Source organism: Amycolatopsis palatopharyngis (assembly GCF_003385185.1).
Classification (GTDB): Bacteria; Actinomycetota; Actinomycetes; order Mycobacteriales; family Pseudonocardiaceae; genus Amycolatopsis; species Amycolatopsis palatopharyngis.
Genome location: NZ_PQHZ01000038.1, coordinates 1 through 57,671 on the forward strand (window position 1 = coordinate 1; position 57,671 = coordinate 57,671).

44 protein-coding genes and 1 pseudogene (1 of these 45 running past the window's edge) are annotated in these 57,671 nt (G+C 66.5%); 16 read left to right on the forward strand and 29 right to left on the reverse strand.

The window, feature by feature from the left end; genetic code table 11:
- On the forward strand, positions 1 to 765 hold a 765-nt coding region (locus D0C15_RS24385), incomplete at its 5' end, for an alpha/beta fold hydrolase (protein ID WP_116049774.1).
- 75 nt (positions 766 to 840) lie between these two features.
- Here the strand turns inward: D0C15_RS24385 and D0C15_RS24390 are convergent.
- The 4 genes from D0C15_RS24390 to D0C15_RS24405 form a co-directional block, all read right to left on the reverse strand.
- Positions 841 to 1,146 carry a hypothetical protein gene (locus D0C15_RS24390; RefSeq protein WP_116049777.1) on the reverse strand — a complete coding sequence of 102 codons (306 nt, stop codon included), beginning with the start codon at positions 1,144 to 1,146 and terminating at the stop codon, positions 841 to 843.
- A 97-nt stretch (positions 1,147 to 1,243) separates the two neighbouring features.
- Positions 1,244 to 3,556, reverse strand: coding sequence for an ATP-binding cassette domain-containing protein (locus D0C15_RS24395; RefSeq protein WP_425455419.1), 2,313 nt, complete (start codon positions 3,554 to 3,556; stop codon positions 1,244 to 1,246).
- Between the two features lie 148 nt (positions 3,557 to 3,704).
- Entirely contained in the window at positions 3,705 to 5,717 is a 2,013-nt protein-coding gene (locus D0C15_RS24400) for a glycosyltransferase family 39 protein (protein ID WP_162830240.1), read from the reverse strand.
- Between the two features lie 57 nt (positions 5,718 to 5,774).
- Positions 5,775 to 6,575, reverse strand: a complete 801-nt coding sequence (locus tag D0C15_RS24405; protein WP_116049859.1) for a TIGR03084 family metal-binding protein — start codon at positions 6,573 to 6,575, stop codon at positions 5,775 to 5,777.
- Between the two features lie 291 nt (positions 6,576 to 6,866).
- Here D0C15_RS24405 and D0C15_RS24410 point away from each other — a divergent pair, with 291 nt between their 5' ends.
- On the forward strand, positions 6,867 to 9,191 hold the full coding sequence (locus tag D0C15_RS24410; RefSeq protein WP_245976187.1) for a sensor histidine kinase: 2,325 nt from the start codon (positions 6,867 to 6,869) through the stop codon (positions 9,189 to 9,191).
- Here the strand turns inward: D0C15_RS24410 and D0C15_RS24415 are convergent.
- Positions 9,188 to 9,831: pseudogene (locus D0C15_RS24415) on the reverse strand (response regulator transcription factor). The gene D0C15_RS24410 and the pseudogene D0C15_RS24415 sit on opposite strands and share 4 nt — an antisense overlap.
- 189 nt (positions 9,832 to 10,020) lie before the next feature.
- Positions 10,021 to 10,197, reverse strand: coding sequence for a hypothetical protein (locus D0C15_RS34280; RefSeq protein WP_162830241.1), 177 nt, complete (start codon positions 10,195 to 10,197; stop codon positions 10,021 to 10,023).
- A gap of 386 nt (positions 10,198 to 10,583) precedes the next feature.
- On the opposite strand from D0C15_RS34280, the gene D0C15_RS24420 reads away from it, so the two are divergent.
- The gene (locus D0C15_RS24420) at positions 10,584 to 11,288 is read left to right on the forward strand and encodes a helix-turn-helix domain-containing protein (protein ID WP_116049861.1); all 705 of its coding nucleotides are present in this window, start codon (positions 10,584 to 10,586) and stop codon (positions 11,286 to 11,288) included.
- Between the two features lie 16 nt (positions 11,289 to 11,304).
- Here D0C15_RS24420 and D0C15_RS24425 read toward each other — a convergent pair whose 3' ends face one another.
- The 15 genes from D0C15_RS24425 to D0C15_RS24495 form a co-directional block, all read right to left on the reverse strand.
- Positions 11,305 to 11,547 (reverse strand): acyl-CoA carboxylase subunit epsilon, encoded by a 243-nt coding sequence (locus D0C15_RS24425; RefSeq protein WP_116049785.1) that lies wholly within the window; start codon positions 11,545 to 11,547, stop codon positions 11,305 to 11,307.
- Between the two features lie 23 nt (positions 11,548 to 11,570).
- On the reverse strand, positions 11,571 to 13,295 hold the full coding sequence (locus D0C15_RS24430; protein ID WP_116049788.1) for an acyl-CoA carboxylase subunit beta: 1,725 nt from the start codon (positions 13,293 to 13,295) through the stop codon (positions 11,571 to 11,573).
- Complete coding sequence (locus tag D0C15_RS24435) at positions 13,292 to 13,522, reverse strand: DUF6222 family protein (RefSeq protein ID WP_162830242.1); 231 nt, start codon at positions 13,520 to 13,522, stop codon at positions 13,292 to 13,294. The genes D0C15_RS24430 and D0C15_RS24435 overlap by 4 nt, the downstream gene beginning before the upstream one ends.
- A gap of 45 nt (positions 13,523 to 13,567) precedes the next feature.
- On the reverse strand, positions 13,568 to 14,071 hold the full coding sequence (locus tag D0C15_RS24440; protein WP_116049867.1) for a flavin reductase family protein: 504 nt from the start codon (positions 14,069 to 14,071) through the stop codon (positions 13,568 to 13,570).
- A 73-nt stretch (positions 14,072 to 14,144) separates the two neighbouring features.
- Positions 14,145 to 14,627: an acyl-CoA thioesterase gene (locus D0C15_RS24445; RefSeq protein WP_116049793.1), complete on the reverse strand. Its 483-nt coding sequence runs from the start codon at positions 14,625 to 14,627 to the stop codon at positions 14,145 to 14,147.
- 1 nt (position 14,628) lies between these two features.
- Complete coding sequence (locus tag D0C15_RS24450; protein ID WP_116049796.1) at positions 14,629 to 20,532, reverse strand: type I polyketide synthase; 5,904 nt, start codon at positions 20,530 to 20,532, stop codon at positions 14,629 to 14,631.
- 209 nt (positions 20,533 to 20,741) lie between these two features.
- Positions 20,742 to 21,689: a hypothetical protein gene (locus D0C15_RS24455; protein WP_116049798.1), complete on the reverse strand. Its 948-nt coding sequence runs from the start codon at positions 21,687 to 21,689 to the stop codon at positions 20,742 to 20,744.
- Positions 21,686 to 22,774, reverse strand: coding sequence for a carboxymuconolactone decarboxylase family protein (locus tag D0C15_RS24460; RefSeq protein ID WP_116049801.1), 1,089 nt, complete (start codon positions 22,772 to 22,774; stop codon positions 21,686 to 21,688). The genes D0C15_RS24455 and D0C15_RS24460 overlap by 4 nt, the downstream gene beginning before the upstream one ends.
- Positions 22,774 to 24,432: an FAD-dependent oxidoreductase gene (locus D0C15_RS24465; protein WP_116049804.1), complete on the reverse strand. Its 1,659-nt coding sequence runs from the start codon at positions 24,430 to 24,432 to the stop codon at positions 22,774 to 22,776. Before D0C15_RS24465 ends, D0C15_RS24460 begins: the two co-directional genes overlap by 1 nt.
- Complete coding sequence (locus tag D0C15_RS24470) at positions 24,429 to 24,998, reverse strand: DUF5987 family protein (RefSeq protein ID WP_116049806.1); 570 nt, start codon at positions 24,996 to 24,998, stop codon at positions 24,429 to 24,431. Before D0C15_RS24470 ends, D0C15_RS24465 begins: the two co-directional genes overlap by 4 nt.
- Before the next feature lie 57 nt (positions 24,999 to 25,055).
- The gene (locus D0C15_RS24475) at positions 25,056 to 26,465 is read right to left on the reverse strand and encodes a cytochrome P450 (protein ID WP_116049808.1); all 1,410 of its coding nucleotides are present in this window, start codon (positions 26,463 to 26,465) and stop codon (positions 25,056 to 25,058) included.
- Positions 26,462 to 27,460, reverse strand: a complete 999-nt coding sequence (locus tag D0C15_RS24480; RefSeq protein WP_116049810.1) for an enediyne biosynthesis protein — start codon at positions 27,458 to 27,460, stop codon at positions 26,462 to 26,464. The genes D0C15_RS24475 and D0C15_RS24480 overlap by 4 nt, the downstream gene beginning before the upstream one ends.
- Before the next feature lie 3 nt (positions 27,461 to 27,463).
- Positions 27,464 to 29,425, reverse strand: a complete 1,962-nt coding sequence (locus D0C15_RS24485; RefSeq protein WP_116049813.1) for an FG-GAP repeat domain-containing protein — start codon at positions 29,423 to 29,425, stop codon at positions 27,464 to 27,466.
- The gene (locus tag D0C15_RS24490; protein WP_116049815.1) at positions 29,422 to 30,402 is read right to left on the reverse strand and encodes a DUF1702 family protein; all 981 of its coding nucleotides are present in this window, start codon (positions 30,400 to 30,402) and stop codon (positions 29,422 to 29,424) included. Before D0C15_RS24490 ends, D0C15_RS24485 begins: the two co-directional genes overlap by 4 nt.
- 137 nt (positions 30,403 to 30,539) lie before the next feature.
- Entirely contained in the window at positions 30,540 to 31,535 is a 996-nt protein-coding gene (locus D0C15_RS24495; protein ID WP_116049817.1) for a DUF1702 family protein, read from the reverse strand.
- Between the two features lie 18 nt (positions 31,536 to 31,553).
- Between D0C15_RS24495 and D0C15_RS35525 the strand changes: the two genes are divergently transcribed.
- Both D0C15_RS35525 and D0C15_RS24500 read left to right on the forward strand, forming a co-directional pair.
- Complete coding sequence (locus D0C15_RS35525; RefSeq protein WP_281270730.1) at positions 31,554 to 31,685, forward strand: hypothetical protein; 132 nt, start codon at positions 31,554 to 31,556, stop codon at positions 31,683 to 31,685.
- A 325-nt stretch (positions 31,686 to 32,010) separates the two neighbouring features.
- On the forward strand, positions 32,011 to 32,616 hold the full coding sequence (locus D0C15_RS24500; protein ID WP_116049819.1) for a response regulator transcription factor: 606 nt from the start codon (positions 32,011 to 32,013) through the stop codon (positions 32,614 to 32,616).
- A 15-nt stretch (positions 32,617 to 32,631) separates the two neighbouring features.
- Here D0C15_RS24500 and D0C15_RS24505 read toward each other — a convergent pair whose 3' ends face one another.
- Both D0C15_RS24505 and D0C15_RS24510 read right to left on the reverse strand, forming a co-directional pair.
- Positions 32,632 to 34,089 carry a SagB/ThcOx family dehydrogenase gene (locus D0C15_RS24505; RefSeq protein WP_342768597.1) on the reverse strand — a complete coding sequence of 486 codons (1,458 nt, stop codon included), beginning with the start codon at positions 34,087 to 34,089 and terminating at the stop codon, positions 32,632 to 32,634.
- 117 nt (positions 34,090 to 34,206) lie between these two features.
- Positions 34,207 to 36,519 carry a TOMM precursor leader peptide-binding protein gene (locus D0C15_RS24510; RefSeq protein WP_116049821.1) on the reverse strand — a complete coding sequence of 771 codons (2,313 nt, stop codon included), beginning with the start codon at positions 36,517 to 36,519 and terminating at the stop codon, positions 34,207 to 34,209.
- Positions 36,520 to 36,755: 236 nt separating this feature from the next.
- Here D0C15_RS24510 and D0C15_RS24515 point away from each other — a divergent pair, with 236 nt between their 5' ends.
- Positions 36,756 to 37,622 (forward strand): AfsR/SARP family transcriptional regulator, encoded by an 867-nt coding sequence (locus tag D0C15_RS24515; protein ID WP_116049823.1) that lies wholly within the window; start codon positions 36,756 to 36,758, stop codon positions 37,620 to 37,622.
- A 292-nt stretch (positions 37,623 to 37,914) separates the two neighbouring features.
- Positions 37,915 to 38,322, forward strand: coding sequence for an STAS domain-containing protein (locus D0C15_RS24520; protein ID WP_116049825.1), 408 nt, complete (start codon positions 37,915 to 37,917; stop codon positions 38,320 to 38,322).
- 24 nt (positions 38,323 to 38,346) lie between these two features.
- Here D0C15_RS24520 and D0C15_RS24525 read toward each other — a convergent pair whose 3' ends face one another.
- Positions 38,347 to 39,318 carry a fatty acid desaturase family protein gene (locus D0C15_RS24525; RefSeq protein WP_425455420.1) on the reverse strand — a complete coding sequence of 324 codons (972 nt, stop codon included), beginning with the start codon at positions 39,316 to 39,318 and terminating at the stop codon, positions 38,347 to 38,349.
- Positions 39,319 to 39,685: 367 nt separating this feature from the next.
- Here D0C15_RS24525 and D0C15_RS24530 point away from each other — a divergent pair, with 367 nt between their 5' ends.
- The 7 genes from D0C15_RS24530 (at position 39,686) to D0C15_RS35530 (ending at position 51,174) form a co-directional block, all read left to right on the forward strand.
- Positions 39,686 to 40,870 carry a N(5)-(carboxyethyl)ornithine synthase gene (locus D0C15_RS24530; protein WP_116049827.1) on the forward strand — a complete coding sequence of 395 codons (1,185 nt, stop codon included), beginning with the start codon at positions 39,686 to 39,688 and terminating at the stop codon, positions 40,868 to 40,870.
- On the forward strand, positions 40,867 to 41,046 hold the full coding sequence (locus D0C15_RS24535) for a DUF6307 family protein (protein WP_116049829.1): 180 nt from the start codon (positions 40,867 to 40,869) through the stop codon (positions 41,044 to 41,046). Before D0C15_RS24530 ends, D0C15_RS24535 begins: the two co-directional genes overlap by 4 nt.
- A gap of 690 nt (positions 41,047 to 41,736) precedes the next feature.
- Entirely contained in the window at positions 41,737 to 42,771 is a 1,035-nt protein-coding gene (locus D0C15_RS24540) for a multicopper oxidase domain-containing protein (RefSeq protein WP_170161363.1), read from the forward strand.
- Positions 42,772 to 42,831: 60 nt separating this feature from the next.
- A complete protein-coding gene (locus tag D0C15_RS24545; RefSeq protein WP_116049833.1) occupies positions 42,832 to 46,869 on the forward strand; it encodes a ThuA domain-containing protein in 4,038 nt (1,345 codons plus the stop codon).
- A gap of 192 nt (positions 46,870 to 47,061) precedes the next feature.
- Entirely contained in the window at positions 47,062 to 49,428 is a 2,367-nt protein-coding gene (locus D0C15_RS24550) for an OmpL47-type beta-barrel domain-containing protein (RefSeq protein WP_245976191.1), read from the forward strand.
- Between the two features lie 140 nt (positions 49,429 to 49,568).
- Positions 49,569 to 50,393, forward strand: coding sequence for an SAM-dependent methyltransferase (locus tag D0C15_RS24555; protein ID WP_116049837.1), 825 nt, complete (start codon positions 49,569 to 49,571; stop codon positions 50,391 to 50,393).
- Positions 50,394 to 50,589: 196 nt separating this feature from the next.
- Positions 50,590 to 51,174 carry a peptidoglycan DD-metalloendopeptidase family protein gene (locus tag D0C15_RS35530; protein ID WP_162830243.1) on the forward strand — a complete coding sequence of 195 codons (585 nt, stop codon included), beginning with the start codon at positions 50,590 to 50,592 and terminating at the stop codon, positions 51,172 to 51,174.
- 90 nt (positions 51,175 to 51,264) lie between these two features.
- On the opposite strand, the gene D0C15_RS24565 is transcribed toward D0C15_RS35530, so the two are convergent.
- The gene (locus D0C15_RS24565) at positions 51,265 to 51,462 is read right to left on the reverse strand and encodes a PspC domain-containing protein (protein ID WP_116049841.1); all 198 of its coding nucleotides are present in this window, start codon (positions 51,460 to 51,462) and stop codon (positions 51,265 to 51,267) included.
- A 157-nt stretch (positions 51,463 to 51,619) separates the two neighbouring features.
- On the opposite strand from D0C15_RS24565, the gene D0C15_RS24570 reads away from it, so the two are divergent.
- Both D0C15_RS24570 and D0C15_RS24575 read left to right on the forward strand, forming a co-directional pair.
- Positions 51,620 to 52,645, forward strand: coding sequence for a CobW family GTP-binding protein (locus tag D0C15_RS24570; protein WP_116049843.1), 1,026 nt, complete (start codon positions 51,620 to 51,622; stop codon positions 52,643 to 52,645).
- A 202-nt stretch (positions 52,646 to 52,847) separates the two neighbouring features.
- Positions 52,848 to 54,209 carry an HNH endonuclease signature motif containing protein gene (locus tag D0C15_RS24575; protein ID WP_162830244.1) on the forward strand — a complete coding sequence of 454 codons (1,362 nt, stop codon included), beginning with the start codon at positions 52,848 to 52,850 and terminating at the stop codon, positions 54,207 to 54,209.
- 146 nt (positions 54,210 to 54,355) lie between these two features.
- On the opposite strand, the gene D0C15_RS24580 is transcribed toward D0C15_RS24575, so the two are convergent.
- The 4 genes from D0C15_RS24580 to D0C15_RS24595 form a co-directional block, all read right to left on the reverse strand.
- Positions 54,356 to 54,928 carry a GTP-binding protein gene (locus D0C15_RS24580; protein ID WP_116049874.1) on the reverse strand — a complete coding sequence of 191 codons (573 nt, stop codon included), beginning with the start codon at positions 54,926 to 54,928 and terminating at the stop codon, positions 54,356 to 54,358.
- Between the two features lie 69 nt (positions 54,929 to 54,997).
- Positions 54,998 to 55,372 (reverse strand): DUF742 domain-containing protein, encoded by a 375-nt coding sequence (locus D0C15_RS24585; RefSeq protein ID WP_116049846.1) that lies wholly within the window; start codon positions 55,370 to 55,372, stop codon positions 54,998 to 55,000.
- Entirely contained in the window at positions 55,369 to 55,785 is a 417-nt protein-coding gene (locus D0C15_RS24590) for a roadblock/LC7 domain-containing protein (protein ID WP_116049848.1), read from the reverse strand. Before D0C15_RS24590 ends, D0C15_RS24585 begins: the two co-directional genes overlap by 4 nt.
- Positions 55,785 to 57,671 carry the 3' portion of a sensor histidine kinase gene (locus D0C15_RS24595; protein ID WP_162830245.1) on the reverse strand. Its footprint extends 666 nt past the window's final position, so 1,887 of the gene's 2,553 nt are visible here — the last part of the coding sequence; the start codon falls outside the window, past its right edge — the gene reads right to left on this strand; the stop codon is at positions 55,785 to 55,787. The genes D0C15_RS24590 and D0C15_RS24595 overlap by 1 nt, the downstream gene beginning before the upstream one ends.

The window sequence follows — 57,671 nt, forward strand, 5'->3', positions numbered from 1 at the left end:
CCCACCATCCCCGGATTCGGCTTCTCCGGCCCCACCCCCGACACCGGATGGACCATCCCCCGAGTCGCCCAAACCTGGACCACCCTCATGCACCGCCTCAACTACCACCACTACGCCGTCCAAGGCGGCGACCTCGGCGCACTGATCTCGCTCGAAGTCTGCGGGCAGGATGCCGGGGTCATCGGCGCACACGTGAACTTTCTGATCACCCGCCCGTCTGGAGCCGACGGTGAACTCGACAACCTCAGCGCACAGGATCGCTCCCGGCTCGCCAGGATCAGACAGTTCGACGAGGACCAGCCTGGCTACATGAAGCTTCAGTCGACCCGGCCGCGGACACTGTCCTACGGCCTCACCGACTCCCCCGTCGGCCAACTCGCCTGGATCATCGAAAAATTCAAGGAATGGACCGACTCCGACAAAGCCCCCGAAGACGCCATCAACCGCGACCAACTACTCACCAACGTCATGATCTACTGGCTCACCGCCACAGCAGGAACCTCAGCCGACTTCTATTTCGACAATGCCGACGTGATGCCGACCGCTCCGACACCGCCGAGTCCGCCACCGCCCCTTTCGGTGCCGCTCGGGGTCGCGGTGTTCCCCGGTGATGCCGCCCTGCCGATCCGCCGATTCGCCGAGCCCGGGTTTCCCAACATCGTGCAGTGGAGCGAGTTCGACCGCGGCGGCCACTTTCCCGCCATGGAGGTGCCGGACCTGTTGGTGGAAGACCTGCGGAGTTTCGCGCGCAAACTACCGCGCTGACAGGACGGCCCTGGGTGTGCGCCGACACCCAGGGCCGATCTCCGCCGGGATCCCGCAACCGCGGGATCCACTCACTCATTCCGGCAGGAAGCCGAAACTCCCGATCACAGTCGCGCCGCTCGCCTCCGGCTTGCCTGCCGCGCGCTCACCGAACTGCCGCTGAAACTCGGCGAACGCCCCGAGCTCGCCCAGTGGTGCGGCATCTTCCTCAGAGATCCCGATATGGACGAAGGTGACCCCGTCGGCCAATCGAAACGAGGCGTAGCGCAGTCCTTCCGGCTGCTTGTCGGACAGTTCGGTGAACACCTGCTCCACCAACCGCTGGTTCTCATCGGCGGTTTCCGGGCGCATCTCGTATCGGACGACGAATGTGTTGCTCATGGTGTGCCTCCAGGGCGGATAGACGACTGGACTGGCAGATTTCGTCTGCGAACACGGATCGCCAGTACGCCGCGATCCGCCGTCGTCAGACGCGCACTCAGGCCGACTGGTAACGCCGCAGGTACTCACCTGTCAGAGAGTCCTCCGCGGCGCACAACTTCTCCGGCGTTCCGGTGAAGACGATCTCGCCACCGTTCTTGCCGCCCCCGGGACCGAGATCGATGACCCAGTCCGCATGCTCGATGAGGGCGAGGTTGTGTTCGATGACCACGACGGTGTTGCCCCGATCGACCATTCCGTCAATCAGCTTCAGCAGCATGTCCAGATCGGAAAGGTGCAGACCGGTCGTGGGCTCGTCGAGGATGTAGATGTCGCCGGTACCGGAAAGGCGATCGGCGAGCTTGATTCGCTGCCTTTCCCCGCCGGAGAGGGTGCTCAGCGACTGCCCGAGGCCGAGATACCCGAGTCCCGTTTCTATCAGGGCCGCCAGCCTGGTGCGTACGCTCGCCTCGGTGAAGAATTCCGCGGCTTCGTCGGCGGTCATCGCGAGTACGTCCGCCACGGTCTTGCCACGCAGATGATGGGCGAGTACCGCCTCGTTGAAGCGACGGCCGTCACACCGCTCGCAGTGCGTCGTGATGGGGTCCATATAGGCGATCTCGGTGATGAGCACGCCACGTCCCTGACACTCCTCGCACGCACCCTTGGAGTTGAAGCTGAACAGCGCGGCGTCGACCCCGTTGGCCTTGGCGAACAGTTTCCGAACGGGGTCCAGCAATCCCAGATAGGTCGCGGGCGTGGACCGCGAGGATGTCGCTATCGGCGACTGGTCGACGAGGACTGCCTCGGGATGGCTTTCGCGGAACGCGCCGGTGATCAGCGAGCTCTTGCCGGCACCCGCGACGCCGGTGACCGCCGTCAGCACTCCCGTGGGAATCTCCACCGATACGTTCTTCAAGTTGTGCAGTGACACTTTCCGGATTGGAAGTTGTCCTGTCGGGACCCGGTATTCCCGCTTCAGTGAACTGGTGCGCCGCAGGGCGCGGCCGGTGACCGTGTCGTCGTCGCGGAGCAGCTCGAAAGAACCTTCGAAAACGATCTCACCGCCGTGCACACCGGCGCGCGGACCGACCTCCACCACGTGATCGGCGATCGCGATGACATCCGGATCGTGTTCCACGACCAGTACCGTGTTTCCGTTGTCGCGTAAAGCGCACAGCAACTCGTTGAGCCGCCCGACATCCCGAGGATGCAACCCGACGCTCGGTTCATCGAAGATGTAGGTCAGTCCGGTCAGGTCGCTGCCGAGATGGTTCACCAGCTTCAAGCGCTGTCCTTCACCACCGGACAGTGTCGAGGTGGTCCGGTCCAGACTGAGGTATCCGAGGCCGATCGCCTCGATCCGCTCCAGCGCGGTACGGATCGAACCCAGCACGGCCCGCAGTTCATCATCGTTGATCGTCGAGACGAACTCGATGAGGTCGCTGATCTGCAGTCCGCACCAGTCCGCCGCGTTCTTGCCGCCGATCTTGGTGCTCAACGCCTCCTGATTCAGCCGGTCACCGTCACATTCGGGACAGGTGCCCTCGGAGATGAATCGTTGTGCCGTCGCCCTGGTCTTCTCGCTGAGCGTGCCGACATCGCGTTTCAGGTGCCTGCGGGTGAAGTTGGCGACCAGACCCTCGTACTTCACCCGCTGTACGCGGCCGTTCTTGAAGGTCACCTCCGAGTGGCCTTCGCTGCCGTGCAGGAGGGTGTGCATCTCCCGCACGGTGTATTTGCTCAGCTTCTTCGCCGGATTGAGCCCCTCGTAGTTCGTGTAGAACTGCCAGCCGGGGCTGCCCACCGGGTAGCCCGGGACCAGGATCGCCCCTTCGTCAAGAGATTTTGTCTTGTCCAGCATGAGGTCGGGGTCGGCACGCAGCGCCCTGCCCAGTCCCTCGCACTCCTGGCACATTCCTTTCGGGTCGTTGAACGAGTACAGCGACGGCAGTGAGCCGGCCTTCTTGGCGAACATTCCCCGAATCATGGAGTAGATGTCGGTCACGGTCCCCACTGTGGACCGGGCGTTGCCGCCGAGCGGCCGCTGGTCCACCACGACCGGCGTCGTCAGGTTCTCCACGGTCTCCACGTGGGGTCGCTCGTATCTCGGCAGCTGGTTGCGGATGGAGGTGGGAAAGGTGGCGTTGAGCTGTCGCTGCGCCTCGACGGCGATCGTGTCGAAGACGATCGACGACTTGCCTGAGCCGGAGACTCCCACGAAGGCGGTGATGCGGTTCTTCGGAATACTCAACGACACATCGTGCAGGTTGTTCTCCTGAGCGCCCACCACCCGAATACTGTTCGCGCCGTCGCGCACCTGCGCGGACACCGCCTTGCCTGACTTCGTCTTCCGGGCCGCGACGTTCACCGGGACTTCCTCCTCAAGCCGGACAGCGCTGAGTTCCTGATGTGACAGGACGAGACGTCAGTATCGCGACCGGACTCGAGCGCGGATAGGTCCTTTCGCACATTCTCGACATGAGTTCCTCACGGTTCACCCACCGCGGCCCGCCGGCTCAGCCCGCGCCTCTCACGGCACCCTGGCAGTCCAGCAGAATCGGCTGCGGTGGCCCCTGCGGCGGCCCCTGCGGCGGCGAACTGCCCGGCTGCCTGGCCGCACCGGCGATGCCGCCCGCGACGGGTGTGCATTCCTGTAGCGCCCACCGGATGGCGTCGACCGAGGGACCATTGACGAAGTCGGCGAAACTGGCGCCCGGCGGCGGGGCGAGCACGAAACGAAGCTCACCCGCGCCGATGAACTCCCGCAACCGCTGTGGCGTCGGGGTGGGATCGGTACCGTCGAAACCACCCATCGCCATGACCGGCATGCCCCCGGAGGCAAGAATGAGCGGTGCCGCCTCCATCGCCGTCCAGGTGGCCACGATCCACCTCTCGTCTCCCCTGTTCCGCCGCAGGTATTCCACACGTGCCGGATCGGCCTGCTGCTGGGTCGCCGCCATGAACGCGGCCGACAGCGGCGGGGGCAGCACCGCGAGGTCGTAACGACCTTCCTGGTTGGCCAGTGGATTGAGGCCGAGCAGTTGCTGGTTCGTCGTCGCGACCGACCAGCTGGCCGGGGCCGCCAGTGCGGCAACGGCTGCCAGCACACCAACCCAGGTGACCGATGCCAATCGCCTGCCCGCGGCGAACACCGCGCCGGCCAATGCGCATCCGGCGGCCACTGCCACCACGGGAACCAGCCAGTCCGGTTTCCGCGCGGAGGTGTTCAGCAACACCCATACCGACCACCCCGCGACGACCAGCACCTGCGCCGAGAGCAACGCCGTGCCGAGCATCTCCGCGCGTCGCCACATGCTCCACGCGGTGACCAGGCCACCCGCGGACAGCACCGCCAGCGCGGGCACCAGCATCCCCGTGTAATACGGATGCAGGACACCACCCATGAAGCTGAACACCACCCAGCAGCACAGCGCCCAGCCGGACCAGAGCGCGAAAGCCGCGACCGCCGGATCGGTCCTTGGTCTGCCACGGAGCCCGATCGCCATCGTCACCGCGCCCAGCACGGCCAGCGGCAGCCACCAGGAGATCTGATCGGCGAGCACGCCGCCGAAGAGCCGCCCCGGTCCCGCGCTGCCGCTGTGGAAGACCTCGCCGGTGCGGAACGCGCCCAGCACCTGGTCTCCGACTCCCCCCTGCCCGCCCGAGGGCGGCGCCAGGTGGGATCCGACCACGTTCGTCAGCCGGTCGAGCACGGTGCCATCCGTGCTGGCGGCAGTCCACGGCCGCTGCTGCGCCGGAACCAGTGCGGCGAGCAACGGCCAGACGGCGGATGCGGCCAGCACGGACACAGCGGCTCCACCGAGCCACGCGAGTCGCCGCAGCACCGGGCCCGCACCGCTGACCAGGAACGCCAGTGCCAGAGCCGGTAGCACGACGTACGCCTGGAGGTACTTGGCGTCAAACGCCAGTCCGACCAGCGCCGCCGCACCCAGCAGAGGCAGCAGCTTGCCCCGCCGGATCGACCGGATCGTCATCCAGGCGGCGAGCAGCAGGGCGAGCAGCATCAGCGTGTCCGGGTGGTTGTCCCGGTCGACCGCGACGTTCATCGGGCTGACCGCCAGCCCCAGTCCGGCCAGCACCGCGACGGCCCTGCCCGCGGGCCGGTCCCCGGCGCCCTCCCGCACGGCGAGCGCGAGGACCAGCACCGATGCGACCCCGGCAAGGACGTTGGGCAGGAACAACGTCGCCCAGTTCAGGCCGAACATCTTGATGAGCAGCGCCGATGGCCACAACCAGACCGCGGGTTTGTCCATGGAGATGAAGTGGCCCGTGTCCAGACCACCGGTCAGGAAGGTGGTCCAGTCCTGCGACATGCTCAACGCGGTCGCCGCGTAGTAGGTGTTGCCGAGCCCGCTGTTCGCCGCCGCACCCCACAGCCGCAGCAACGCCGCCAGCACGAGGCAGGCTGCGATGCCCAGCCACCACGTCCGGGCTGACTTGCTCGCTTGGTGCGGTGGCGGGGTATCGACCGTCGGACGCGAACCGAAGCTGAGGGACTGTGTTGTCATACCGACCAGAATGAGCAGTCGTCCCGTCCGCGGCATCTTCCATCGTGCGAGCGAGGTTCATCGCGACTGCGCGAACTGTCCGGGCTCACGTCCGGGCCCCGCGGGCCCCCGGTAGGCCTGGGCGATGTCCAGCCACTCGTCCGCCGCGGCTCCCGTCGCCGTCAGCCGGAGGTCGTCACGATGCCGTCGGCGCGTAGCGAGCAGACAGAGGTCGACAGCGGGCCCGCTGATCCGGTTACCGGCTTCGGCGGGCCCGAACGTCAACATCGCTCCCGAGGGGGTCGTCACCTCGAAGCGAAACTCGTCGCCGGGCGGGGTGAGCCCGCGTGCCTGATAGCCGAACTCCCAGGTCCGCACGACGAACCCGGCCAGGTGCCTGATCCGGTCGGTATGCCTGCGCTCGACGCCGAGTGCGTCGGCGATGTCCTGACCGTGCCCGAACAGCTCCATCATCCCGGCACTGGCCAGCACGGCGGGTGGCAACGGGTTGACAAGCCAGGGCACCATCTGGTCCTCGGGAACCGCGGCGAGTGCCTTGATCCCGGCGTCTCGCTCGGCTCGCCACCGGGCGAGCAGGGTCTCCGGCGGATCGTCGACGTAATCCGCGAGCGCGGCGTTGACCGCGGCGTTGAACCCGTTGCTGATTCGCGAGGTCAGCTCGCCGAACCCCGCGGGATCCGATGCCGCCAAGCCCGCAAGCCGGAAGATGAAGGCAAGGTGACCGATCTGGTGGGAGATCGGCCAATCCGGTGCCGGAGTCGGCAGCTTCCATCCTGTCGGATCGAGATCGGCGACGAGCCGGTCGACCTCCTCGCCCTCGCTGATGAGATCGGCGATCACGTTGTGCAGACCAGTCATGACGGTTGTCCTCCCGTTGACGTCCTCGACGGCCATCCGAGTGTCTGCCGAGGCTCGCCTGGCTGTCTTCTTCTCGAGCGCGTGGTCCGCTGGCCCTGATCGATCAACTCGTGCATTCGTGCGACGTTCCGGTCGCGCACTGTCGATCGGTGATGCGGACGTTTACACTCCCCTCAGTTCTCGAGTGACGCTGGGGTTCGCACGGTTCGGTCTCCATCTGGGGCGAGGCCTGAACTGTGACAGTCTGGGGAGCGGCCTCGGCCCGGAGAGCTCTGACTGTGGGGAGCCATCGTGTCCGTGACCGCAGAACCGAGAGGGACAGCCGCGGTGGATCAGCGGCCGCGACGCGCGTGGTACCTGGCCGGCGCGATCGTCGCGGTCGTGTTCTTCAGCTACTGCGTGATCGGCTTGCTGCATGTGCTGGAGTCCGAGCCAACGTTCTGGCGGCTCATCCTGGGCCTGCTGGGCACCGGAAGCCTTCTGACGATCCAGCTGCTGTACTTCAGCCGGCCATCGAGCCGCCTCCAGTCGCCATTCAGCTACGCGATGCTGGGCGCTCAGGCTCTCCTCGGTTACCTGCCGTTGCTGCCGTTCGGCCAGGCGTGGATCAACATGCCCGGATTCCTCGCGGGCAGCGTGCTGCTGGTCCTGCCCCGCCCGCACGCGTGGAGCGTGTTCGCCGCCATCGTCGCGAGCATGGCAGGCGTTCAGGCGGCGTTGAACGGTGCGCCGCTCGACATCTGTTACACCGCCATCGGCGCTGCCCTGTCCGGTATTTCGGTGTTCCTCCTGACCGGGTTGGCCCGTTCGGTGGTGGAACTGCATACCGCGCGCACCGAGCTGGCCAAGGGTGCGGTGGCCGAGGAGCGACTGACGTTCGCCCGGAACCTGCACGATCTACTCGGACTGAGCCTGTCGTCGATCGCGTTCAAGGGCGAACTGACCAACCGGCTGGTGACGAAGGATCCCTGCCTGGCCAAGCTGGAGCTGGCGGAGATCACCGAGATCTCCCGCCGTGCGCTGGCCGATGTGCGGTCGGTGGCCCGCGGCTACCAGGAACGATCGCTGGAACAGGAATGCAGGGCGGCGCTGTCGGTGCTCACCGCGTCGGACGTCGACGTCCGGCTCGACGCCGATCCCGTGGATCTGCCGGTACGCGTCCGCACCGTGCTGGCCGCCGTCCTGCACGAAGGCGTGACGAACGTACTGCGGCACAGCGGAGTCCAGCGGTGCGACATCGTGCTGCGGCAGGCAGAAAAGATGGTCACGATCGACGTCGCCAACGACGGAGTCATGCCCGGACCTGGACCGGACGATATGGACGGCAGAGACACGACGGCCGAAATCGAGGACCTCTCCGCCCAGGTCACCGAACTGGGCGGCACTCTGCTCGCCAGGAAGGAAGCGGGCGGGGGATTCCGGCTGTCGGCCGACATCCCGTTAACGGCCGAACGACCGGATCGGCGCGGAAAGCGACATCACCGCGGTTCGTCCGAGCGGTCGACCGAACTCACCGGCGGGCTGGCCCACACGCTGCTCGTCACGGTGCTGTCCGGGTTCTGTCTCGCCGCTGTGATCCATTTGCTCTATCTGACCGAGACCATGTGGCACATCGCGCTGAGTATCGCCTGTCTCGGGGCGCTGCTGGCACTGCAGTTGTCCTATTTCAGCAGGCCCACCGCCGAACTACGGTCACGCCGGGGGTATGCGCTGCTGCTCGTGCAGGCCGGCCTCGTCTACCTGCCGCTGATCGAACTGGGCGGCAACTGGGTGAGCCTGCCTGGAATGCTCGCGGGTAGCGCGCTGCTGGTGCTACGTCCGGCGGCCGGATGGACGGTGTTCGCTCTGGTGGTGATCAGCGTCGCCGCGGTACGTGGCGGCTTCACCACGGCCCCGGAGGACATTCCGTTCAACGTACTCGCCACGGTGAACACGGGGCTCCTCGTGTTCGGCCTGAGCTGGTTGACCCGGGTCGCCAACGAACTGGACGCCAGCAGGCAGCGGCTGGCCGAGGTCGCCGTGGCCGAGGAACGCCTTCGATTCGCCAGGGATCTGCACGACCTCCTCGGTCTGAGCCTCTCGGCGATCGCACTGAAGACCGAACTCGCCGATCGGCTGCTGCTCGCGGACCCGCGGCGAGCGGCGGCCGAGGTCGCGGAGATTCTGGCGCTGTCGCGGCACGCACTGACGGACGTGCGTTCCGTAGCCGGTGGTTATCAGGAGCTGTCTCTGGATCAGGAGTCGCGGTCGGCGGAGACCGCCCTCATCGCCGCGGACGTGCAGGTGCGGGTGACGGTACAAACCCGCGACCTGCCTGTGCGTGTGGGCACCGTGCTCGCCGTCGTCCTGCGCGAGGGCGTCACCAACGTCCTGCGGCACAGCAAGGTCGAACAGTGCGAGATCGCGGTACGACACGAGGCGGGCACGGTTTCCCTGGAGATCGTCAACGACGGTGTGCACGATCCTTCCGGTGATCCCGGGTCGTCGACGCCCCGGTCCGGCGGTGGCAGCGGCATCCGCAATCTGTCCGAACGGGTGGCCGCATTGGGCGGGGAACTCAGCGCCGAACCGGAGCCGGACGGCCACTTCCGGCTGCGAGCGGTCGTGCCGGCCTAGCTCGGGACGACCGAACCGGATGCGCCGGTATCACCGTCAGAGCGCAGGCCGAGCCATCCCGACTCGGCGGCGATCCGGATCGCGTCCACCCGATTGCGGGCCCCGATCTTGCCGACGATCGCACTCAGGTAGTTGCGCACCGTACCGGCGGCCAACTGCAGTTCTGTGGCGATCTGCTCGGGATCGACCCCGGTTGACGCGAAGCGCAGAACTTCGATCTCCCTGCCGGTCAACGGACAGTACTCGGCACTGCTCGCCGCGATCACGAGGTCCGGATCCAGTACGCGACGGCCCGGACAGCGGTGGCCAGTCTGTGCGCGGGTGCGTCCTTCAGCAGGAATCCGTCGACCTGCGCCGCCATCGCCCTGCGCATCGAGTCCGGAGTGCCGAGGCTGGTGAGAATCAGCGTCCGGCACCGCGGCAGGAACTCGTGCAGGGTGGCGGCCGCGGAGACTCCGTCCAGATTCGGCAGGTCGAGATCGATCACCGCGACGTCGGGCTCGGCAGAACGAGCCGCGTCGAGTATCTCGTCACCACCGGCGACCTCCGCGACCACTTCGATGTCGGATTCGAGTCCGAGCAGGGCGACCAGCGCATCACGGACGACGTGCATGTCCTCGGCCACCAGGACCTTGATCATTCCGGCTGCCTTCCGCGCGCCCGAAGCTTCCCGCACTGTTTATCACTGTACGAGTTCAACCGGTTACGCGGTATGGAGACGGCATACGGCAAGCAGGCCGTCGACCGCGTACAAGACACGATCGACGGCCGGGTACCAGCGCGATGCCACCTGCCCGCTCAGTGCGGCAGGCCGCATCGCCGTTGATTGTCAGGCGGCTCCCGAGCGCGGCGCGACCGAACAGAAAGTCGTCGTCATCGGCGCCTGGGATGGCGTATTCTGGTCAAATCTGTCGATCATCAACTCAGCGCCAGATTCCGGCACCTCGAGACCGGGAGCGATCTGAGCGAAGAATGATTTGACGCTGTCGGACGAAGCCGTGATCATGAGCTCTCCCTGTAGCGGTAGTGAATGTTCGGACAGGCAGATAATCCGTCACATTCGTCCCCGCAACCAGTGTCCTCCACACAACCACAACATGTTTTTCGCATACTCCAGCCGGACCTGCCGGAAGGCTCCGGAAATCCCGGCCGACGCCACGCCCACGGCCGCACGTCACCCGGAAAGAGCATGCAGAACCCACACGTAAGCCATGATGATCGCGCACCACGGCACACAGGTACGCACGTGAGATGGTGAACGAAACACTTCAGCCATGAGCATTGCGGACATTACTCTGCTGAGCAGTGGAGAACTTTATCGACGGAGCATCGAGTGAAGGGTTTCCCATGGAGGAGATCGTCCGGAGAGCCGTTGAGCGAGCCATCGAAACAATGACGGAGAAGCTGGGGGAACAGCTGACCATCGACGACATGGCGCGTTCGGCTATGTTTAGTAAATTTCACTTCTCTCGCGTATTCAGGCAAGCAACAGGCGTTTCGCCGGGAAGATTCCTGTCAGCGATGCGGCTGGCCGAAGCAAAACGATTGTTATTGTCGACGAAATTCAGTGTCGCGGACATCAGTTACCGAGTCGGGTACAACAGCGTCGGCACATTCAGCACCCGATTCAGTGACAGAGTGGGTGTCTCACCGATCGCCTACCGCCAGTTTCGCGGACTGGTACCCACAGGCAGCGGCGGTGCTTCCGGCGCCGGAGCACCGTCCACCATCCTGCGAGGTCACGTTCACCCTTCGCCGACCGACCAGCCCGGGCCCGTGTTCGTCGGGCTCTTTCCCAGCCGGCTCCCCGAGGGCAAGCCGGTGCGGTACACGGTGCTGGACACTCCGGGACCATACGTGCTGAGCGCCGTGCCCGAGGGCAGATGGCACCTGATCGCGCTGTGCTCCACTCCCACCGGTACCGGGACGGACTGGGACGATCCGGGCTTCATCGGTCACGAGGGGCCATTGAGTTTTCCGGCCGGAACCACCACCAGGCTGGTCGACCTGCGGCTGCGCGTCCTGCGACCCTTCGACCCCCCGGTTCTGATCGCTGTGCGCAACCGCGCACCCGCGATGGCAGCCGTGGCTGTCTGACGCCAGCCGGCGCGATCTACCGCGGCAGGCCGGAGGCCCGCCAGGCAGCCGGGCCCGCGCTCGGCGATCTGCGAGTCTCCGGCACACCCGCCGGGTCGCACCACAGCGAAGTCACCTCGGCACCCTGCCGGCCTGCCGCACGTGCGGGCGTGTCCGCGGCGGTCAGCGTCGCGAGCACCGCCACGAGCGCGGCCAGCTCGACATCGTCCGGGCGACCTCGCTCGACCCGGAACACGGGTTCGTACGTCTCTTGTTCCACGGTATGCCCCCTCACCGCGAGGTTCAGATGGGCTGGTTCCCATGCTTACGCCGTGGCGGCTCCGTCCTTTTGCCCCGCAACATGGCCAGGCCTCGGGCGAGTGCGGATCGGGTGTCCACAGGATCGATGACATCGTCGACGAGACCACGCTCGGCGGCGTACTGCGCGTGCATGAACTCTTCGGTGTACTGCGCGACCAGACTGCCTCGCAGACGCACGGGATCAGCTGTCGCGGCGAGGTCCTTGCGGTACAGGACGTTCACAGCTCCCTCCGCACCCATCACCGCGATCTCGTTGGTGGGCCAGGCCAGCGAGAGGTCGGATCCGATGGACCGGGAGTCCATGACGATATAAGCGCCGCCGTAGGCCTTGCGCACGATGACCTGAATACGCGGCACGGTCGCTTCGCAGTAGGCATGCAGGAGCTGTGCGCCCTGCCGGATGATCCCGGTTCGTTCCTGCTCGACACCGGGCAGGAATCCCGGCACATCAACCAGTGTCACCAGCGGAATACCGAAGGCATCGCAGAATCGCACGAATCGGGCTGCCTTCTGCGAGGCGGGGCCGTCCAGTACGCCGGCCAGTACCAGTGGCTGATTTCCGACAACCCCTACCACGTTCCCGTCGATACGGGCGAGCGCGCAGATCACGTTGCCCGCCCATCCTTCGTGCAACTCGAAGAAATCGCCATCGTCAACGATCTCCGCGAGGACCTCCCGCATGTCGTACGGCTTGTTCGCCTCCGCGGGCACGATGTCGGCGAGCCGGTGCCTGCGGTCATCACGCGCGTCCACTCCCGCGGTGCGTGGCGGGAGATCGAGGTAGTTGGCCGGTAGCAGGGACACGAGGTAGCGCACCTCGGCCAGGCAACTCTCCTCGTCATCTTGCACCGAAGTGGCCAGTCCCGAATGCGAGCCGTGCACTTCGGCTCCACCGAGCTCGTCGTGACTGACCCGATGCCCGCTCACCGCCTCCACCACGTCCGGGCCGGTCAGGTACATCTTGGCGGTGTCGCGGACCATGAACGTGAAGTCGGCCAGCGCCGGGGAGTACGCGGCTCCCCCGGCACATGGGCCCAGCACCACACTGATCTGCGGAATCACGCCGGAGGCCGCGACCTGTCTACGAAAGATGCCGCCGTAGCCGTGCAGTGCCAGCACGCCTTCCTGGATTCGTGCGCCCCCGCTGTCGTTGAGCCCGATCAACGGCGACCCGGTCGTGACCGCCAGGTCCATCACCTTGTGGATCTTCGCAGCGTGCGCCTCGCCAAGGGAACCACCGAAGATGGTGAAGTCCTGGGCGTACACGAACACCCTGCGGCCGTCGATCGTGCCTGACCCGGTAATGACGCCGTCGGTGTGCGGCCGGTTGTCGGCGAGCCCGGGTCCACTCGACCTGTGCCTGCGGTACAGCTCGACCTCAGTGAAAGAGCCCTCGTCGAGCAGTAGCTCCAGGCGTTCCCGCGCGGTGCGCTTGCGCAGCTTGTGCTGCCGCCGCACCCCCTCGTCCTGACCGCCGACTATCTTGTCGTGCAGCCGCTCCCGGTCCTCCCGCGACTGTCGCATCGTCGGGGTGGCAGGGATGGGCGCGGGCGGCACCGGTTCGCCACCGCGCGCGAGCGCGATCACCTGACCGTCTCCGGAACCTCTCGCCCTTGGCCGCGTGGCGCGACGGCGATCCCCATGAGGTGTGGCCGGCAGGTCCGGCTCGTCCGTGTCCCGTACCCCGGGCTCTCCGGGAGCCGTCATGCCGCCCTGCCGTTTTCGGTGGCCGGCCTCGTCTCGTCATCGGCCCTGATCTCGGCGAGAACGTCACTCCAGCGGATGCCGGCACCCAACCTGGGCAGCGTCGAGACAGGCGGGTCGAGATCGGCCTGCCAGTTCGCCGCGGGCGTCGGGTTTCCACCCGTTCTCGTCGCGTCACATGGGCTCGCCGGCCTCACCTCATCAGGAGCAGGCTCGTGCTGAATTGTCATGTTCAGGCCCTTTCCGCTCGTACTGGTGCGCTTCCTCGGCCTCGCTCACGCCGTCGCACGGGTGAACTTGTCGAACTCGTAGTAGCCACCATCGAAGAACACCAGTGCTTCCTGTGTGGACGCCCGGCTCGATGCGAGCACCACACCGAGGAAAATCGAGTGATCGCCGGCCTCATAGGCCTCGGACAGCTCGCACTCGAGCCAGGCGAGTGAACCCTCCAGCAGCGGAGCGCCGGTGCGTGGAGCAGGTGTCCAGGCCACCGACTCGAACTGCGCCATCCCGCTGGGCCGTCGCCAGTCGGCGAAGTACCCGGCCAGTTCCCGTTGATCGGCCGCGAGAATCGAGACCGCGAACGACTGGGCCGTGACGATCGCCGCGTGCATCCGCGCCGTCCGCGAGACGCAGCACAGCACCATCGGCGGATCCAGGGACACCGAACTGAACGCGTTCGCGGTCATGCCGTGTCCGTGTTCCCCACCAGCGGTGAGCACGGTGATGCCGGTGGCGAATCGCGCCATCACCTCGCGCAGGCCCGCCTGCTGGGACATGCCCGCGTTTCGCCGCGTCAACTGTGGAAGTCCGCGGACGGGGCTATCGGGGGAATCACCGATGCCGGCCACGTCATTCCCCCCTGGCCGGAGCCGGCACCGAGCCGCCGTTCGCACGAGCTGGCTGTGTACGTTCGGTATAGGGAGCCAGTGCCGCCCGCAGTTGCTCAGGTACCCGCGCGGGCACCGTTTCCGTGTTCGGCCCACGCATACAGGCGATTCGTTGCCTGCCCCTGGCGACCAGCCGTTCGCCAGCCTCGGTGAGGTGCACGTAGTCGAACGTGAACTGGACCTGGGTCTGGGTGAGCTCCTCGAGTCGCATCCTGATGGACACCTCGTCGAAGGCGGTGATCTCGGCGAAGAACTCGCACTCCACCTTCAGTGTGAAGAGTTTCAGGTCCGCACGTAACTGCGTCAGTACGGCTGGCGCCTCCTCCTTGAGAAACATCTCCCGGCAGCGCCCCTGCCAGCGCAGGTAGTTCACGTAGTAGACATTGCCGACCAAGTTGGTCTCCTCGAACCCGACCGTGTGGCGGATCTCGAAGTAGTCCGACATGTCAACCCTCCTTCGGACTCGCGAGCCGGCTCGAATACCGCGGTCGCTGTTCGGTGTCCTGCTCGTGGAGTACGGCGAAGACCACGGGCTCGGGGCGACCGGTGATCGTCGTCACCCAGGTGGCGATTCGCGCTCGGCCGCTCGACAACACCGTCCAGCCATCGGCATCCACTCGTTCGACGGTCAGTACCTGCGTGAGTCCACCGGCCTTGCGCACACACTCGAGCGCGGTCCAGACCCGCGTGTAGGCCACCGTCGGGGATTCACCGGCCTCAACGGTGAGCAGGTCACCCACCGCGAGAAGGTCCTTGCCGAGCAACCCGGACCAGTCCTCCTGGGTGCGGTGCGCTGCCGTCTCCACGTCACAGGTCAGTGTTCCCGCGCCAACCACCGCGAACGTCAGCTGTGCGCCGTGTGCCGCGGATACCGCCGCGCCGTCGATCTCCGGCTTGCCGTCAGGGCGGTGCCACAACGGTCGTTCCGGCTCCACCACACGACCGATGGCGAGCCGGGTCTGCGCCCTGCGCTGCGCGACGGTGGAAACCCGCACGTTCACCGGGTCCGGTTCGACCACGACAGCCCGGGTCCCGCCGAGGACCTGTTCACACGAACGCTCCAGATACGACCCGAGCATCGCCGGGACCCAGGGACCCGCACCGCCACGTTTACGGACCGCACGCAGGCGTAGTCCCTCCCAACGCTCGACCAGTGCGCCCGCGGGGTCACGCACATCCAGGTCGTAGACATAGGAGTCGCCGTCCTGAGACCGCTCGCGGGCGTCGAGCACCACGTAGTCGACGGAGCCCGGATCGACCTCGTCCGGTCTCGCGAGATAGAGCCGGTCCACCGACTGCGGCAGCAACGTCGCGTCGGGTACGCAACATTGGATCGCGTGCATCATCGCGTCGCGAGTACCTGGATCGGCGAGCGATCGGTCCTGTGGCAAGAACGGCGCGAACCAAGGTGCCGATCCCTCGGTGGCGATCTCCGCCGTTGCGTGCCGGGCAGTGGCCCGCCGATAGCCGATCACCCGCTGAAAACGCTTGCCCTGGAACAGAACGCCACCGTACAGCTCGGTGACTGGGTCCACCGGCACCAGCGGAAGCTCGGGTGCACCACCGGGACTGTCACCGGAGAGGTCTGGGCGCGGGAACCGCAGCCGCGCCCGGAAATGGTCGGCACTGAATCCAGTCTCCGCGCTACGGAGAACGACATCCACCGTCCGCGCATCGTGGACGAGCGCTGCCAGCCGGATCGTGGTCGAACCTCCCGGTGACACGATGACCGGTCGCAGGAACTCGACATTCTCGAGCACCGGGGTTTCCTGATGACCGGAAACGGCCGACGAGACCTGAGTCATCGCCTCCATCCCCAGCACAGCGGGGAACAGCAGATCCCCGTCGAGCAGGTGGTCGGACAGGTACGGGTCACTGCCAGCGGACAGGTCCGCCTCCGTGACGAGTTCGATCCCCGGGTAGTGCACGACCGCCCTGTCCACGAACCGGGTCAGCGGGAGCTCCCGGGGCGCGAGCGCCAGAGTCGGCAGGCCCGCCGTCCGCCCGCAGACGACCAGGGTCGTGGGCGCGTCGGGGTCGCCGAGTACGTGACGCAGCGTCGAAATTCCACTCTCCATCGGAATCGGGGTGATCCCGTCCCGCATCAGGGCACTGACCACGCCAAGCTTCTCGCCCATACCGGTGCCCGACCACACCGACCATTCCAGTGCGACCACCCGCGTTTCCGGATGCTGTTGCCCGAACCTCACCGTCAGCTCGGTCATCCAGTCGTTGGCGGTGGCGTAATGGGCCTCACCGCGCAGTCCCGCGCGGCCGATGATGCTGCCGAACGTCACCAGGAGTTTGAGGCGATCCTGATCGACGGCGTCGAGCACCGCCCGGAGACCGCCGACTTTCGGCTCGACCGTCTTCCGGAACGCCTCCTCGGTCAGGTTGGCCAGGGCGGCGGGCTCGTTGCGCCCCGCACCGTGCAGCACGGCGGTGACCGTTCCGAGTTCGGCCTGCACGTGTTCGATCGCGGTACGCACCTGGGCAGCTGAGGTGACATCGGCACGTTCGTACCGATATCGAACGCCCTGCGACTCCATTCTGGACAGATTCGCCGCCAGCTCGGCGTCCTCGCCCGGATCGCTCCTGCCCAGCAACGCCAGCTTCGCACCGGAGTCCTTCGCCAGCGCGAGGGCGCTCTCCGCCGTGATTCCCTTTCCGCCGCCGGTCACCAGGAGCACGTCGGCCGCATCCAGCGGAACCGGCTCCGGCGTGGCTGCGGCGGGAGGTAGCGCTGTGAGCACCGGAACCTTGCGGGTTCCTTCGGCGTCGTAACGCACCTCGGCGAAGTCCTCCGTAGCCGCGACCTCGGCTACGACTGTGGCGACCGCGTCGGCGACGCCCGGCTCGGCGGGGGTCACGTCGGCGAGGTCGACGATGGTGGTCCGGACGGAGGGGTTCTCCAGCCGCAGGGTCTTGGCGAGCCCGCTGGCGCCGAACCCGTGCTGCACCACGGCGAACCGCGTACCGTCGGGGGCGCTCACAGCGGCGCGTCCCGCCTCGAGGAACAGTCCGATGTGGCTTTCGTCGCAGTCCGGCGGAAGACAGAGCAGTACACCGTCACCGATCCCGGCCGCGGCGAGCCCGGCCCGCAGCGGTTCGGCCAACGGATGCCCCTGCGGCGCGAAAACCGACCATTCGCTCGTCCCGCCTCCCGTCGTCGGGGCAGCGGATACGGACTCCGCGGGAGGCGCCTCGACGTACTCCACAGCGAACGGCCGAACCCACGGAGCGACTCCCGGGATCTCACCTGACGACGCCGAGTCCCCCGGCGCGGCTGTCTCCGCCAGCTCGTCGATCAGTTCGGCCAGCTCACCGAGGCGCACCGTGGCGAAGTTGGGCATGGCCTCCAGTGCCGGACGCCCGAGTGCTCTCGTGACGTCGTTGATGATCTGCCCGACGGTGATCGAACTCAGATGCAGATCATCGAGCGGGTGAGTATCCGCCGAGACGGTCTCCAACGGGAGCTCCACTCGTTCGGCGGCCAGTGTGCGAAGCAGTTGCAGCGTGTCGCTCGGGACACTTTCGGTGCCGGACGTCGCCCGGTCCATTTCGGAGACTGACGGGCCTTCTTGTGCACCACCTTCACCGTAGGACAGTCCAGCGCCGATCGCAGGTGCCGACTCACACGGACTGGCGAGGAAGGTCATCTTCCCATCGAGCGGCAGTGCCCTGACGACACGTTCCGCGAACAGTGCGGAGATGTCGACGGGCGAGCCCAGCGCGAACGCCGCACCCACTACCCGCAGCAGCGGGACCAGCGAGGGGCTGTCGGTGTCGACGGACAGCACCGGCCTTCCCGGTGCGCTCGCCTGGAACAGCCCCGCCAGGACCCGTCCTGGGCCGGCCTCGATCACGAGGTCGCTGCGTTCCGCGACCGCGACGGCCGCTTCCCTGAAGCGCACTGGAAGCACGACCTGGTCGCGAAGTAGTTGGGGCAGGTTCTCTCCGGCATGCAGCACATCACCGGTCACTGTGGACACGACCGGCCGATCCAGCCTGGCGAAGTCGAACTCGGAGAGGCGCTCGGTCATCGCCTCAGCTGCCGCCTCGACCGCGGGAGAGTGAAACGCGTGCGAGACGTTGATTCTCGTGGCCCCTACACCATCGGCGCGCGCACGGGCGCACACTCGCTCCACAGCCGAGGCGGGACCGGAGATCACCGTCTGCCCTGGGCCGTTGTAGCCGGCGATGACCACGTCCTCGCCGTCGGCCAGGTCTACTGTGCGGCTCGGCTCCGCCGAGATCCCGGCCATCGCGCCGTCACCGTCACTGGCGGTCGCCATCACCGCGCCGCGGACCGCCGCCAGGCGCAGCACCTGCTGCTCGTCCATGCCACCGGCCCAGTGCAGTGCGGTCAGCTCGCCAAGGCTGTGTCCGGCCGCGGAGTCCGCCTCGATTCCCAGGTGGCGCAACACACGCAGCGCCGCGAGTGACCCTGTGACGATTCGCGGCTGCGCCACCTCGGTCGCCACTTGGTCACCGCCGACAGGGAGGTTCGCGGTCCGGAAGATCTCCTCGGCAACCGAGAAGCGGCGCCGGAGCGCGCCCACCGCACCGGTACCCGATCCCTGCCCCGGGAACAGAAAGCCGATCTTGGCTGGCACGGAACGGGCACTCGCGAACACGCCGTCCGCCGGGGCGAACACCTCGAGCCGTTCGTCGTCGAGCGACTCGAGCAGCCGAGCGAGTTTGCGCTCCGCGTCCGCAGGGTGCACGGCGACGACCGCGGCCCTGACCGCTCTGCCGGCCAGCTCACGGGACAGCGTTCCCGCCAGATCTGCCAGCTCCGCGTACGACAGCTTGGGGACCAGCGTGAGCAGCTCGGCGATCCGCTCCCGCAGCTGAGTCACGTCGTCCGCGTCGAACAGCAGAAGCTCGGCGTCCTGACGGCCTGCCACCAGCGAACGGGTCCGGTCGTCGAGTTCCTGCCTGCGCGGCGCACCGGGCGCGGCGGACAGCGCGATATGCGAGTTGATTCCGCCGAAGCCCATCGCCGATACGCCGGCTCGGATCGGCCTGTCTTCGGGCCACTGCTGCGCATCGCGCGGCACGTAAAGTCTCGCCTCATCCCCGGTCAGCGAAGGGTGCGCTTCTCGCTGGCCCGTCCCGGGTGGGATCACCTGGTGATACACGGCGAGAGCCGCTTTGATCAGACCGGCGACTCCGGCCGCCGCCTTGGTGTGCCCGATGTTTCCCTTGATCGTGCCCAGCGCCGCTGGAGCGGCAAGTGGATCCGCCGCACGGCGAGCGGTGGACAGTGCCTCGATCTCCGTGGCGTCGCCCAGCGCGGTACCCGTGCCATGTCCCTCGAAGTAGGACACCGTCTCGACGCCGTAACCCGCGCGCCCGTACGCCCGGCGCAAAGCGAGCCGATGCCCGCCTGCCTCTGGGCGGGTGATGCCTCCCTTACCATCGGAGGAAACGCCCCAGCCACTGATCGAGGCGTATACGCGTGCGCCGCGAGCCAGCGCGTCCCGCTCGCGCATCAACACGAGCATGCCCGAGCCCTCACCTGGCCAGAATCCGTTCGAGTCCGCGTCGTAGACCTTCATCTCGTCGGTGGCCAGCGCACCGGTCTTGGCGAATCCGATCACTTCGAAGGGGTCGATCGAGAGGTCGACACCACCGGCGATGGCCACGTCGAGGTCACCCTGCACAAGGGAGTTGGCCGCGGTGACGACCGACAGCAAGGAGGACGAGCAGGCGCCATCGACGATGAATCCGCCGCCAGCCAGATCAAAATGGTTGCAGATCCGGCCCGCGATCGTGTTGGCGAGCCCGCCTGCCAGGGTGTCCTCATCGATCTCGGGAAACGGGGCCTTGTACTGCACCTCGAGATCGCGGAGGAACTTCCCGGTCTCCTCGGCTCCCCAGTCCCGTTCCGCGAGTGCTGCGGCGACGGTTCGCCGGACATACGGCCAGCGCAGGCGCATGAGGTTCGCCCTGGAGAACTCACCGGTGAGGCTGTTGCCCACGACGACACCGGTGGTGGAGTGGGGTAATCCTGCTCCTTCGGGGAAGCCGGCATCGGCCAGTGCCTGCGCGGCGACGTCGAGTGCCAGCCAGTGAGTCAGATCCGTGGAGCGAAAAGTGCTGCCCGCGACCTTGTACTTGATGCGATCGAACTCGAAATCGCGGAGCACCGCTGCCTTCTCCGCATAGAACCGATCCGGGGCTCCGGGATCCGCTGACCAGTAGTCGTCACGGTTCATCCGTTCGTCCGGCAGCCTGCGGAAGGCGCGCCGACCAGCCAGGACATTTTCCCACAACTCAACCGGGGAACCGGCGTCCGGGTACGTCAGGCCGATACCGACAATGGAAATCCGATCAACACTCATGCCGCCGCCATCCAATAGCTCTTCGCAGTGCCGTGACCTTTTCATCTGCGCCATCCGTACGCGCAGCGGGAGTCATAGCCGGGCAACCAGCCATTCCTGCTTCTGTTTTCCAGGTTCGGGTGACCCCGACGATAATCTCGTTTTCCTGCCACGTCTTCTCTGATCGCACTCGGTTCTACGAAGACGACAGTCGTGCGGATCTCGTTCCGCTAGGAGTTGTAGGGCATGGTCGGCCACCACAGCTCAGCCAGCCTGCTGCCCATCTTCAAGGTCCAGTAGACGAGGAAGAAGGTCCCCACGAGGATGAACGCCCCTGCGGCAAATCGGTCGGACCGTCCCGGCCTGCTCGTCAGCCAGCGTTGGAATCCGCCCCGGGTCACCACGGTGAGCACGACGAAAATGATCGCTACGCCGACGATGTTTCCCGCAGACTGCAGGGCGAATGTCACAAATCCGAGTAACGGGTTCTCCGTGGAGACCGCGTACTCGAACATCGTACGAAAGGGCCCGAACGGCCGACCGACGAGGAATGCGCCGATCAGACCTCCGAGAAAGAGCATTTCCGTCCAGGGATACCGGTGGAACACACCGCCGAGGGGATTCCGGACGACCCGCACATACGAAAGACCACGCCACAGCATCACGGCACCTATCACGCCGAACACGATTCCGGCCTGAACCAACCTGACCCGCACCCCTGTTTCCGGGTCCCCGATTCGCGCATCGGACAGCTGCGGTACTCCCGGACCGAGCAGTACCGCGGTCGCGCCATAAAGTCCCGCCACGACGACCGCGCCGGCCAGCAGCAGCGCGATCGGCCGCAACAGGATACTCAACTGAGTTCGTACCGACCGGGGCTGAGCGGTCATCGGGGCCAGCGCGCAGAACACGGCGACATTACAGGCGGTGAACATGCCGGCTACGCCCGTCACGAACGCGAATGCCACGGCCATTCCCGAGCCGGTGATCGCCACATCACTGATGTCTCCACCGAACACCGGATCCGCGATGCCACCGGCGATCACCTTGTCGACGAAACGGGGTGACCACAGCACCGCCATGACGATCCCGGCGAAGCCACTGATCAGGATCAACCGCCACGGTTTCGCGGCGCGATCGCCCCCGAGTCGGAGGTTCGGTTCCAAGACTTCTGTCATCGCGGGTCTCCCACTCCTCGTTCACGGTCGCTGACCGACGAGCTGACGGGATGGCTTACACATAGCCGAGTTCCGAGGACCTTGGCCGCGGCGAGGCTCGCCCAACTGGCGGCCTCCACCAACTCCCGGTCCCCCGGGTGGCCCCCGGCGAACTCCTCGACGACCAGGGCATCGACCTGGGACGAGGCCATCGCGGTCAGCAGGCAGAGCCGGCCCACCGGGCGTTCCTGCTCCGGCAGCTCGGCCAGAATCGCCTCGACCCACGACCGGCTCATACCGCGTGGTTGCCCGTCCCACGCCTCCAGTTCGCGCTGTACCACCGTGCGGACACGGGGTGGAACCACGCGTCCGCCTGCAGCGTCGACAGCCGCGTCCGCGCGCGCGAACGCGGCTGCCATCACCTGGTTGCCCACCGTCCACGACGGACTCGGGTACGAAGCCGTTTCAGGCAGCAGGCTCAGTGAAGCTCCAGGTGGGGCGTCGTTCGGTCGCAGCAGTCGGCCGAGCAAGGCACGCGCCGTGCCACGGACCGAGGCGGGCACCCCGGCGGGTATCGGCGAGCGGCCGAGAAAGACGTTCGACATACGACTGAGGTAGTGGAAGGTCACCGCGACCCCGACGAGCTCGGGCACAGCCTCAATGGACATTTCAGCCGGCAGCTCCGCCCCCTCTGCCCATGCCGCCACCGCACGGGTCCCCGGATCGGTGACCAGGTCGACGCGCCCCAGACCGATCGCCGCCGCTTCGTCGCGCAGACCGAACGCACCGAGCGCCATGCCGTGCACCTCGACACAGTAGGGACACTCGTTGGCCTTGGCGACGACCGTGGCCACGGTTTCCTTCGCCCTCCGGCTCACCACCCCGGAGGCGACGAGGGATTCGCGCAGCATGATCCAGCCGGCCGCCAGCACGTCGGGAGCGGGCGAGTGCAGACCGATCGGTGGCGCGAGCATGCCGAAGTCACGCTCGACCTGCGCATAGACGGCGGCGACCAGGCCCGTGGCACCCGCGGGCCGCACCGGGCTGACGTAGCGGACCTCGTTCAGCGCCCTGCGCAGTGCGAGCCGGACCGGGATGCCGGTCATCACTGGCCTCCTGCTCGAAGGACCGGCAGGGCCGCGACCCCGCGCCTGCCCGCGGTGGAACCGTCCGGCGAGGGTGCGCCGTACGTCACGTCGACACCTCGCTGCCTCGCGGCCCGCACGATTCCCGGGACCGCGCGTTCCGCGAGCGCGGCGATGGTCATCGCGGGATTCACCGTCAACGCGCCGGGCACGGCGGACCCATCGGTGACGAAGATCCCTGGATGCCCCCGAAGTTCGTGCGTGGGATGCAGTGCCGAGGTGGTCTCGTCATCGCCGATCCGGCAGGAGGCCAGCGGATGCACCGTGTACGCCCCCACCACGTCGTTGGTCCACGGCGCGACGGTGGCCAGCCCGTCGCGTTCCAGAATCTCCTTGCACTCGGCATCGGCGAGCGCCCAGCCGTGACGCGTGTTCGGAGTCGGGTCGTAGCTCAGCGAACCGCGACCGAGCATCTGCTGGGAGATCCGCTGTGCGTTGCCCGTCGGTGGCGGGCTGCCGAAAACGCCCTCGTTGTCGTCCTCGGTCATCAGGAAGATCGTCAGCCAGGACTTCCAGCGCTTGAGCATCTCCTTCTTGTCCACTCCGAACCACGTGGGGTCGCTCGCCCCTGGGACCTGCGCGAGGATCGTGCCGAGTCCCGGCGGAAAGTAGAGCTGTTCCAGTGAGTACCGTTCGTATTCCGGCAATGCGCCGTCCAGCCGATCCCAGCAAGCCACCGTCGGTCCCTTGCCGATCTGGTTGGCCTCGTAAACCACGTCGTCCGAGCGGAGCAGGCCGAGCACGTCACGCACCCGATCCTCGTTGATCACGACCGTGTTCAATCGCTCGCCGTTTCCGGAGAAGTACCGCCCGACCGCATGCGGCATCGCGCCGAGTGTCGGCTCCGAACGCTGAAGGATGACCGGTGTGGCGCCCGCACCGGCGGCGAGTACCACGATCTTGGCCTCGATGACTCCGCTTTCGCCGAGTACCCGGTAGTCCTCGTCATCGACGACGTTGTAGTGCACGCGGTATCCGCCATCGGCGGTACGGGCAAGCTGCTGCACCTCGTGCAATGGCCGGATCTCGGCACCGTGTGCCAGCGCGGCGGGCAGGTAGTTCGTGAGCAGGGACCGTTTCGCGTCGAACCGGCAGCCCGCCATCATCCAGTTGCAGTTGGTGCAGCGGTCGTTGTCCACCGCGACCGGAGCCGGATTGGCCGTACGACCCGAATGGTGACAGGCCGCCGCCCACAGCCCGCCCGCGTACGAGACTTCATTCCAGTCCTGAGTGGATACCGGCAGCGCCTCGGAAACCCGATCGTACCAAGGCTCCAGCGAATCACGGCTGATCTCCGCGGGCCACATTCGCCTACCGAAGCTGCCGTGCCTTTCGAAGACGAACCTGGGCGCACGGGGCATGGCCGCGAAATAGACCACACTGCCACCGCCGACACAGTTGCCGCCGAGCACGCTCATCCCGTCGCCGATGACGAAGTCGAACGCGCGGGTGTATGACGAGCCGAGCAGGAAGTCATGCTCGAAATCGTCGTTGTCCAACCATGGCCCCCGCTCGAGCACGGTGACCTTCGCGCCACCGGCCGCGAGGTGGTAGGCGGTTATCGCGCCGCCGAAACCGCTGCCGACGATGAGGACGTCGGTACTCTCTACCTTCGTCATGCTGGACTCCCTGAGGGGGTTGTGTCCGGGTGGACCTTCGCCAGTACCCGGCGGTACGAGTACTGCGGGAACCGCCACAGCCCGTCGCTGTCGGGTGCCGACCAACCCATCGCCAGCAGTCCGGGATGCCCCGAGGCGATGGCCTCCGCGGTGTGCAGATGCGCCGCGCTGTCGAAGGACATGTTGCAGAACAGTGCGAGCCCCACCCAGCCTTCCTTCTCCGGATGCCCGGGCGCGGTGAGACGCAGCACCAGCGCGGTCCGGTGTTCGAAGCTCAGCGCGACGAACGGCGGCACTGTCTCGTCAAGGCTGAACCCGAACTCGGCCGCGTAGACCCTCGCGTGCTCGTTGAGCGCCTGGGCGAGGAAAGGCAGTCCAGCGGTGACGCCGGTCGCCGGGGTATCGAGCAGCGCGAGCGCACCGGCGGCGACCGCACCGGGTCCTGGCGAAGCACCCGCGACCGCGCGGTCCTCGGGCGTACGCTTCTCCCCCGGAACGATCGTGTCGGCGAACGCCTCCAAGGTGCTGATCCGGTCTTGTACCTCGTCAGTGGTGTCAGGTCGCACCGGCCTGCCTCCTGTCAGTGCAGTGGAGCTGCCGAACGGCTGCCACGTCCCATGGCATCAGGCGGCCGCTCTGGGATGCGTCTTCTCGGTTGCACACCGGCTGTCCAGCGGGTGCACGGTCATCGGCAGTCCTCCCCGGACACGCAGGGAGAGCATCGCCTCGGGAAGCACACGGTGCCCCGGCGACTTGGTCAGCCTCAGGTCACGGGCGACCAGGGCCACCGCGAAGACGGCTTCCATCGTGCCGAGACCGCTGCCTATGCAGAACCTCGGACCAGCCCCGAACGGTATGTAGGCGTACCGCGGCCTGCTCTTCGCGCGCTCCGGGCTGAACCTTTCCGGGTCGAACCGCGCCGGTTCGGCCCAGAAACTCCGATGCCGGTGCAGCGTGTACGGAACGACGACCACATCCGCGCCCGCGGGTATGTGAAAGCCGCCGACGTCGTCGTCGTTCTGCGCCACCCTGGGAAGCAGCCACACCGGTGGGTAGAGCCGCATGACCTCCGCCACCACCATCGCCGTGTACTCGAGCCGGTGCAGGTCCTCGGCGACCGGCAGCCGGTCACCAAGCACCTCGATCGCTTCGGCGCGCAGCAGGTCCGCGACCTCCGGATGCTCGTCGATCAGCTGAAAGGCCCAGCCAAGGGTGCTCGCGGTGGTCTCGTGCCCGGCCAGCAGCAGGGTGATCAGTTCGTCGCGTATCCGCTGTCTTCCGAGCGCGGGATCTGCCTGCCCGCCCGCCGAGGAGAGCAGCGCGGACAGGAGGTCGTCACCACCTTCGACCGGATTCGCCTTTCGCAGGGCCAGCAGTTCGTTCGCGATCCTGCGCAGGTCGTCGCGTGACTCCCGGAACCTGAGTTGTTTCGGCAGTGGTAGCCACTTCGGCACCATGCCGAGTGTGACCGCCTCGAACATCGCCTGGTCCTGCACGGCCTCGAACGAATGTCCGAGTGACTCGTGGTCACCCAGTTCCGCGTCGAGCAGGGTCTTGCCGTGCACCCCAAGGGTCAGCGACGTCATCTCGTGCAGGATCTCCACCGGCCCCTGCCCGGCGTGGGTGCGCAGCCGCTTCACCAAGCTGTCCACTTCGGACGCGACGATCCCGGCCTGCCGGGACAGCCGGCTGTTCTGGAACACCGGTTGCACGGTCTTTCGCTGCTGACGCCAGAGTTCTCCGTCGCTGGTGAGCAGCCCGTCGCCGAGCGCACGCCGCGCTTCCTTCAGGCCGATTCCCTTGTGGTAGTTGGCGCTGTTGTCGGCGAGGACGTGTTTGGCGTAGTCCGGGTGATTCACCAGATACAGCGTTTTGGGACCGATCGCGATCCGGACGACGTCGCCGTACTCGGCAGCGGTCGACATGAGCGCGAGACGATCGGTGAAGAGCTTCTTCAGCAGGCCGAACGTCATCCGGCGTGGTGGCCCTGGGGGCACGGTCCGGGTAGCGAGGGCCGAACTCGCGTCCGTCATGCGGCCACGGCTCCCGTGCCCGCTTCAGGCTTCGACGTACTCTCCGGCTCGCGCAGGGTGGTTGTCGTGGCGAGCGCCTGCTGCTCCGCCTCGTACCGCTTCCGCGACTTTTCGACGAAATGGGCAGCCCACAGGAATCCGCCCCGGACGAGGCAGACGGTCGCGGTGGCGAAGAACAGGCCGTAGGCGATGCCCGCGCCGGTGAACAGGCCGTAGACGGTGGCGACGCCCGCCCCGAACGCGAACTGCGATCCGGGCTTCGAAGGCGACGTGCCGGGGTCGGTGATCATGTAGTTGGTGAACAACACGAACGCGACACCGGTCATGGTACCCAGCGCGCCGAGAATCGCCGTGTCCAGCAGCCAGCCTCGGATCACCGACTGCAGCGCGAAGAAACTCAGCCATCCGAAGATCAGCCACATCCGGCCGGTCAGCTTCGCGTTCAGCAGCGTACCCGCGATGACGATGGCCGCCGGGATGATCCAGTCGACGACGCCGCTCACATTCTCGGTGAAGTGGTAGGGCGGTGCGATACTCGCCCACGGAAACACCAGCAGGATGATCGCGATGCCGAAGTTCGAGGGATTCATGTAGTGCCGTAGCCGCCCTCGGACCGGCGCACGCAACACCCATTTGGCACCGACTGCGACGACGATCCCGAACATCATGACCAGTACCTGATCGTTCGGGTAGGTCAGCATGTTGACGGCGAGGCTGGTGATGTGCGCGGGTAGGAGGAACTCGGCGAATCCGCGGAACCCGGTACCGAGGAACCGTGGGACGCGACCTTCGTTGCGGGCCGCGATCAGCTCGAGCCCGATCTCCACCGTGTATCCGGTGGCGAGGGCGATGAACGGCCACAACCAAGCCTGCTCGAAGCCGAGCAGGGTGTAGCCGAATATGTTGAACACTGTGATCGAGATGGCGAACCGCCGCAGCGCGGTGATCACCTTCGGGTCGTGCCGCGGGGGTCCGGCAATGTTCCGCTCGGCCATGACTCATCTCTCTTTCGCATGCGTGCCGAGCGCGAGCGTGTGCCGGCCCGGGGTAAGCCGCAGTTGCTGTTCACGAACATGGCCGGTGCGGTCCCGCCAGCTGACGGTTACCTCGAGCGGTCCGGTGACGTTCTCGCCGAGACCGAGATGCACCTCGGTGCTGCGCTTGCCGGAATGACCGCCACCACCGTCGACATGGCCGACGAGAGTCCGGCCATCGGGGGTCCGCACCGATACCTGCGCACCCACGACCGGTGACCCGGATGCGGGCAACGGGCCCGATGCCACGGGAGTGTCGTGGATCAGTTTCAGTCCGAGGTACGAGCCAGGCGACGGCGCATCGTTGCGGTAGAAGACGGGCTGGTCCCACTGCCGCGCGACGGCGAGGTCGATCCTGCCGTCACCGTCGGCGTCACCGGTGGCTATTCCCCTGGTCGGGACCGGAACGTCCAGCCCGAGTTCCGCGGAAAGGTCGACATACCCGCCGTCGTCCCGCTTGACGAAGAACGCCATACGCTGGCTGCCCGCGATGTCGTCGCCCTGGCGGACGTGCGGCCACCAGGCGGGGTCGGCCACGACCAGGTCATTGGACGTCGCCAGTTCCTGCAACTGCGGCCATCGGTTGACCTCGCCCTTGACGAAACCGTTCGCCTGCGCGATGGCCAGCTGACCGCTGTTGTCGAAATCCTCCATCTTGACGTCCCAGGCCCAGCCGGACCAGGCCGTGCCGTCGTCGGTACTGCGGTCCACCCACGGCGCCTCGCCCTCGCGCAGCTTCGCCCGCAGGTCCGAGGTGTTCTCCGCGGTGGACATGAACTGGAAGTTGCTCTCCTGGATACCGAACGGCGTGGTGATGTTGCTGACGAAAAGGTCGTACATCCCATCGCGGTCAAGGTCACCCCAGTCCACCGCCATACCCTTGAACGAGTCAGCGCCGATCCGCTTGGACTTGGGCACCATCGGCGCTCCGGTCCCGTTCACCGGCTCGAAGCTGATTCGACCAGGTGTGGAACGGTTGTGCAGCAACGCGTCCTTGCCATGGTCCTGCGCCAGATAGAGCTCCGGCAACTGGTCACCGTCGACGTCGTTGCCGCTCGCACCGAGGACCCAACCCTTGGACAGATCGGCGGGCAACACGTCGTCCAGGCGCTGGAAACTGGCCGAGGGCCGGTCCCCTGTCGTCGCTCCCGTCCAGCGGAAGAAGTAGTCCTCGCCGCCGTTGGTGGCATTGGAGAGTGAATCGTTCATCGCGACCCCACCGGAGACCGAAGGGTCCAGTACGGGGCCATGCGGGAAGTAGTTTCCGAGGTAGATATCGACATGACCGTCGCCGTCGAAGTCGTCGATCGCCACCGCATTGCTGTTCCACTGTGGACCGTCATAGACTCGTCCCGTGTTCCCTGGAACCAGCTCCGTCGCGACGTAGGAGTCCGCGGCCAGCCTGGGCGCGGCCGGCTTGGCCAGATGCAGGACCGGTGTGCGGCCCCAGTAGTAGACCAGCAGGTCGATGCGACCGTCCTCGTTGAAGTCTCCCGGCGCACACCCCATCGGGGCCATCACGTCGTTCACCGGCAGGGAGCCGGTGTTCAGCGCGAACGGCGCGTACCGCTGTCCGGCGGCTCCGGGAGTGGGCGTCACCACGACCTGGTCGATGCGCGGGTCGGTGATGCACAGGTCGTTCGAGAGCCCGTCACCGTCGAGGTCATTCATCGCGATTCCGGCCCCGACCGAGGAGATCCAGGCGTCGATGTGCTTGTAGTCCTGGTTGACCTCCCTGATCTCCTGCTGCGGGAAGCCACTCGGCATCGCGATGGACATCGGCTCGAATCGGTAGGAACTCGCCAGCTCGGCTTGTTCCGCTGCCGAGGTCTCGGGCAGCCTGCTGACCATGAACATGCCCGCGACGAGCGCGAGTGCCACGATTCCGGCCAGCTGTTTGCGCAGCCAGCGCACGGTCGCGGTCATAGCTGAACACCTCCTATGGACACGAACTCGGCTGCGATGCGCCTGCGCCACGCCTCGAACGCCGGTACAGCACCGTCTACGGGATGCACGTCGCGGGTTTCTTGAGTGATTCGTGCCGCGTGTTCCGCGTCGACACCGCAGAGGATCTCGGCGGCGACGCGAGTGTGCTCGCCGAGCAGGCCTGCCCGGATTCTCGCCTCCGCTGCGAACGCGGCGCCCTGTGCGAGCATCGGCCGGTGTTCCCCGGCCCGGTCAAGCAGCAACCGCAGTTCCGCGGGATCAGCGCCACCGGCGTAGGTGGCCGCCAGGCCGACACCCGCGTACAGGTCCGGCCGTCGGGATTCCGGGAACGCGGCGATCATCGAGGTGACCAACCGCGGGTCGGTCCCGCCGATGAACCATGACGCCCTGCCGATCCCTTGGTCGATGGCACGGTTCGCGTAGGCGGTGTCACCGCCCCCCGGCCACGGGAACCGGCTGTCCTGGTACTGCTCGTCAACATAGCGACGGGTGCGAAAGTAGGCCTGGTGAAAGCCGTATCCGTCGAGAACGAGCCAGCGCAGCAACGGGTCGTACGCCTCGGCGTCCGGCCACCGGAACCTCGGCAGGCGGGCCATCGCCCAGCCGATCCCCACATAGATCATGTAGTGATGCCGCTCGCCGCGGCCGGTGAGCCCCTTCTCGATCCTGCCCTTGCCACCGAAGGGCAATCCGTCGAGTATCGCCCAGCCCATTCCGGCACCCTCGAACGCGAAACCGCGAAATCGCTCCGGAATGGCGTCCAGAAGATCCATCGCGGCCGCTTCCGAGCGCGCCTCAACCGCGGCGCCATATCCGTCGAGGAATGTGCGGCCGACTTTCTCCAGCATTTCCTGAGCGGCTGGGCTTTTCTTGTGAAAACCGCGCTTGGCGAGCGTGGTCTCCGATACATCCGGTGTCAGAATGCGCCGCCGTAGCGCGCGCCAGCCATTGCCCAACTCACTCTCCCCCTATCGGGTAGAACTGTGCCGACTACTCAGTTCGACAGAGAAAGGCTCACATGCCGGAAGTCTGCCGGTCTACTTCCCGGTTGCGCCCGCGGTTCTCGGCCTTTTCTCGCTGATTGCGCATTTCTTCAGGCCGCCGACGCCACACCGGTCGAACCCAGGTGATCACGGATCCGTTGGCGCCAGATTTCGTATGCGGGATCGGGCCCTGACACGTCCGGCAGCACGGTGGTGTCGTCGGCGAGCCGCCGCGCCTCGGCTACGGTCAGACCGGCAAGCACCTCCACCGCACCGCGCGTGTGCGCGGGCACAAAGGACGCGTGGGTGCGCGCCTTGACCGCGAACACCGCTCCCAGCGCGAGCTCGTCCCGGTGCGAATCCGCCGCGTCCCGCAGCCGGGACATCCCCGCCCGGCCACTGCCGCCCGCGAACGTCGCCGCGAGGCCGACACCGCTCCACAGGTCAGGCCTGCGATGCTCGGGAAACCTGCTGACCGCAGCGGCCACAGCCGCGGCGCTCGCACCGTGGATGAACCACAATGCGCGGCCTATGCCCTGATCCACGGCGCGCGGGAAGTACTCGGGAGCATCCTGCCAGGCGTAGGGTTTCGGCACATACTGCTCGGCTACCCACTTCCGGGTGTCGAAGTACGCCCTGTCGAATCCGTACCCGTCCACGGCGAGCCAGCTCATCGTGGGGTGATAGGTCTCCCCAGGCAGATCCGGCAGCACCTTCTTCCACAGCGGCCTCGGCAGGCGGGCCATCGCGAAACCGATACCGATGTAGGCGAGAAAGATGTGCGGGTTTCCCGGCCCCAGCAACAACTCCGCGGTGCGGTCACGCCGGCCGCCAGGCAGGACGTCGAGAATGGTGAATGCCATGGTCGCACCTTCATAGGCGAATCCGCGGTGCTCGGGCTCGACCATGCCGAGTCTGCGCTCGACCTCCCATAGCGAGGGCGACTCGATCCCCCACTCGAACCCGCAGACGACCGCCTGCGGCACCGATTCAAGGTGGTCCGTGACATCCGAGGAGCTGACCGGGAAGCCACGCGCGGCGAAGCCCACCGAGGACATAGGCGGTGCGAGCACTCGTCGGCGCAGGGCACTGAGCAATGTCGACATAGATCCATCCTTCGGTCGATGCGGGCCACGAGCGCGGCGGAGGCGAACAGGGCCGACGATGACTCAGCGGCCCTCGTCGAACTCGGATTTCGCGCGGCCATTTTCAGCTCGAGAGAACGTCGTCGGCATATCGAGGCACTCGACGAATAGTCGAGAACATCGATATGTTTCGCCAAAGCCAGCGATTCAGCATTCAACGAGAAGGTCGCGGAAGGTGGCCGGGGTTGCGGCGGGCCAAAGGCCTGACGAAGGACGCAGCAAGACGCTACGCCAAATGTCGTATCGAGAAGCAGCTGCCAGCACAGCGGGTTATCAACGTTCGCTACAACTTTCGGTGACATTCTCGGAAGTAATCGCAGCTCACGCCATACTCGACTGCTTCCACAGCGAACCATCGAAAGAATCTTGACACGGAGACATTCACCCACCCGCGCACTCAACGTAGACTGACAGTTAAAGAGATGGGAGGGGTTTTGTGATCCGTGTCTTGCTGGCCGAGGACATGCACATGGTCCGGGGCGCCCTGGTCGCGTTGCTCAACCTCGAAACGGATATCAAAGTCGTCGCGGAGGTCGATGCCGGCGACAAGATACTGTCCACGGCCAGGAAGATTCAGCCGGATGTGGCGATCATCGACATCGACCTACCGGGCAAGGACGGTCTCAGCGCGGCAGTCGAGCTGTACCAGTTCATGCCTCAATGCCACACGCTGATCCTCACCTCGCTGGGCAGGCCCGGAACGGTTCGACGGGCGCTCGACGCCAAGGTCAACGGGTTCCTCCTCAAAGACGCTCCGTCGAACAAGCTGGCGAACGCGGTGCGCTCGGTGTCGATGGGGCACCGGGTGATCGACAGCGAGTTGGCGCTGTCGGCCTGGGAAACCGACGACTGCCCGCTGACACCACGGGAGATCGAGATCCTCCGGCTGGCGTCCCGCGGACGCGACGTGGCGGACATCGCCAGCGAGTTGTTCCTGTCGCCCGGGACCGTGCGCAACTACCTCGCGACCGTGGTCACGAAGCTCAACGCGCGCAACCGGGTCGACGCGATCCGCATCGCCACCGACTCTGAATGGCTGTGAGCTCGCGTCAGCAGCTCATGCCAGGTCGATCACGCACTCCCCGACGCTCACCTCTGCCGGCGACCGAAGCCGCAGTATCTGGTCGACCCGGTCGCGAGGATCGACCGGAACAGGATGCGCGGAGAGCCCCATCGACTTCGCGGCGAGATAGAGCGTCTGCTGCAGGGCACCGAGGTGCAGCAGCGCGGTCGCATAGGCGGCTTCGCCCAACGCCCACGAGATACGTTCCATCCGGACCGTCACGCTTAGCACCGCCGACGGCACACGCCGGCCTGCCCCAGCGATCATCGCCATCTCCAGCATGGTCCGGAGATCCTCCGGCTCGTCGTTGACCAACGTGAGCGCGTGCCCCTGCGGGTCGTAGTGATAGATCCCCTTCGGCACTCCCGGGCAGCGGTACGCGCTCAGATAGAGTTCCAGCTCATACAGTCCGGCGATGCTCAGGTAGGGCCGTTGCGAAGCCTCCCGGTTGGCCACGATCGACAGCGGCGCTGGCCCGATGGACCGGACTCGCGCTCCGCGATACAGGAGTTCGCCGATGCGTTCGGCCGGAATGTCCTGACCGGAGAAGGCGGGGCACCGATGATCCGTCTCGAGAAGACTCGTCAGGGATGGTTCACTCACGCGGACCCGGGCAAGATCCGGCTTGTACAGCCAGTGGGTGCTGCCGGACGGCACCGGCTTTGTCACTGATCGTGCGCCGTCCTCCCCCTGACTGGCGGCCGATTCGGATGTTCCGACAAGCCGGGTGCCGCTACGCCGGTGAAAGAGCAGTTCGTGCGGGGTCCAGTGCGTCAGATCAGGGTCGTGGTCTTCGGCGTACCGCGCCTTGGCGTCGCTCACCAGCACCACACCCGCGGCCGTCAGGTAGGCCACGATGTCGGTGACCAGTTGCGCGGCCAGCCCGGAGTCCGCCGCGACAGCACTGACCGAGGTGGACACCGCCAGCGCGGAGGCGACCCTGATCGCCGTCGTTCCGCTCAACAGCACCCCGAAGCTCGTCAGCGAGGACTCCATCATCAGCCCGCCGTTCGTGGGCCACATGGCGGTGAACCGGGAAAGCCTGACCTGACGTCCGGCCGGAACGGGATGTGTGGTGAAGGGTGGGGCGACCCCGACCGGGATCACCGACAGCAGTGGAGCCTGTCCGTCGTTGAGCCCGAGGGAGTGCACCACGGAGCCGCTGAGCCGGTCCAGCACAGGCTGCAACGCCGCGAGGTCGGTCGCTACCGCACCGTTGCCGGCCTGATCGTGCAGCGGGATCACGTTACTCAGGCTCACCGGCCCCAGTGCCATCCGCCGCAGCGACTCGAGAACGACCGAACTGATCTCGTCGGCTTCGAACTCGAACTCGCCCAACCTGGTCATCACCACCAGCGAGCCGTCCTCGTCGACCTCGACCAGCGTGTCCTCGGTGAGCGAGCACAGCTGTATCGTCGCAGCCACCTGCTCGGGGAGTTCCTTGGCCATCATCCGATGCCTCCTGAGCAGAAGGACACCGGCAGGCCGTTGATTCTGTCGCGTGGCTCGCGGGCCCGCGACATCGAGATCCAGGTCAAACTCGCACTCCTCGCCACCACCCGGCAGCTGTCACAGAAACATGGGAATCGGATTGAGCCGTTGATAGGGCGTCGGCTCGCGGAGCCGTCCGAGCCGCACCGGCACGTCGAAGAGCCTGCCCGGAGCGAACCGCGCCCAGAACGAACGGAGTCCGGGAACGACGACCTTGACCACGGGAAGCTCGATGTCCGGGCGTGTCTGATCGAGCACCAGCGTTTCCATACCGTGGTTCGCGACCGTGCGCACGAGTGCCCGCACGTCGTCCCGCACGTCGTCACGGTGAGTGAATCGGAAACTTGCCGGAGTGCGCGGCGACGCACCATCCGCGGGGAGTAAATAGGGCTGGTTGGCGACCGTGGCGCCGCGAAGCCAGGCGCGCGCGTCCGGATCCTCGAAGGCGCAGTCGTCGTCGAGTACCGCGGGCAACATCTGGTTCAGCTCACACACCGCGCGCCGCAGCGCGGAAAGCGGATCCAGATGCGCGCCGAAGCCGAACATGATGCGCTCCCGCGTTCCCGTGACAGAGCGGGACATCGCGACCATGACGGGAACATCGAGGTCCGTCGTGACGTCGAGGGCCCACAGTTCGCGGCCCACACCCGCGTACTCGCTCACCATCTCCTCGAGCCAGGGGTCGCCGAACGCGGCCAGGTCGATCCCAGGTACCGGAGTGCGGTTGTACCACCACAACGCGACCGCATCGCGTTCGATCAGCTCGAGCAGGCCTTGCAGGATCGCGTCCTCGATACTGCTGCCCGCCGCGTTGCCGTTGGAGTCCGCGCGTACACAGCCGCGCCCGTCCGCATCGGGAGCACCGAAGTAGAGAAGCCCCGTCGGCAACAGCCGCTGCCGTTGCTCGGTCAGTGACCACAGCGGCGTCCAGTCGAGCACCGCGCTCTCGTCGAACGGCTCGCAGACGTACTGGTAGGTCGCGTGTGCCTGGTTCCAGGTCCGGCGCGTCCGATACTGCTCCTCGGCGTACAGCATGCTGGCATTCGGGTGTACGGCGTCGGCACCCAGCGTCCTCAGGGAACCGGACACTGTCAGCTCATCGCCGTGGTAGCCGCCCGAGTAACGCTCGACGGCCTCGCACAGCGCGCCGACCTCGGCGTCAATCCGGGTCACGCCCTTTCCGCCGTTCTCCCCGCGCAGGCTTGCCCGTAGTTCTGCCATCCCACCGAGGTCGCGGACGATGTTCGGCCCCGAGCGGTAGGAGTTGACAAAGCTGGGGCTTCGCGGGTCCGGGGCGATCGACCGCACGACGCCGGTGACCGGGCTGACCAGATGACGGAACCGCTCGAGCACCTGGTCCGGCGTGTGTGTCCGGTACCCTCCCCCGCCGTGGCCGGCCTTCGTGGCAATGGACAGTGTCACCGGTTCCCGCGTCCGAGCGGCCACCGTCGAGGGGTCGCCACACGCCGGGCACTGTGGGCGCCTGCGCAGTTCGTGCACCGTCCCCTGCAGGTCAAGCGAGTCGAAGATCCATACACCGTGCTGTCGCGCGTGCCGGTGACCCGCGAGCCACTTGCTCGTCTCGAGAGCTATCAGGTGCGCGGCCGCGGACGTCAGCGGCGGCACGGCGGGTACCGGCCACCTGGCTGGTCCGGTGTGTCCGAGGGCTGCCTGAACACAGGCCTCCGCTTGCCGGTTGCCCCAGAGGCGATAACTCAGGCAGTTCCAGCACGCTGACTCCCCCGGACGCAGGAAGGGCCCGATCCAGATCTTCGCCCCTGTGGGTTTCGCGAGCAGCCATGGCCTGCCGCAGGCCCGGTGCGCCGCATCGATCTCGCCGAGCCGCGGGTCCAGGTAGTCGTCGCAGAGCACAACGCTCACGTCCGCGCCACCGGTTCCTGAGCGGGTAGCACCGGGAACGACCTCGAGCCCGGCCGCCCGCATCGCCTCCGCCACCTGTGCGCCGTCGACGTGGTCCCCTACTCGCAGCAGTTCGACCTGGTCGTGGTTCCCCCTGGTGGCCGCTTCCGCGTCCAGGCCACACACATCCCAGTAGGCGAGCGCACGGTGATCGCTGCCCGTTTCGTCCCCGTTCTCACGAAACGTGACGAGACCGGCTTCGACCAGTTGGGCCAGTAGGCCGGTGACCTGCTCCTCGTCCATTCCAGCGGGTCGGTCGCGGAGCAGATCGGTGAAGTCGCGGGTGCCGTCGAGTAGCGCGGCAAGCGCGGCGACCTGCTTTCCTCTTATCGCTATCACGCCATCTTCGGAGAAGAGGTAGGCGCCCTCCTGCTCGTCGATCTCCGCCCGCAGGTGCCGTTTGAATTCCAGGCACCTGCTGGAACTTCTCGATCTCGGCGCACTGTGGAAACCTGCCCAGCGCTCGTTCATACAGGCTCCTGTCCGTGCGAGCTGCCACACCAACTCTTCCGAATTCTGCTGCTCACTCCGCTTGACGGCCAGTGATCAGCTCACGAAACCCGCGTGCATATTTCACGTGCCGCCAGGCGAAACGCACCCGGCCTCTGATGGAGAGCTCACTAGCCGCACCGCGACCACTCTGACACTGTCGAAAGCAGACGACCGCGACCAGGCACCTTGTCCGCTCGACAGCACTGGGGAGCATCATGCGAATCACATCGGGAGACGCTTCGACCAACTCTTGGGGTCTTCCCGGCGGTCTCGACGACACCAGTTCCCGCGCAGCGCCGAAACCACCCGAACATGTGGTCAGCTTCAGCATTCTCGGACCTGTCGAAGTTCTGAAGAACGGCATCGACTACGCGCCGACAACACCAAAGATCCTGCAACTGCTCGCCATGTTGATCGCACGTCCCGGAAAAATCGTGCACATCGACTCCATCATCAATGAACTCTGGGAGGACGGGCCACCGCGCAGCGTCCGGACCACCGTGCACACCTACGTGTACCACCTACGTCGCTTCATCGAACAGAACGGGCTCGCCGCCGACGCGGAATCCATGCTCGTGACACGAGCGCCCGGATACGTTCTCCGGATCGACCCGGCACAGGTCGACGTGTTCACCTTCCAGCGCCTGCACCGGCAGGGGCGAGAGCTACTCGATCGAGGCGAGCACGCTCGGGCGGCGAACTGCTTCAGGTCCGCGCTTGACCTGTGGTCGGGCCCACCCGTGGCGAACGTGCAGTGCGGGCCGGTGCTCTCGGCCTACGGTGTCGAACTGCTCGAGCAACGCCGCAATGCGCACTACCTGCGGATCGAGGCCGACATCAACGGCGGCCTGCATCGCGAACTCGTCGGAGAGCTACGTTCGCTGGTCGCGGCGAACCCGTTGGACGAACGGATGCACGGCCAGCTTCTGCGGGTACTCGCGCACAGCGGGCGACGTTCGGACGCCATGGCGTCCTACCGGCAGCTGCGAGAGCGACTCAACGAGGACCTCGGGGTGGAGCCTTGCGACGAACTCCAGGTGCTGCACCGGGCGCTACTCTCCGAGGGTGATCCGAGGTCATGAGGGCTCCGCGGAGGCGATCAATACCGCCACTCGGATCCGCTGCGGTATTCCGATCCGCGCGACGCCCCGTACCCGATTCCATACCGGACCGACATGAGTGACCGCACGTACAGTCTACTTAGGATTACTGAGTTACCCAGTTGAGGGATTGTTCCGTCATCCCAACTGGGACTACCGTCCAAAAAGCGTTCGGTGAGGCCCCGCCGCCAGGGGATACCGGTTCCGCTTCGGGCTGTCGACGAAGTCCGGGCATCGCGGCTACCCCACGGCATCAGCGTGCGACGGAGGACGGATGGTACCCAACACCGAGACGCCTGCCAGGCAGACGTTCCATTGGCACCCGGACAATCGTCGACTGTTGCCCGTCCAGGTTCGCCGCGAAGGCGATGTGATCATGGTCCAGGTACACGGCGAGGTGGACCTGATCACCCACGATCTCCTGCGTGCCGCCGTCGATCAGGTACTCGATTCCGCGCCAGAGGCGCTGGTTCTCGATCTCACCGCCGTCACCTTCTGCGCGTGCTCCGGCCTGTCCGTTCTGCTCGATGTCGCCACGCGTACCCGGGAGTCCGGCATCCCGCTGCTCCTGGCGTGCGACAACCGCGCGGTGCTTCGCCCGTTGCGGCTCGCCGGGCTGGGAAATCAGTTCCGAGTCCGGCCAACGGTGCGCCGGGCGCTCGAAGACATCGCGAACGCCTGACTCGCGGGCCGGGACGGACGTCGCCTACGCAGCCGTCCTGCCGGCGGCGCGAAGGGGCGCGCCGAGTTCATGCAGGTGACGCAGCACATCGGCATACGAGCGGAACAATCCGGATTGCTGGTACGGAATTCCGCGCTCGGCGCAGAACTGACGCACGATGGGCTGCGCATGGCGCAGATTCGGACGCGGCATATTGGGGAAGAGGTGATGTTCGATCTGGTAGTTGAGCCCACCGAGTACGAAGTCGACCACGCGTCCGCCCCGGACGTTACGGGAGGTCAGAACCTGCTTTCGCAGGAAGCCGACGGAGTCTTTCCCGGTCATCGTGGGCATTCCCTTGTGGTTCGGAGCGAAGGAGGAACCCATGTAAACGCCCCAGAGACCTTGGTGCACCAGAATGAACACGACCGCGATACCGGGTGAGAGCACCAGGAACACCGCTGCGAGATACACCACGAAATGTCCCACCAGCAAGGCTGTTTCCAGCTTGGCGGACTTGACCTCCCTGCGTAGCAAGGCGCGCACACCCGACACGTGGAGGTTCCACCCCTCGAGCGTGAGCAGCGGGAAGAACAACAGCGCCTGGTGCTTGGCCATCCAGCGCAGGAATCCGGTCTTCAGCCCGGCCTGGGAACGGGTGAAAGCCAGCGCGGAAATGTCGAGATCGGGATCGTGTTCCTCGTGGTTGGGGTTAGCGTGGTGTCTGTTGTGACCGCTGATCCACCAGTCGTAACTCATTCCCACCAGACCGCCGTGGCTGGTTCCGATCACATTGTTCGGCTTGCGCGTGCGAAAGATCTGCTTATGCCCGGCGTCGTGCCCGATGAAGGCCAGCTGGGCGAAGACGATCGCCAGGAACGCGGCCACGAACAGTTGCCACCACGAGTCGCCGATGTAGGCGAACGCGACCCACGCTCCAGCCAACGCGACGAGGTTTCCGGTGATCTTCCAGGCGTAGTAGCGGTATCGCCTGTCGAGCAGTCCGGCGCTACGGATCACCCGGGAAAGTTCCGCGAATTCACTTCCGGACCGAGTCCTGGTTTCAGACACGGTGATGTCGTCGATGATGGCAGTGCGCCTCTCTGATCGGGCGTGCGCGGAGTTCCCCGCGCTGATGCCTCCGAGGGCCGCCACCGGCTGTGCGGTGCCCGGTTGGTCCTGGCAACTCCCATCCTACGCGTGTCCCGGCGACCGGCCGGTGAACATTCGCCCTCGTCAGGGCGTAAGGTGGGTGATGTCGAGGGCATTTCTCACGCGAGCGTTCAGGCTCGCGGCCCGGTCACGACTTCAAGCCCAGCGCGCCGACCACCGTGTCCTCCCGATAGCCGCGGGCGACGTGCTGGCAGCAACAGAAAGAGTGCATGTGCACCAGCTCAGTCTCGGAGTCATCGCCCACTCGCGGAAAGAGAACGAGCGCAGGGCACCGATCCATCCACGCCATTTCGAGCGGATCGATGCGAGCCTCCGAGAGCGCATCTTCCTCGAGTACGGCTACGGGGAACGTTTCGGAGTCTCCGACGAACAGCTCGCCTCCGTGGTGGGTGGGATGCGCTCCCGGGAGCGACTCATCGCCGACTGCGACGTCGTGTTGCTGGCAAAACCCGAGGCGGACGACCTCGCCGAGTTGCGGACGGGACAGGTCCTCTGGGGCTGGCCGCACTGCGTACAGGACGAGAAGCTCACCCAGCTGGCCATCGACCGGAACCTCACCCTCATCGCCTTCGAGGCGATGAACCACTGGCACGCCGACGGCTCCTTCAACCTGCACGTCTTTCACAAGAACAATGAGCTCGCCGGCTACAGTTCGGTACTGCACGCCCTGCAGACGATCGGTTCCACCGGCACCTACGGCCGCAGGCTGCGCGCCGCGGTCATCGGCTTCGGCGCCACCGCTCGAGGCGCGGTCACCGCACTCGCCGCACACGGCATCCACGACGTCGACGTCCTCACCCACCGAGGGGTCACCGCGGTCAGCTCACCGATCCACTCCGCCCGGATCGTGCATGTCGATCACGATGCGGACCATCCTGGTGACCCACGTCGCAGCTACGCGCTCTGCGATACCGGCAAAGTGCCACTGGCAGGCTTCCTCGCCGAGCACGACATCGTGGTCAACTGCGTACTACAGGACACCGACGCCCCGCTGACGTTCCTCGTCGAGGAGGACCTCGCGCACTTCACTCCCGGCAGCCTGATCGTCGACGTTTCCTGCGACGAGGGCATGGGGTTCAGCTGGGCCAGGCCGACCACGTTCACCGAACCCGCATTCCTGGTGGGCAACGACGTCACCTACTACGCCGTGGACCACAGCCCGTCCTACCTGTGGAACTCAGCCACCTGGGAGATCAGCGAAGCCCTGCTTCCGTATCTGGGTGCGGTCCTCGCCGGGCCCACGACCTGGGACTCGGTCGCAACCATTCGGCGAGCCATCGAGATCCGCGACGGCGCCGTCCAGAACCCCGCCATCCTGACCTTCCAGAACCGGTCGGCGGAGCACCCACATCCACCCCTCGAGCAACGACAGTCACCGGAAATGGACCTGACATGACAGCGGACACCACCGCCACCAGCTCAACCGCCACGTTCACCCCCCGCTACGAGCAGCGGGTGAAGCTCATCCAGGACGTCGTACGCAACAATTCGACGCTCGACGACAAGGCGGCGAGCGAACTCGCCGTGCACATGCTGCACGCACTCGACACGATTCCCGAGCGACTGCGCTGAACACAGTTCTCCATGAATGGGCTTCCCGGCCGACCGCCGGGAAGCCCATTTTTTTGTCCGACAAACCCGGTTTGGCCCCTGTCTGTTTTCAGGAAAACCGCGGTGCGCGAAATGATTACTCGCTAGCGGTAAGAAGAATTACCACCAATCCACGAGGCACAGAGCGGATGCGCTGTCAACCGCCATTCGCGTGTTCCACCTGCGGACGTTGAGCCCGGCCACACTCCTCACCGAAGGCCGTTCCGCGGGTTCGATGACGGACACTGGCCGCGTGCCGGGAACGCGGATTGTCATCCCCACACGAACTCGGGCACGAATTCTGCCGAATGGCCTATCGCCTTACTCCTTTTGGCGTATCCGCTTCTGTCTTGACACGTCAGAAGTCGGATTATCTTGACCGAAGTTATTTACGTGTGAGCCAAAAGTGATTAACGTCCCCGGCGAAAACCGCGGCGCGGGAGGCGAGACATGAGGCGAACGTCACCACTGCCGGACAGCGACCAACTGGTCCTGACGGCGACGCGCAGGTGGTTTTTTCACCCGAACCAGGCTGAGTGGCCCGGCCGGGCCCGCCCGCTCCGGACTGGTCCACACCTTTCCTCGACGCGCTGACCGGAAGGACGGCTCGCTCGGCCCGGAAACGGCCTCGTTTCCCCGGCACCGGTGCCCGGGGACACCGAATGGAGACCCATGACTGACCCACGCGCCCAGATCGGAATCACCGGACGAAGGTTGTCCCGCCGGTCAATGCTGGCCGGTGCCGCGGCCGGTGTCGCAGCGCCTGTCGCTGTCGCCACGCTCGGCGGCTCTGCCGCGTTCGCCCAGGGAAACGGCAAGGGCAACGTCCAGAACGGCGAAACGCGGCGCATCACCATGTATGCCGAGGCACTGCCGGACGGCCTGGTCGGTTACGGGCTTTCCCCCGGCAAAGCCACCGTGCCCGGACCGGTTCTGGAGATCTGGGAGGGCGACACGCTGGAGATCGATCTGGTCAACAACACCGACCAGAGACTGTCGATCCACCCGCACGGTGTGGACTACAGCGTCGATTCCGACGGCAGCCCGCTCAACGACTCCTTCAACGAACCGGGCGAGACACGCACTTACGTCTGGCGCACCAGGGCACCGTTCAAGGCCAAGGGAAACATGTGGATGCCGGGTAGTGCCGGCTATTGGCATTACCACGACCACGCGATGGGTGGCGGCCACGGCACCGACGGTCTGCGCAAGGGACTGTACGGCGCGCTGATCGTGCGACGCAGGGGCGACATTCTGCCCGAGCGTCAGCACACGGTCGTCTTCAACGACATGACGATCAACAACAAGGTCGCTCCGCACGTACCGATGCTGGAAGCCCGGCTCGGCGAGCGGGTCGAGTTCATCGCCATCGGCCACGGCAACACCTTCCACACGTTCCACCTGCACGCACACCGCTGGGCGAACAACCGCACCGGCATGCTGGAAGGCCCGAACGATCCGAGTCAGGTCGTCGACAACAGGGATCTCAACCCCGGCGACTCCTTCGGCTTCCAGGTGATCGCGGGCGAGGGAGTCGGACCCGGCGTGTGGATGTATCACTGCCACGTCCAGTTCCACTCCGACGGTGGCATGGCCGGAATCTTCCTCGTCCGCAACGCGGACGGCAGCCTTCCCGACGGCGCACAGGCCGCCCTCGATCGCTATTACGGCCACGAGCACAACGGAGACCACCCGCAGGGCCACTAGCACCCGGGTGCGCGGGGCTGCCCCAGCCAACCGGGTTGAAACACGAGTGAAGGAGTAGGGATGGGCCGAAGAAGCCGATTGACATTACCTCACAACGGTCGCGCACGACCGAGATCACTGCGTCGCGCGACGATTCTGGTCACGAGCGCCACCCTGGCGCTCGGACTCTCTTCCATGCCCGCGCTGGGGGCGCCGGCAAAGCCCGAACAGCCCGGGAATTCCGGAAGCCAGGCAACCGCGAACGCGCCCGAAGCGGGCAAGAACGCGGCGGGCGACGTGAACGTGCTGGTGTTCCACGGCCCGGCGGCCGAGCAGAACGATCCGGTCGTCAAGGCGACGGACGCCATCGAAGAACTGGGGGCGGCGAACGGATTCACCGTCGAGGAGTCCACGGATCCCGCCGTCTTCTCCGACAAGAACCTGGACAAGTACCGCGGAGTGGTCTTCCTTTCCGCCAAGGGCACCGAACTCACCACGGGCCAGGAGGACGCACTCGAGGGATACATCGAGGACGGCGGCGGATTCCTCGGTGTTCGTGACGCCGCGCGCGCACAGGAACGCTCCGAGTGGTTCACCGGCCTGATCGGCACCCGCCCGGTTGGTGCCCTTCCCGACCCGGAGGACGTCGCGGAGGTCACGGCGACCGGAGAGAACCCGCCGAACGAGATCGCGGCGAACCTCATCGACGATGACACCGCCACCAAGTGGCTGGCGTTCGACCCGACCGCCACGATCACCTTCAAGCTCGCCGAGCCCGCGGTCATCGTCCACTATGCACTGGCCTCGGCGAACGACGCCGACGCCAGGGACCCGAAGGACTGGACCCTGCAGGGCTCCCAGGACGGGCAGAACTGGACGGACCTGGACACCAGGGCCGGGGAGGACTTCCCCAACCGGTTCCAGACCAAGGAGTACCGGTTCGACAACACTGAGTCCTACCAGTACTACCGGCTGGACATCACCGCGAACGCCGGCGCTGGCCTGACCCAGCTGTCCGAGCTGCAGCTGTTCACCGGCGAGGCGACGGAACCGCCGCCGGAACCGACAGTGCAGGAAGCGACGGTCAACGTCGTCGACCGGCAGCACCCGGCCAACGAGGGCCTGCCCCTCGACTGGACGCGGTCGGACAAGTGGACCAACTGGTCGCCGAACCCCATCGGCGAGGTGCACACTGTCGCCCAGGTCCAGGAGAAGACGTACGAGCCGGGTGAGGGCGCGAACGGCCCGTTCCATCCGATCTCCTGGTGTCGTGACTACGACGGCGGGCGTTCGTTCTACACCGGAATGGGCGGCACCGAGGGCAGCTACGCCGAGGACGCGTTCCGCGGCCACCTGCTCGGCGCACTCAAGTGGACCACCGGCATGGTCCGTGGCGACTGCCAGGCGACCATCGGCTCGAACTACGAGATCGAGCGGCTGACCGCGGAGAACCAGCCCGGTCAGCTCGACCAGATCGGTGAGCCGCACGGACTGACGATCGCCCCGGACGGCACGGTCTTCTACATCGGCAAGGCGGCCTGCCCGTCCGGCCCGATCAAGGAGTGGGAGAACCCGGACGTCGGCCTCGGCTGCGGCACCATCCACCAGTGGAACCCGGCCACAGAGGACGTCAAGCTCCTCACGACGCTCGAGGTCATGGGTAACAGGGGCAGCGGCAGCGAACTCGTCAAGAACGAGGAAGGCCTCGTCGGCATGACCCTGGACCCCGACTTCCAGGACAACGGCTGGTTCTACGTTTTCTGGATGCCGCACGACTCGATCGACCGGGAGAACCGGATCGGTCAGCGGACGGTTTCGCGGTTCACCTATGACCACGAGACGGAGACGATCGACCAGAACACTCGCAAGGACCTGCTGCACTGGGACACCCAGATCCACAGCTGCTGTCACGCGGGTGGCGGAATGGCCTTCGACAACGACGGCAACCTCTACATCGGTTCCGGTGACAACAACTCGTCACAGGGCTCGAACGGCTACTCCGGTAACAACTGGACCGACAAGTTCAACGGCATCTCGTTCCGGGATGCGCGTCGTACCTCCGGCAACACCAACCACCTCAACGGGAAGATCCTGCGGATCCACCCCGAGGACGACGGCACCTACACCATCCCCGAGGGCAACCTGTTCCCCGAGGCCGATGACCCGGGTGACAAGACTCGCCCCGAGATCTACGTGATGGGCGTGCGCAACATCTCGCGGCTGGCCTACGACAAGAAGAACGACTGGCTGACCGCCGCCTGGGTCGGCCCGGACGCGGGCAAGCCGAGTCCGGAACTCGGACCGGCGAAGTACGAGACCGCGACCATCATCACCTCCGCGGGTAACCAGGGCTGGCCCTTCTGCATGGGCAACAAGCAGCCCTACCGCGATCGCAGCGACACCGACGCCAGCGTCCTGACCGGCTGGTACGACTGCGACAACCCGAAGAACACCTCGCCGGCCAACACCGGCCTGGTGGACATCCCGCCCGTCCGGGACAACATGATCTGGTACTCGCCGAGTGGTGGCGGGCCGGTCTTCCCGACCCGCGACGACGGCAGCGGCATCCCCACCTACAACGACGAGGACGCCACCTACACCCAGCCGTACCTCAAGGGTGGCTGCCAGGCGATCATGGACGGTCCCACGTACCACCGCTCCGAAGTGGACACCAAGAGCGGGGTCGCGTGGCCGGCACATTGGGACAACAAGTGGTTCATGGGCGACAACTGCAACCCGAACAACCGGGTCGCACTGACGGTCGACCCGGACACAGTGGACGAAGCCGCTCCCCCGGTCGCCGCCGAGTCGCTGCGCCACATCATCCGCGGTGGCGGTGGTGACAACGAGCTCCAGGCCTGGATGGACGCCAAGTTCGGTCCGGACGGTGCGCTCTACATGGTCGACTACGCGGGCGGTTTCTTCAGCCTGCACCCCAACCAGAAGCTGATCAAGATCAGCTACAAGGGTGGTGCGGCCACCCCGGCACCGACCGCGACGGCGACCTCCCTGCACAACCGGCCGCTGACAGTCGCCTTCACCGGGGAAAAGTCCGGTGGCGTCTCGTACAAGTGGGACTTCGGTGACGGCAACACGTCCACCGAGGCCAACCCGAGGCACACCTACGCCAAGGTCGACAACTACACCGCGACGCTGACGGTGACCTACGCCGACGGCGAGACGGCGACGACCGAGGTCGAGGTCGCCATCGAATGTGCCGTTCCGGACAACCGGGGCACAGTGTGGATCGGTGACACCGACACCGGTGTGACCAACCACAAGGTCGGCGACAGCTGCACGATCAACGATCTGATCGACGACGAGGGCGTCTGGGAGTCGCACGGAGCGTTCGTCGACCACGCCAACGCGGTGGTCAACCAGTTGAAGAAGGACGGGGTCATCTCCGGCAAGGAGAAGGGCAAGCTGTCCAGCGCGGCGGCCAAGTCCGACGTCGGCAAGAAGGGCAGCACCGGATACGAGCCCATCTTCAACGGGACCCGCGAGTCCCTCGAGGGGTGGACTCAGGCTCCTGGCGGTCACTTCGAGCTGCGGCCGGACGGATCCCTGCGTGCGCGTGGTGGTCTCGGAATGCTGTGGTACTCGGCAAAGGAGTTCGGTGACTTCTCGCTGAAGCTCCAGTTCAAGGACATCGCGGCCGAAGGCCACCGGGCGAACAGTGGTGTGTTCACCAGGTTCCCGAACCCGAACACTCCGCTGGACGAGCGTCCCGAATGCGGGAAGCAGGGAGCTGCTGCCAACTCGGCGGCCTGGGTCGCGATCTACTGCGGCCAGGAGGTTCAGATCTACGACGGGGAATCAGGAGAGCCCCAGAAGACCGGTTCGATCTACAACTTCGACCCGGTGGGTCTGGACAAGGCCGGCGTGACGCCGAAGGGCCAGTGGAACAACTACGAGATCCGTGTTGTCGGACAGCACTACACGATCATCCGCAACGGCGTGGTGATCAACGAATTCGACAACACACCTGGCAAGCAGTCGTCGCGCCCCAGTGACCCACCGACCGACCTGCGTCAGTTCAGCAGCGGTTTCGTCGGGTTGCAGAACCACGGCGACAACGACCAGATCGAGTTCCGCAACATTCGGGTGCAGGAGCTGTAACCAGGACAACCGGGTCGGTGCGGTCTGCGTAGGCGGCCGCACCGACCCGGCCTCAGCACATCGGGATGCTCAGTGAGCGCCCGGAATCACGAGAGGTGCAGCAATCCCATGTTCCGTCGATTACTTTCCGCTCTACCGAGAGGCGCGACGCCAGGGCACCGCCGAGTGCCCGTCCGCCGGGTGTCGCTGGCCATGCTGGCATCGACACTGATGGCGCTGTGGCTCGTCCCGACATCCGCGGCCGAGCAGGCTCAGGATGTGTCCCAGACCGCGGCCGCCGACCAGGTGCTCACCTGGACCGCGGGCGACAGCATGACCGATTACAACACCGCACCGACCGAGGCGACGGCCGGTGCCGCCACGATCGTCTTCGAGAACAGCACGGCCACCGGTAACACCTTCGGGATGTCACACACGCTGACGTTCGACACCTCGACCCCGGGTTACAACCACGACGTCGACCTCAACATCGTCGCCAGCCCCTACGACTCCAACGGGGGCAAGCACCAGGCCCAGGTGAACCTGACGCCCGGCAAGTACCGCTACTTCTGCGCGATTCCCGGGCACGGCGAGATGGTCGGCGAGTTCGTGGTGACCGAAGGCGGAGGCGGCGAGGACATCACCCCGCCGCAGGTTTCCGCGGAGATCACCGGTGACCAGGACGCCGAAGGCAACTACATCGGCTCCGCGACCATCGCTGTCTCGGCCACCGACGCCGACTCCGGAGTCGCCTCGGTCGAGTACGAGATCGACGACACCGGCTTCCTGCCCTACACCGAGCCGGTGACAGTGGACGAGCCAGGTGACCACGCGGTCCAGTTCCGGGCCACGGACAACGCGGGCAACGCCTCGGAGACCGGCTCCGTGCCGTTCTCCATCGTCGAGCCCGCCCCGGACGACACCACCCCGCCGCAGGTAAGCGCCGAGGTCACCGGTGACCAGGACGCCGAAGGCAACTACGTCGGCTCCGCAACCGTCGCCCTCACCGCCACCGACGCCGACTCCGGCGTCGCCTCCACCGAGTACCAGCTCGACGGTGGCGCCTACACGCCCTACACCGCACCGGTCGAGGTGAACACCGCCGGTGAGCACACCGTGAACTTCCGCGCCACCGACAACGCGGGCAACGTCTCCACGGTAGGCACCGAGTCGTTCACCGTGGTCGAGCCCGCGCCGGACGACACGACCCCGCCGCAGGTCAGCGCCGAGATCGCCGGTGACCAGGACGCCGAAGGCAACTACGTCGGCTCCGCAACCGTCACCGTCACCGCCACCGACGCCGACTCCGGCGTCGACACCGTCGAGTACCAACTCGACGGCGGCGCCTACCAGGCGTACACCGCACCGGTCACAGTGGACACCGCCGGCGAGCACACCGTGAGCTTCCGGGCGACCGACAACGCGGGCAATGTCTCCGCTGCTGGTTCGGTGTCATTCACGGTCGTCGAGCCCGCGCCGGACGACACCACCCCGCCGCAGGTCAGCGCCGAGATCGCCGGTGACCAGGACGCCGAAGGCAACTACGTCGGCTCCGCGACCGTCACCGTCACCGCCACCGACGCCGACTCCGGCGTCGACACCGTCGAGTACCAACTCGACGGCGGCGCCTACCAGGCGTACACCGCACCAGTCACAGTGGACACCGCCGGTGAGCACACCCTGCAGTACCGTGCCACCGACAACTCCGGCAACACCTCTGAGGCCGGTTCGGTCATCTTCACCATCACCGAGCCCGCCCCGGACGACACCACCGCCCCGGAGGTCAGCGGTGAGGTCAGCGGCGACCAGGACGCCGAAGGCAACTACGTCGGCTCCGCGACCGTCACCATTACCGCCAGCGACGCCGACTCCGGCGTCGACACCGTCCACTTCGCCGTCGACGGCGGTTCCTACAGCCCCTACACGGAACCGATCGTCGTCAGCGAGCCGGGCGAGCACACGGTGAGTTTCCGGGCCACCGACAACGCGGGGAACACATCCGAGATCAGCTCGGTGTCGTTCGCCGTCGTTGCCGAGGACCCGGACGACACGACACCGCCGCAGCTCAGCGGCGAGGTCGCCGGTGACCAGGACGCCGAAGGCAACTACGTCGGCTCCGCAACGGTCACTCTGTCCGCATCCGACAGCGGTTCCGGCGTGTTCGCGCTGCGGTACTCCCTCGACGGTGGCTCGTTCACGCCGTACAGCGACCCGCTCGTGCTCACCGAGCCCGGCGAGCACACGGTGCTGTACCGGGCCACGGACAACGCGGGCAACGTCTCCGAGACCGGTTCACTGACCTTCACGGTCGTGGCATCGGACTCGGACGCCTGCCCCGGATCGGATGTCCGGGAAACGGTGATCATCGGTAACAACGACAGCACAGTGGCCAATGTCGACACCGGTGATGGCTGCACCATCAACGACCTGATCGACGAGAACGGCGAGTACGCCAACCACGGCAAGTTCGTCAAGCACGTACGGCAGGTCACCGACGCCCTCGTGGCGGACGGCATCATCTCCGAGCAGGAGAAGGGGCGCATCATGAACGCCGCGGCCCGCTCCGACGTCGGAAAGTAACAGGAGGAACGCCTTTCCCCGGGTTCGTGCCGCGGCACGAACCCGGGGAATCGTTGTTCGCGGCGGTTCACAGCCGCCCACCGGCAAGGCAGACTAGTCTCACCGTCCTGACCTATCAGGTGACAAAGGGAGAGAGTCTCGTGCGGAAATCGGCGAACGACGGCCTGCCCGCGGTGGACAAGCCGAGCTCGGCCCGGATCTATGACTACCTGCTCGGCGGCGAGCACAACTACGCCATCGACCGGGCATTCGCCGACAAGCAGGTAGAACTGGCGCCGGACATGCCCGCCGGGATGCGCTCGAACCGGGCCTTCATCGGCCGCGCTGTTCGGTTCGCACTGGAACGCGGGATAACTCAGTTCGTGGACATCGGTGCGGGCCTGCCCAGTCAGGGACAGGCGCACGAGATCGCCGACGAGGTCGCCCCGGACGTACGGGCCAGGGTCGTGTACATCGACAACGAGGAGATCGCGCACGCGCACTCCGAGATCCTGCTCGACGGCGAGGCCGACCCGGACCGGCACAAGGCGGTGTTCGCGGACTTCTTCGACAGCGAGGAACTGTGGGAGCAGGTACTCGACAGCGGGGTGATCAATCCCGACGAGCCCACCTGCCTGCTGATCACCGCCATCCTGCATTTCATGTTCCCCGAGCAGGAGCCGGAGAAGGCACTGGCCTACTACCGCCACCAGCTGGCACCGGGAAGCCTGCTGGTACTCAGCCACATCTCCGACGGCCTCGATGACAAGAACACCCGCGAGGTCGTTCGCAACTACTCGAAGACCACCAGCCCGGCTTGCCTGCGAACCCCGGACGAGATCGCCGAGTTCTTCGGGAATTGGGAACTGGTGGAGCCGGGGCTGGCATGGGCACCCGAATGGCGGCCGGACGGCACCGAGCAGAACTGGTGGGGCGACGCGCCAGCCCGTGCGCGCTACATGTGCGGTATGGCCGCGAAGCCCTGACGGACACTCCCGGCGACTCGAACGGGCCGTCGGTGGCCGCGCTCGGGTGGGTCTCCACTGTGGACTGGCTGGTTTCGGCGGAGGCGAGCCCGAACTCGGTCGTGTGCGCGGCGGCCGAAGTGTCAACTCGGCCCGCCAAACCTGCCAACTCACGCCCTCGAACTGCCAACTCGCGCCCCGGAACTGCCAACTCGGGTTGAACAAGCACGGGGCCAAGCTCACGGCCAACGGCACGTTCGACGCCGCGACTGCCGAAGCGGTGACCGAATTCCAGCGGGAGCAGGGTCTGACCGCCAACGGCAAGGTCACCGTCGAGACCTGGCGGGAACTGGTCGCCGGGGTCGGCGCGGTTGGTGGATACTCCTTGCCCATCGGCAAGAGCGTGCTGCCCCGCAGCGAGTACGACGACCCGCACCACACCTACCCGGCCATCGATCTGCCGGTCGCGACGGGAACCTCCGTGTACGCGATCAACGGTGGCACCGCGGCCAAGATCGCGAACACGGGCGGCTGCGGCTACGGCGTGCGAATCACCGCGAGGGACGGCGGCGTCTACACCTACTGCCACTTCAAGCAGGCAGCCGTGGCCAGCGGCGAGGTCAAGGCGGGCCAACTGGTCGGCTACTCGGGCAATACCGGCCGTAGCAGCGGACCGCACCTGCACCTGCAGATCACCCGAAACGGCAAGCTGGTCTGCCCCCAGCGGCTGCTGCTGGCCATCTACGACGGAAAACAGGTTCCCTCGATCGGTTCGCTGCCCACCTCCGGCTGCTCCTACTGAGCTGAGCAGCCCCGAGCACCCGGCAGGCTGTGGCGTCCCCCGCCGCCGCGGCCTGCCGGGGTCCACTCCACCGAGAACCGCTCACCGAGGTCAGTGACCCCGGTCGGGCATGATGATCCACAAGACGATGTACAGCAGCACCTGCGGTCCAGGCAGCAGGCAGGACAGTACGAACAGCAGGCGCACGTTCCTCGGCTTCCAGCCCAGCCGGTCGGCCAGCCCGGCACAGACCCCGCCGAACACACGCCTGCCCCGCGGCCTCGTCAACGATTTCGTCGATGTCGTCATACCTCCACGATGCGGCCTCGGGCGCCACTTCGCATCGGTGAAGACCCGGATCCGGACCCGGAGATACCCGGTGCGGGATCGGGTACGGGTGCTTTGCCGGGCCTCGCTACCATCGGCGCCCGTATGCGGTGAACCGACAGCGGGACGGAGCGGACGAGTGGCCAGACACCGGATTCCGGTCGTGCTCGTCGCGGGTTTCCTCGGCTCGGGAAAGACCACCCTGCTCAATCATCTGCTGACCAACAGCTCCGGCACCCGGATAGGCGTGGTGGTCAACGACTTCGGCAGCATCAACATCGACGCGATGGCGGTGGCCGGACAGGTCGATTCGAGCATCTCCCTGCAGAACGGCTGCCTGTGCTGCACGGTCGATGCCAGTGGGATGGACGCGCTGCTGGATCGGCTCACCCGGCCGGGAACCGACCTGGACGCCATCGTCGTCGAGGCGAGCGGGCTGGCCGAGCCGAAGGAGATGATCCGGCTGATCCTGGCCGCGAGCAACGAGCACGTTTCCTACGGCGGGCTGGTCGACGTCGTCGACGCCGCCGAGTTCGAGAACACCAGGCTCGCCCACCCGGAGATCGACCGGCACCTCGCCTACGCCGATCTGGTGGTGCTGAACAAGATTGATCGGCTCGAGGGGCAGGTCAGCGCCGAACTGGCCGAAACGGTGGGCAGGCTGTCCGGCGGCAAGCCGGTCCTCGCGACCGAACGCGGCCGCATCGATCCGAGTCTGCTGTTCGACCCGCGCCGCGCCCCGGAAGAGAACGTGGCCCGCCAGCTCTCGTTCGACGACCTGCGCCATGAACACGGCGGACACGACGAACACCTGCACGCCACCTACGACAGCGTGGAGTTCCGCATCTCGCAGGCCCTGCATCCGCGCAGGCTGATGCACTTCCTGGACAACCGGCCGCCTGGGCTCTTCCGGCTGAAGGGCGTGGTCTACTTCGGCATCCCCGGCCACACCCAGAAGTTCACCGTGCACACCGTGGGCGGTTTCCTAGAGGTGCGCCGCTCCCGCTGGACGGAGGGCGAGCCGAGGGAGACCCAACTCGTGCTGATCGGCACGGCTCTCGACCGGGAGGCACTACTGACGGCGCTGCACTCCTGCGCCGAGGACGACCCCGACTCGGTCGACCCACAGAGCATGCTGCGGATCCTGCGCCACGTCGAACCGTGAGCGGATCCGGCTTCGCGTGGGCTGGGCTGTGTCGGGCGGCGGTGCGGACGGCGGGTGAGCGGGGCACCTTCCACACGCTCCGGCGAGCTTCCTGTCGACGGATAACCACTGTCAGTCGTCATGTTTCCTGGCTTTGTTCCCCTTCGGGTGATTCGATGGCCGCATCGCCATTGTCGAACGTGTGTTCGATATAATCGGTGACGTGACGGCATTCATCGAGATCAGCAGCGTAGCGGGGGCTCTGTTCCTGCCCGCCGGTCTCGCGCGCCCGGCCACAGTCACGGAATCGCAGTGGGCCGATCACCGGCTACTGACCCGGACTGCCGAGGAGTTCGCCGGGCTGGATGCTGACGGTGCGGTGGAGGCGGTGGCCGCCGCCCGGCGGTTACGAGCCCGCGCGGACGCGGCGGAGGCCCGGGCGGTGGCCCGTCTGGCCGTCGTGCGCGGCAAGGATGCGTCGGTGGCGAAGGAAGTGGCGCTGGAGGCACGGATCTCCGAAACCGCCGCCGCCACCCGAATCGCCCGGGGCACCGATCTGGTGCACCGGATGCCGCTGTTGTTGGCGGCGATGGACGCCGGGGACATCGAGGGCTACCCCGCAGGGCAGATCCTCGAGGCCACCGCGATGCTCGACAACTCACAGGCCCGCCAGGTCGACGACCTGCTCGCGGCGAAACTCGCGTCGGGGCGGCTACAGTTCACCGACCCGTACTCGCTCGTGCGCGCGACTCGGCGTTTGGTGGAGAATGTCGACCCCGACGGACAAACCACCCGGGCCCGCAAAGCCCGTGCGGGCCGCAAGGTAGTGCTGTCACCGCAGGACAACGGCATGGCGACCTTGTCCGCCGACCTGCCCGCCGAAGTGGCGGCCTCGGCCTACGCCCGGGTCGACGCCATGGCACGACGCCTACGCAACAACGGAGACCACCGGACACTGGAACAACTCCGCGCCGACGTGTACGCCGCATTGTTGCTGGGCCAGGACCCCGGAGCCGGCGCACCCCGGGCAGCCGCGGTGGTGTTTCTGCACATGCCCATCACCACCGCCCTGACCATCTCCGACAGCGGCTGCGAACTCGCCGGCTACGGCCCCCTCCCAGCGGCCATCGCCCGAGAGATCATGACCAACCCGCACAGCATGATCCGGAAAGTCCTCACCGACCCAGCCTCCGGCGCGGTCCGCGACCTCGGACGCACCCGCCGAAGACCCTCGGCATTCCTGCGGGACTTCGTCACCGCCCGGGACCGCGAATGCGCCGCACCCGGTTGTCACCGCCCCGCACATCGCTGCGACTACGACCACCTCCACGAATGGGGAGAACTCGGGGTCACCGCCGACCACAACGGCGGCGCCAAATGCGAACGCGACCACTACCGCAAAGACCAACCCGGCTGGACACTCACCCACGAGCCCGCCAGCGGGACCTCAAGCATCACCACACCCACAGGACGCACCTACACCAAAACACTCCAGCCGATCACCGAACCAGCACCGTCCACACCGGACATACCCCGACAACGATGTCGCGAACGCGATACGGCTACCACTGAACCGCCGTTCTGACCGGTCAGCATCATTCTCACGCCACACTTTCCTGCCAAAGTGCGCTAGGTCAGGTCGTCGAAGACCACATGTCCGGCTCCGCGGACCCCTGAGGACTCGCCTCGCGAGATGTCCCAATGCACATTGGGGAACTCCCAGCGGTCACCTCAGCGGGGGGACAGGCCGCTGGAGATCAGCTCGCTGGCCGCCATGACGTGATGCATGAGGGTGATCAGCACCTGCTTGGTCGACTCCCGATCGCGGGCGTCACACAACAACAGCGGCACCCCGGGGCCCACATCCAGCGCGGCCCGCACCTCCTCGGTGCCGTAGCGGTGCGCGCCGTCGAAGCAGTTGACGCCGACCACGAATGGCAGGCCGCGGCGCTCGAAGAAGTCGACGGCTGCGAAGCAGCTGTCCAGCCGGCGCGTGTCGGCTAGCACGACGGCGCCTAGTGCGCCTCGGGCGAGCTCGTCCCACATGAACCAGAACCGGTCCTGCCCAGGGGTACCGAACAGGTACAGGATCAGTTCCGGGTTGATCGTGATCCGGCCGAAGTCGAGCGCCACCGTGGTGGTCCGCTTGCTTTCGACACCGGAGAGGTCGTCCACCCCGGCGGATGCCTCGGTGATCAGCTCCTCGGTGCGCAGTGGCGCTACCTCGCTCACGGAGCCGACCATCGTCGTCTTGCCGACACCGAAGCCCCCCGCGACGAGGATCTTCACCGCGGATGCCGTCAGCGACCGCCGCCGGGGCGTACCGCCGCGTTCCTCACTCGCCTCACCGCTTGGCACGGGTCTCCCTAGTGATCACAGTTTCCGTATGCCTTCAAGAACCGCGTGGAGTACATGCTTGTTCGGGATGTCCGCGCTCGGAGCCGCCGTGCGGAACAGGATGTGATTGCGCTCGATCAGATCACTCAGCAACACCTTCACCACCGGCAGCGGCAGATCGACGCGCGCGGCCACCTCGGCGACCGACATGGGGCGCTGGCACAACCGCACGATGCGCGCGTACTCCGGCTCCATCGCGGCGGCTTCCGCCGCCGACGGCAGCGCCACCACCAGCGTGATCAGCTCGAGGCCGAGGGTGTCCGAGCGGGTCCGCCCGCCCGTGACCGCGTACGGGCGGACCAGTGGGCCCGCCGCCTCGTCGAACCAGGCCTCGTCGTCCCGCGCGTTCATGGCGAGGTGTGCTCGACCGCGGCGCCCCGGGGTGCCGCCGTCAGTACGGCCCCGACACGCTTGACCATCAGGTTCATCTCGTACGCGACCATGCCCATATCCGCGTTCTCCGTGGCCAGCAGCGCGAGGCAGGCTCCCTGGCCGGCCGCGGTCACGAACAGGAAGGCATGGTCCATCTCCACCATCGTCTGGCGTACCTGACCGCCACCGAAGTGCCTGCCGGTTCCGCGTGCCAGGCTCTGGAACGCCGACGCGACCGCCGACAGATGTTCCGCGTCCTCCTCCGAGAGGTTGCCGGATCGACCGATCAACAACCCGTCGGCGGAGAGCACCACGGCCCTGTCCGCGCCGGCCACCCGTTTGACCAGGTCGTCCAGCAACCAGTCGAGCTCACTGACTCCTGCGTTGACCATTACGTTCGATCTCCAGATGTGTCGTTGCTACCCGGCTCCTGCTCACGTGCACGCCGCGTGCCCTGCTGGAAAGCCGCCAGCCGGTTCCTGGCCTGCTCCGGCGAGTCGTCCCTGGTCTGCTCCGCCTCGGTCGCCGCCGCACCGTCCATCAGCTGTGGAACCAGGTTCTGCTGCCTGCGCCGCTGCGGTAGTGGTGGCCGGCCCGGCGAGACCGGCCGCGGCGCCTGCGCGGCCTGCTGGGGCCTCGCCTCGTGCCTCGACCAACCCTCGGTGCGGGACCTGGGCTCTGGCGGCGGCTGCGATCGGAACAGGTCGGTGCGCGTCGGAGCGTCGGCGCCCCTCCCGTTCTGGCCCGCCTCTGCCTCTGCCCCTGCCGGTGCCGATACCGAAACCGGAGCCGACACCGGTACCGGGTGCGCCGGTGCCTGCGCGGGCTGCTGTACCGGCGCGGGCCCACGGTGTCGTGTCGGCCGCACGGGCAGCGGCGGCGGCTTCCCTGGCTCGCTCGGTGGCTGACTCTCTGGCTGGGATTTGACCGGGGCGGGCTGTGCTGCTTCTTCCGGTACCGGTTCCGGCCTGCGCCTGCGCCGGGTGGTCTGTTGCGCGGGCACGGCGTCGGCGTCCGGCTCGACCTCCTCCGGTTCCGATACCTGACTGAGCAACTCGGAGCGAACCAGCACGATGGCGCGCGTGCCGCCGTAGGCCGACTCCCGCAGGGTCACCGAAATACCGTGCCGGCCGGCGAGGCGGGCGACGACGAACAGGCCGAGCCGGGGTTCCTCGGACAGCGCCATGATGCCGAAGTCCGGCGGGTCGGCCAGCATCTCGTTGAACTGCTCGCACTGCTCGGGTTCGATACCGAGGCCCTGGTCCTCGACCTCGATCACCACGCCACGGCCGACGATGTTGCCCCGGATCTCCACGCGCGACTCAGGCGGGGAGAAGGAGGTCGCATTGTCGATCAACTCGGCCAGCAGGTGCACCAGGTCACCGACCACGGGGCCGTTGACGGCGATCGCGGGCAGCTTGGCCACGCTGACCCGCGTGTAGTCCTCGGTTTCCGCGGACGCTCCACGCACCAGTTCCGCGAGTACGACCGGGTTGCGCCACTGCCTTCCCGGCTGCTGGCCACCGAGAATGATGAGGTTCTCCGCGTTGCGGCGGGCACGGGTGGAGAGATGGTCCAGCTTGAACAGGGTGTCGAGCTGTTCCGGGTCCTCCTGCTTGCGCTCGGCCTGGTCGAGCACCTTGAGCTGGCGATGCACGATGACCTGGTTCCGGTGCGCGATGTTGAGGAAGACCGCCCTGGTCCCCTCCCTGGTCTTGGCCTCGTCCACGGCGGCGGCCAGCGCCGTCTGCTGCGCCTTGTTGAACGCGTCGGCGACCTGGCCGATCTCGTCCTCACCGTGATCGAGGAAGAAGACCTCGCTGTCGAGATCCACCGCCTCTCCGTCACGGACTCGCCGGACGAGTTCGGGCAGTTGCGCATCGGCGACCTCGAGGGTTTCCTCCCGCAGCCGGGCGAGCCTGCGCACCAAACGGTTCGACAGGCGCAACGCCGTCAGGAACACCCCGATCGCGAGCAGTAGTGCGGCCGCACCGGCGATCAGAGAGGTGAGCAGGGTGTCCTCGCCACGCTCGATCGCGAGGTCCGTACCGGCCCCACTCTGCTGGAAGTAGAAGCTCATGAGCGTGTCGCCGACCTCTCGGGCCGCGGCACGCCACTGGTCCTCGGGAAGCGGGAGCTCGGTCTGGTTTCCCCGCAGGAAGGCGTTCTCGACAGTGATCAGCCGATTCCAGGCCGAACCGGTGATGAGCTCGTCGTACCGGGCCCGCACCTCGGGCAGCATTCGCGCGGCGGAACCCTCCAGCAGGGTGTGGTACGC

What these genes read in the sequence shown, in the direction of transcription:
- D0C15_RS24505 (WP_342768597.1), bottom strand. Translation starts at nt 34,089, where the DNA reads ATGATGGCCAAGGAACTCCCCGAGCAGGTGGCTGCGACGATACAGCTG.
- D0C15_RS24565 (WP_116049841.1), bottom strand. Translation starts at nt 51,462, where the DNA reads ATGACGACATCGACGAAATCGTTGACGAGGCCGCGGGGCAGGCGTGTG.
- D0C15_RS24585 (WP_116049846.1), bottom strand. Translation starts at nt 55,372, where the DNA reads ATGAACGCGCGGGACGACGAGGCCTGGTTCGACGAGGCGGCGGGCCCA.
- D0C15_RS24420 (WP_116049861.1), top strand. Translation starts at nt 10,584, where the DNA reads ATGACGGAGAAGCTGGGGGAACAGCTGACCATCGACGACATGGCGCGT.
- D0C15_RS35525 (WP_281270730.1), top strand. Translation starts at nt 31,554, where the DNA reads ATGCGGGCCACGAGCGCGGCGGAGGCGAACAGGGCCGACGATGACTCA.
- D0C15_RS24515 (WP_116049823.1), top strand. Translation starts at nt 36,756, where the DNA reads ATGCGAATCACATCGGGAGACGCTTCGACCAACTCTTGGGGTCTTCCC.
- D0C15_RS24440 (WP_116049867.1), bottom strand. Translation starts at nt 14,071, where the DNA reads ATGTCCCAGCAGGCGGGCCTGCGCGAGGTGATGGCGCGATTCGCCACC.
- D0C15_RS24455 (WP_116049798.1), bottom strand. Translation starts at nt 21,689, where the DNA reads ATGACAGAAGTCTTGGAACCGAACCTCCGACTCGGGGGCGATCGCGCC.
- D0C15_RS24535 (WP_116049829.1), top strand. Translation starts at nt 40,867, where the DNA reads ATGACAGCGGACACCACCGCCACCAGCTCAACCGCCACGTTCACCCCC.
- D0C15_RS24475 (WP_116049808.1), bottom strand. Translation starts at nt 26,465, where the DNA reads ATGACGGACGCGAGTTCGGCCCTCGCTACCCGGACCGTGCCCCCAGGG.
- D0C15_RS24400 (WP_162830240.1), bottom strand. Translation starts at nt 5,717, where the DNA reads ATGACAACACAGTCCCTCAGCTTCGGTTCGCGTCCGACGGTCGATACC.
- D0C15_RS34280 (WP_162830241.1), bottom strand. Translation starts at nt 10,197, where the DNA reads ATGATCACGGCTTCGTCCGACAGCGTCAAATCATTCTTCGCTCAGATC.
- D0C15_RS24460 (WP_116049801.1), bottom strand. Translation starts at nt 22,774, where the DNA reads ATGACCGGCATCCCGGTCCGGCTCGCACTGCGCAGGGCGCTGAACGAG.
- D0C15_RS24550 (WP_245976191.1), top strand. Translation starts at nt 47,062, where the DNA reads ATGCTGGCATCGACACTGATGGCGCTGTGGCTCGTCCCGACATCCGCG.
- D0C15_RS24520 (WP_116049825.1), top strand. Translation starts at nt 37,915, where the DNA reads ATGGTACCCAACACCGAGACGCCTGCCAGGCAGACGTTCCATTGGCAC.
- D0C15_RS24445 (WP_116049793.1), bottom strand. Translation starts at nt 14,627, where the DNA reads ATGTCGGACTACTTCGAGATCCGCCACACGGTCGGGTTCGAGGAGACC.
- D0C15_RS24430 (WP_116049788.1), bottom strand. Translation starts at nt 13,295, where the DNA reads ATGACGGCTCCCGGAGAGCCCGGGGTACGGGACACGGACGAGCCGGAC.
- D0C15_RS24390 (WP_116049777.1), bottom strand. Translation starts at nt 1,146, where the DNA reads ATGAGCAACACATTCGTCGTCCGATACGAGATGCGCCCGGAAACCGCC.
- D0C15_RS24450 (WP_116049796.1), bottom strand. Translation starts at nt 20,532, where the DNA reads ATGAGTGTTGATCGGATTTCCATTGTCGGTATCGGCCTGACGTACCCG.
- D0C15_RS24480 (WP_116049810.1), bottom strand. Translation starts at nt 27,460, where the DNA reads ATGGCCGAGCGGAACATTGCCGGACCCCCGCGGCACGACCCGAAGGTG.
- D0C15_RS24545 (WP_116049833.1), top strand. Translation starts at nt 42,832, where the DNA reads ATGGGCCGAAGAAGCCGATTGACATTACCTCACAACGGTCGCGCACGA.
- D0C15_RS24540 (WP_170161363.1), top strand. Translation starts at nt 41,737, where the DNA reads ATGACTGACCCACGCGCCCAGATCGGAATCACCGGACGAAGGTTGTCC.
- D0C15_RS24590 (WP_116049848.1), bottom strand. Translation starts at nt 55,785, where the DNA reads ATGGTCAACGCAGGAGTCAGTGAGCTCGACTGGTTGCTGGACGACCTG.
- D0C15_RS24495 (WP_116049817.1), bottom strand. Translation starts at nt 31,535, where the DNA reads ATGTCGACATTGCTCAGTGCCCTGCGCCGACGAGTGCTCGCACCGCCT.
- D0C15_RS24485 (WP_116049813.1), bottom strand. Translation starts at nt 29,425, where the DNA reads ATGACCGCGACCGTGCGCTGGCTGCGCAAACAGCTGGCCGGAATCGTG.
- D0C15_RS24405 (WP_116049859.1), bottom strand. Translation starts at nt 6,575, where the DNA reads ATGACTGGTCTGCACAACGTGATCGCCGATCTCATCAGCGAGGGCGAG.
- D0C15_RS24465 (WP_116049804.1), bottom strand. Translation starts at nt 24,432, where the DNA reads ATGACGAAGGTAGAGAGTACCGACGTCCTCATCGTCGGCAGCGGTTTC.
- D0C15_RS24435 (WP_162830242.1), bottom strand. Translation starts at nt 13,522, where the DNA reads ATGACAATTCAGCACGAGCCTGCTCCTGATGAGGTGAGGCCGGCGAGC.
- D0C15_RS24510 (WP_116049821.1), bottom strand. Translation starts at nt 36,519, where the DNA reads ATGAACGAGCGCTGGGCAGGTTTCCACAGTGCGCCGAGATCGAGAAGT.